33 protein-coding genes, 4 tRNA genes and 6 rRNA genes (2 of these 43 only partly in view) are annotated in these 57671 nt (G+C 37.4%); 13 read left to right on the forward strand and 30 right to left on the reverse strand.

Annotated features, from left to right (window positions below; all coding sequences use genetic code 11):
• The 6 genes from MTQ00_RS14070 to MTQ00_RS14095 form a co-directional block, all read left to right on the forward strand.
• A protein-coding gene (locus MTQ00_RS14070) for a phosphocholine-specific phospholipase C (protein ID WP_273649842.1) crosses the window boundary here: on the forward strand, nt 1–1489 show its 3' portion. Its footprint begins 860 nt before the window's first position; only the last 1489 of its 2349 coding nucleotides appear in the window; the start codon falls outside the window, past its left edge; it ends in the stop codon at nt 1487–1489.
• 280 nt (nt 1490–1769) lie between these two features.
• Nucleotides 1770–2348: a hypothetical protein gene (locus MTQ00_RS14075; RefSeq protein ID WP_273649843.1), complete on the forward strand. Its 579-nt coding sequence runs from the start codon at nt 1770–1772 to the stop codon at nt 2346–2348.
• Between the two features lie 96 nt (nt 2349–2444).
• Entirely contained in the window at nt 2445–3245 is an 801-nt protein-coding gene (locus MTQ00_RS14080) for a WxL protein host-binding domain-containing protein (protein ID WP_273649844.1), read from the forward strand.
• On the forward strand, nt 3238–5994 hold the full coding sequence (locus tag MTQ00_RS14085; RefSeq protein WP_273649846.1) for a COG1470 family protein: 2757 nt from the start codon (nt 3238–3240) through the stop codon (nt 5992–5994). The genes MTQ00_RS14080 and MTQ00_RS14085 overlap by 8 nt, the downstream gene beginning before the upstream one ends.
• Nucleotides 5991–6521: a hypothetical protein gene (locus MTQ00_RS14090; RefSeq protein WP_273649848.1), complete on the forward strand. Its 531-nt coding sequence runs from the start codon at nt 5991–5993 to the stop codon at nt 6519–6521. Before MTQ00_RS14085 ends, MTQ00_RS14090 begins: the two co-directional genes overlap by 4 nt.
• A 21-nt stretch (nt 6522–6542) precedes the next feature.
• Nucleotides 6543–7058, forward strand: coding sequence for a hypothetical protein (locus tag MTQ00_RS14095; protein ID WP_228457001.1), 516 nt, complete (start codon nt 6543–6545; stop codon nt 7056–7058).
• A 55-nt stretch (nt 7059–7113) separates the two neighbouring features.
• Here MTQ00_RS14095 and MTQ00_RS14100 read toward each other — a convergent pair whose 3' ends face one another.
• The 3 genes from MTQ00_RS14100 to MTQ00_RS14110 all read right to left on the reverse strand — a co-directional run bounded on the left by MTQ00_RS14100 (nt 7114) and on the right by MTQ00_RS14110 (nt 12743).
• Nucleotides 7114–9015 carry a SusD/RagB family nutrient-binding outer membrane lipoprotein gene (locus tag MTQ00_RS14100; protein ID WP_273649850.1) on the reverse strand — a complete coding sequence of 634 codons (1902 nt, stop codon included), beginning with the start codon at nt 9013–9015 and terminating at the stop codon, nt 7114–7116.
• Between the two features lie 10 nt (nt 9016–9025).
• Nucleotides 9026–11926 (reverse strand): SusC/RagA family TonB-linked outer membrane protein, encoded by a 2901-nt coding sequence (locus MTQ00_RS14105; RefSeq protein WP_273649852.1) that lies wholly within the window; start codon nt 11924–11926, stop codon nt 9026–9028.
• 223 nt (nt 11927–12149) lie between these two features.
• Nucleotides 12150–12743, reverse strand: a complete 594-nt coding sequence (locus MTQ00_RS14110) for a PadR family transcriptional regulator (protein WP_172280977.1) — start codon at nt 12741–12743, stop codon at nt 12150–12152.
• A gap of 251 nt (nt 12744–12994) precedes the next feature.
• On the opposite strand from MTQ00_RS14110, the gene MTQ00_RS14115 reads away from it, so the two are divergent.
• The 5 genes from MTQ00_RS14115 to MTQ00_RS14135 all read left to right on the forward strand — a co-directional run bounded on the left by MTQ00_RS14115 (nt 12995) and on the right by MTQ00_RS14135 (nt 17589).
• On the forward strand, nt 12995–14077 hold the full coding sequence (locus tag MTQ00_RS14115) for a cupin domain-containing protein (protein ID WP_273649854.1): 1083 nt from the start codon (nt 12995–12997) through the stop codon (nt 14075–14077).
• A gap of 36 nt (nt 14078–14113) precedes the next feature.
• A complete protein-coding gene (locus MTQ00_RS14120) occupies nt 14114–15001 on the forward strand; it encodes a fumarylacetoacetate hydrolase family protein (RefSeq protein WP_273649857.1) in 888 nt (295 codons plus the stop codon).
• A gap of 88 nt (nt 15002–15089) precedes the next feature.
• Nucleotides 15090–15527: a DinB family protein gene (locus MTQ00_RS14125; RefSeq protein WP_273649859.1), complete on the forward strand. Its 438-nt coding sequence runs from the start codon at nt 15090–15092 to the stop codon at nt 15525–15527.
• A gap of 35 nt (nt 15528–15562) precedes the next feature.
• On the forward strand, nt 15563–16849 hold the full coding sequence (locus tag MTQ00_RS14130; RefSeq protein ID WP_273649861.1) for a spinster family MFS transporter: 1287 nt from the start codon (nt 15563–15565) through the stop codon (nt 16847–16849).
• Nucleotides 16850–16917: 68 nt separating this feature from the next.
• Complete coding sequence (locus MTQ00_RS14135; RefSeq protein WP_273649863.1) at nt 16918–17589, forward strand: hypothetical protein; 672 nt, start codon at nt 16918–16920, stop codon at nt 17587–17589.
• Nucleotides 17590–17784: 195 nt separating this feature from the next.
• Here the strand turns inward: MTQ00_RS14135 and rrf (MTQ00_RS14140) are convergent.
• The 27 genes from rrf (MTQ00_RS14140) to MTQ00_RS14270 form a co-directional block, all read right to left on the reverse strand.
• A 5S ribosomal RNA gene (gene rrf / locus MTQ00_RS14140) occupies nt 17785–17893 on the reverse strand.
• A gap of 161 nt (nt 17894–18054) precedes the next feature.
• Nucleotides 18055–20809: ribosomal RNA gene (locus MTQ00_RS14145) — 23S ribosomal RNA — on the reverse strand.
• A 172-nt stretch (nt 20810–20981) separates the two neighbouring features.
• Nucleotides 20982–21055 (reverse strand) — tRNA-Ala (locus tag MTQ00_RS14150).
• An 86-nt stretch (nt 21056–21141) separates the two neighbouring features.
• Nucleotides 21142–21215: transfer RNA gene (locus tag MTQ00_RS14155), tRNA-Ile, on the reverse strand.
• 215 nt (nt 21216–21430) lie between these two features.
• Nucleotides 21431–22947: ribosomal RNA gene (locus tag MTQ00_RS14160) — 16S ribosomal RNA — on the reverse strand.
• A gap of 1655 nt (nt 22948–24602) precedes the next feature.
• Nucleotides 24603–24711: ribosomal RNA gene (gene rrf / locus MTQ00_RS14165) — 5S ribosomal RNA — on the reverse strand.
• A gap of 161 nt (nt 24712–24872) precedes the next feature.
• Nucleotides 24873–27627, reverse strand: a 23S ribosomal RNA gene (locus MTQ00_RS14170).
• A 172-nt stretch (nt 27628–27799) separates the two neighbouring features.
• A tRNA-Ala gene (locus MTQ00_RS14175) sits at nt 27800–27873 on the reverse strand.
• 86 nt (nt 27874–27959) lie between these two features.
• Nucleotides 27960–28033: transfer RNA gene (locus MTQ00_RS14180), tRNA-Ile, on the reverse strand.
• A gap of 214 nt (nt 28034–28247) precedes the next feature.
• A 16S ribosomal RNA gene (locus MTQ00_RS14185) occupies nt 28248–29764 on the reverse strand.
• The 16S, 23S and 5S rRNA genes sit together here with 4 tRNA genes alongside, the layout of an rRNA operon.
• 718 nt (nt 29765–30482) lie before the next feature.
• Nucleotides 30483–31166 (reverse strand): hypothetical protein, encoded by a 684-nt coding sequence (locus MTQ00_RS14190; RefSeq protein WP_273649865.1) that lies wholly within the window; start codon nt 31164–31166, stop codon nt 30483–30485.
• Nucleotides 31167–31173: 7 nt separating this feature from the next.
• A complete protein-coding gene (gene rfbD, locus MTQ00_RS14195; protein ID WP_172281069.1) occupies nt 31174–32037 on the reverse strand; it encodes a dTDP-4-dehydrorhamnose reductase in 864 nt (287 codons plus the stop codon).
• Nucleotides 32037–32522 (reverse strand): acyl-CoA thioesterase, encoded by a 486-nt coding sequence (locus MTQ00_RS14200; RefSeq protein WP_172281071.1) that lies wholly within the window; start codon nt 32520–32522, stop codon nt 32037–32039. Before MTQ00_RS14200 ends, rfbD begins: the two co-directional genes overlap by 1 nt.
• Before the next feature lie 69 nt (nt 32523–32591).
• Nucleotides 32592–33095 (reverse strand): OmpH family outer membrane protein, encoded by a 504-nt coding sequence (locus MTQ00_RS14205; protein WP_172281073.1) that lies wholly within the window; start codon nt 33093–33095, stop codon nt 32592–32594.
• A 65-nt stretch (nt 33096–33160) separates the two neighbouring features.
• A complete protein-coding gene (locus tag MTQ00_RS14210; protein WP_172281075.1) occupies nt 33161–33715 on the reverse strand; it encodes an OmpH family outer membrane protein in 555 nt (184 codons plus the stop codon).
• Between the two features lie 7 nt (nt 33716–33722).
• Nucleotides 33723–36278 (reverse strand): outer membrane protein assembly factor BamA, encoded by a 2556-nt coding sequence (bamA, locus tag MTQ00_RS14215; protein ID WP_273649870.1) that lies wholly within the window; start codon nt 36276–36278, stop codon nt 33723–33725.
• Between the two features lie 29 nt (nt 36279–36307).
• Nucleotides 36308–37057: a polyprenyl diphosphate synthase gene (gene uppS / locus MTQ00_RS14220; protein WP_172281079.1), complete on the reverse strand. Its 750-nt coding sequence runs from the start codon at nt 37055–37057 to the stop codon at nt 36308–36310.
• 5 nt (nt 37058–37062) lie between these two features.
• On the reverse strand, nt 37063–37956 hold the full coding sequence (gene porG / locus MTQ00_RS14225) for a type IX secretion system protein PorG (protein ID WP_172282395.1): 894 nt from the start codon (nt 37954–37956) through the stop codon (nt 37063–37065).
• Between the two features lie 212 nt (nt 37957–38168).
• Nucleotides 38169–40652, reverse strand: a complete 2484-nt coding sequence (locus MTQ00_RS14230; RefSeq protein WP_273649872.1) for an exopolysaccharide transport family protein — start codon at nt 40650–40652, stop codon at nt 38169–38171.
• A 4-nt stretch (nt 40653–40656) separates the two neighbouring features.
• Nucleotides 40657–41535, reverse strand: a complete 879-nt coding sequence (locus tag MTQ00_RS14235; protein ID WP_172281083.1) for a polysaccharide biosynthesis/export family protein — start codon at nt 41533–41535, stop codon at nt 40657–40659.
• A gap of 36 nt (nt 41536–41571) precedes the next feature.
• Nucleotides 41572–42690: a glycosyltransferase family 4 protein gene (locus MTQ00_RS14240; protein ID WP_273649875.1), complete on the reverse strand. Its 1119-nt coding sequence runs from the start codon at nt 42688–42690 to the stop codon at nt 41572–41574.
• A gap of 111 nt (nt 42691–42801) precedes the next feature.
• A complete protein-coding gene (locus MTQ00_RS14245; RefSeq protein WP_172282397.1) occupies nt 42802–43803 on the reverse strand; it encodes a glycosyltransferase family 2 protein in 1002 nt (333 codons plus the stop codon).
• Between the two features lie 6 nt (nt 43804–43809).
• The gene (locus MTQ00_RS14250; protein ID WP_273649878.1) at nt 43810–44880 is read right to left on the reverse strand and encodes a formimidoylglutamase; all 1071 of its coding nucleotides are present in this window, start codon (nt 44878–44880) and stop codon (nt 43810–43812) included.
• 109 nt (nt 44881–44989) lie between these two features.
• A complete protein-coding gene (gene topA, locus MTQ00_RS14255) occupies nt 44990–47521 on the reverse strand; it encodes a type I DNA topoisomerase (RefSeq protein WP_273649880.1) in 2532 nt (843 codons plus the stop codon).
• Nucleotides 47522–47772: 251 nt separating this feature from the next.
• Complete coding sequence (locus MTQ00_RS14260; protein ID WP_273649882.1) at nt 47773–51255, reverse strand: T9SS type A sorting domain-containing protein; 3483 nt, start codon at nt 51253–51255, stop codon at nt 47773–47775.
• Between the two features lie 349 nt (nt 51256–51604).
• Complete coding sequence (locus tag MTQ00_RS14265) at nt 51605–52744, reverse strand: EpsG family protein (RefSeq protein WP_273649884.1); 1140 nt, start codon at nt 52742–52744, stop codon at nt 51605–51607.
• Complete coding sequence (locus MTQ00_RS14270; RefSeq protein ID WP_273649886.1) at nt 52741–53748, reverse strand: hypothetical protein; 1008 nt, start codon at nt 53746–53748, stop codon at nt 52741–52743. The genes MTQ00_RS14265 and MTQ00_RS14270 overlap by 4 nt, the downstream gene beginning before the upstream one ends.
• A 185-nt stretch (nt 53749–53933) precedes the next feature.
• On the opposite strand from MTQ00_RS14270, the gene MTQ00_RS14275 reads away from it, so the two are divergent.
• Together MTQ00_RS14275 and MTQ00_RS14280 are read left to right on the forward strand one after the other, a co-directional pair.
• Entirely contained in the window at nt 53934–57584 is a 3651-nt protein-coding gene (locus MTQ00_RS14275) for an MMPL family transporter (protein ID WP_273649888.1), read from the forward strand.
• Nucleotides 57585–57629: 45 nt separating this feature from the next.
• Nucleotides 57630–57671, forward strand: partial view of a dialkylrecorsinol condensing enzyme DarA gene (locus tag MTQ00_RS14280; protein WP_172281097.1) — the 5' end (the start) only. The gene runs 873 nt beyond the window's last position; the window shows 42 of its 915 coding nt (coding positions 1–42); it begins with the start codon at nt 57630–57632; its stop codon lies beyond the right edge, outside the window.

The raw sequence follows: 57671 nt of genomic DNA on the forward strand, positions 1-57671 counted from the left end.
CTACCTGCAGAAGGAAATCGAGAAGAATCCTAATCAGAAAGAAAGATTGGAGAGACTTATAGCTGAACTGAAGGAAGATCAGGTAAAGTACCATCCTGATAACTATGCAAAACTATCCCAAAGGGAAAAAAACCTTCATGAAAAAGCATTTACCAATAATTCAGGAGACCCTGATTTCTGGAATCTGGAAACAGGAAATGATGAACATGGAGAAAAACTAGTAGTTCCTAAAGGAGATGTATTATTTCAGTTCCGTAAGGACGTTGAAGAGAAAAAGCTTCCTTTGGTTTCATGGCTGGTTGCTCCGGAACACTTTTCGGACCATCCGGGATCACCTTGGTATGGGGCATGGTATATTTCTGAAGTTCTAAATATCTTGACGAAGGATCCTGAAACCTGGAAAAAAACCATTTTTATAATCAATTATGATGAAAATGACGGATATTTTGATCATGTTTTACCCTTTTCTCCGCCACTAAATCCAAGTCAGCCGGTAGACATGAATGGAAAAGAAGGAGTAGAATATGTTAATAAAGATCAGGAATATATGTTATCATCTCAATTGAGAGATTATGAACGTATTGAAGGAACAGTTGGACTTGGTTACAGGGTTCCGATGATCATTGCTTCCCCATGGACAAAAGGAGGTTTTGTAAATTCTGAGGTTTCCGATCATACTTCTGTATTACAGTTTCTTGAGAAATTCATCAGGAAAAAATTCAGTAAAGATGTCACCATAGACAATATCAGTGACTGGAGACGAGCCATTTGTGGAGATTTGACTTCTGCTTTTAATGATTCAAATGTGACGGTCCCAAAAATGGATTATCTGAATCAAAAAGAATATACCAAAACCATTAATGCAGCCAAGAATAAGCCTGTTCCTGATCTGAAATGGCATTCTGAACATGAGCTATCTCATGCATTACTGGAAATTCAGGAGAGAGGGATAAAGCCATCCAATGCACTCCCTTACAATTACCATGTTAATCTCACAGATAACAGTATTAAAATGGAGAACCTAAAGGAGACAGGAGTTCCATTATTAATCTACGACAGAACAAAGCTAGATGATCATGGTAATTATTATTTTTCCTATGCTTTATACTCAAAACAAACATTGTCACACACTGTTTATCTGGATAATTATGATTATGAAGTTTTTGGACCCAATGGTTTCTTCAGGAAATTTAAAGGGATGCAGAAACCGGAAGTAGAGATACAAATGCTTAATGATACGAAAAATAATGAAGCTCAATTGATATTTAAAAAGAAGAAAAATGGAAATATCATGATGGATATAGAAGATCTGTATGAAAAGACCCGTAAAAAAATTGCGCTTAGTAAAGATGAAGAAAAAATAACCCTTAACCTGAAAAAGAACAAAGGCTGGTATGACGTAAAAATAAGTTCATCCGGTCACATCTGGCACTTTTCAGGAAGAGTAGAGACAGGAAAAGTTTCTATTTCTGATCCACATTGGGCATAATTTCAATTGAAATTTCAAAAAAATATATAAAAGTCTTACAGCATTGTGAGACTTTTTTCTTTTTCATTTTCTCAAATATTGAATTATTTTTTAATCGGATATAAAAAAATTAGGCATTATTATTAATAACAACAATCAAATAGTTCTCTATTTTGTGATAAAAATTCATTATGTTTCGCATTAGAAATGAGGAGGTAAGGAGTCATAAAAAAGATAAAATCTTTTATACTTTCTCTTTATTTTATTAACTTCACTTGAAAATTAATAATAACTAACTACCATGAAAAAATTCACACTTCCATTATCATTATCTTTAGTTGCGTTGGCCATTTCAGCCCATGTAAACGCACAAGATACCAACACCGACAATCACACCATTACGATTTCCGTTCCGGAAGTTGCGCTTGTTGATATTGAACCTGCGGCTACCAAAAATATTACTTTAGGATTTACAGCTCCTACAGAAGCTGGACAACCTATTGTTGCAAGCCCTGCCAATACAACACTTTGGCTTAACTACTCTTCAATAAAATCAGTTGCAGATCCATCCCGTAATGTTACCGTTCGATTAAATGCTTTAGTTCCCGGGATAGACATTCAAGTTACCGCAGCAGCGGCAACAGGTGCTGGTGCGGGAACATTAGGAACGCCATCAGCTCTGATTACATTAAGTGCAGCAGACCAGACAATTATCTCTGGGATCGGAAGTGCTTATACCGGAAATGGAGCTAATAACGGCCATAATCTTACGTATGCCCTTGCAGCAGGCAGTGGACCTGGCGGAGTTGCAGCTTACGCTGATCTACAAGCTACAGCGACAACTGTTGCTACTGTAACTTATACTATTTCGGACAATTAATATCTGAAAATACATATTTGAATAAGAAGAAATCGCTTTGTCAGTTTCTTCTTGTTCATCTATTGCATGATCTTCAACTTAAAATTTTTAATAAGAATGACAAAGCGAATCTTTCTTCTTACTTTCCTGATCTTACCTTACCTATTTTTGCATGCCGGTATCGTTGTGCTTAATGGGCTTTCGCATAATTACAAGGTAGAAAACGGACAGATTTACAAAGGAAAAATAGCCTTGCAAAACACCGGTGACAAACCTCAAAATGTGAAAATATTTTTACAGGACTTCAGTTACCAGTCAAATGGTTCTATCTACTATACAACTCCGCATACGAATGAAAGGACCAATACGGATTGGATAAGGCTTAATACAACCTTTCTTACTTTAAAGGCTAAGGAAAAAACAGAGGTCTTTTATGAAATTACCGTTCCTAATCAATTAAATTCTCCCGGTAGTTACTGGAGTGTTGTCATCGTTGAACCTGTAGATGAAATAAAACCGAGTGATAGTAAGCAGGGAATTAATATTACTTCTGTTGTAAGGTATGCCATCCAGATCATAACTGATTTTGATTCCGAAAAGGTAAAACCAGATCTAAAGTTTGAAAATATTAAAGTTGAAAAAGAAGAGGGCAGACAAATATTAAAAATTGCCATCGCCAACCAGGGAGCAATCTATTGCAGATCAACGGCTTCCGTTGAGATATACAACCGAAAGAATGGTGAGAAAATAGGAACATTTTCATCACAGGCAATGGGACTATTACCGCAAACCTCCAAATCCTTTCCTATTGATATCAGTAAAATGCCTCCCGATAAATATACTGCAGTCATCATTGCAACAGATGAAGATGAAAACGCATTTGCTATCAATGTGGAACTAGAAGTAAAAAATGACTAGAAATTGGGCCTTATATCTTTTCATACTATTCCCAGTACTTATTTTTTCACAAAAACAATCCAGAGAAATTGTCAATAAAAAAGATAGTATACTACCGGGAACGGCTTCTTCTATTTCTTTTTCCCTGGAAAATACGACTTCTCAGAATAAGGTTTATGATATTGTCATTGAAACTTCAAATCAATACATTATTCCCATTTTAAAGAAGAATCAAGTTTCAATTGCAGGCGACGAAACTTACCTATATCTGGTTCCATTGCGTATAGCCACAGAAACACCGCAGGGAAAATATACCATAACATTACGAGGTTTGGGAAGTGATAAAACCGATCAATTTATTAAAACGGCAGAAATAAATGTTCTCCCGGTCAGAAAGCTTTCAGTAACGGCAATCAATTCTCCGGAATTCGTAAAAGCAGGTGAAACCATCACCTCCTCTTTTCTACTTAAAAACAGTGGAAATGTTACTGAAAAACTGATCCTGGAAAGTAAAAATGCCGTGGTAAATCACGATGCAACTCTCCTTTTACCTCCAGGCGAAGCAAAAGTAATCAACATCAGTAAGGTCACAAATCCGGATCTGGGTAAAAATGAATATCAAAATCTTAATCTGTCCGTGTATTCAGTGGATCATCCGGCAGAAACCCAAACGGCTTACAGCAGTACGAAAATTATTTCTGTTAAACCTGATGAAGATGATATATACCATCGTTTACCGGTTTCCGCCTCGATGGCTTTTATTGGAATGAAAAACAGAGGAGAATACCACGATGGCTTCCAGGGTGAATTGTATGGTAAAGGAACGCTGGATAAAGAAAATAAAGGGACATTGGAATTTCACGCTGTAACTTCCAACCCGGTTGAATTCAATTCCTTCACCCAATATGAGGAATATTTTATTAACTACAGACGGGATGAATTTTTCGTTCATCTGGGAGACAAGACCTATTCTTCCTCTTATCTTACCGAGTATGCACGATATGGCCGGGGAGCTGAAATTCGTTATAATTTCAAAAAGGTCAGTATCGGAGGTTTTTACAATCACCCTAGATTTTTCCGGGATATCAAAGATGAATTCAATGTATATTCTACATTCAGGCTTAATAAAGAATCTGAAATTACAGCAGGTTATTTGTACAAGATTCCAAGACCCGGTGAAACAAGTTTAAGTTTCAGTGGTCTCAGATTGGATTCTGATGCTCATCTTCCCTACGCTACCGGAAAATTCAAACTGAATAAAAATCTTGATGTTTCCGGTGAAGTATCCTATAGCAAAACAGATCGAATGGAAGGAAATGCCTACATGGTTCAGCTTCTTGCCAGCTACACGAAAATCAACGGAAATCTGATGTATATGAAATCAAGTCCTGACTTTGCAGGATATTTCAGCAATACAAGCACATTTAACGGTAACATCCAGTATAATATCTCCTCCAGGCTCAATGCATTCGCCAATTATGTTCAGGATGCCCGAAATTTTCAAAGAGATACGTTGTTTCTGGCAGCTCCTTACAGAAATTATTTTCAATACGGAATAAGCTACAGGTATCTCAAAAATGGTTCTATCATGCTATACAACGGATATCAGAAATATAAAGATCGTCTTGAACCGAGACAGTTTGACTATTATGAAAGATTCGTAAGGGTAAGTATTGATCAGCAGATTGGTATTTTTCAGGTTAATCTTCAGGGGCAATTTGGAAAGACAGATAATTACCTGAGTGGATTTACTGGAAATTCCAGCTTTTATACCGTAAATCTGGCTTTTGAAAAGCTGAAAACCTCCTTCAATGTATTTGGAAGTTACGCAATAACTTCCCGGTATCAGTTACAAGACCAGGAACAGATATACTATGGTGCCCGTGTTATAAGTAGATTCTCACCGAAAACAAATCTTAGTATTTTCTATCAGAATAACTATATCCCTGAAGAGTATTTTAATGACCGCAACCTTTTTGAGGTCTTATTTCATCAGCAGATTTTTCCGGGCCATGAATTTGATGTATCAGGTAGATATGCTTTGCAGAGAGGACAATTAGGAAACAAAGATTTTATTTTTTCATTACGATACACCTGGCGTCTGAATATGCCGGTACAAAAAACTGCAGAGTACACAACGCTATCTGGAAATATCGGAAATCTGGGAGTTAAAAAAGTGGAGGGCATAAGACTTACTATGGGAAATCATTTATCCATTACAGATAAAAACGGAAATTTCATTTTTAAAAATATAAATCCGGGAGACTATATTTTAGAAATCGACCGTTCAACCACTGACATTAATGATATTCCGGATATCAGCCTTCCTGCTACCGTATTGTTAACAAATAAAGAGAATATATTTAATTTTGGTTTAACCACTGCTGCCGCTATTCAGGGAGTTATTCAATTTAAGGAAACTACGGATCCCAATCAGCTCAGTTTTGCTCAGTTCCAGCTTAAGAAAGAGAAAAAAAGAAAAGAAAGCATCATTATTGAAGCTTCCAATGGAGACCAGACCTATCGTAAAATAGCTTATATAGGAGAAAATTTCGATTTCACCTATTTACGCCCTGGAGATTGGGACATTAAGTTGTATAGAAATGGCCTTGACAAACGATACAAAATATCAATGGATGCCTTTCATTTTACCTTACATCCTTCTGAAACAAAATCCCTTGTTATTGATGTCGTAAAGCAGCAAACCGAAATTAAGTATCAAAAAGAAAGCATAAAAGTAGGATATAATACCATAAAAAAACAAAAATGAGATCACTATCAGCCTTATTTTATGTGATATTTATTTCAATAATTTCAATATCTGGCAAAGCTTTTTCCCAGATCTCAGTTGCTGCGACATTACCTATTGTAACATTATTGGATATCGAACCTGCAGGAAATATCACATTAAGTTTTGTAGCCCCTACTGAAGCAGGCCTGCCTTTGGTAAATCCAGCAGTAAATACAACAAAATGGATCAACTATACTTCGGCCATCGCTGCTGGTGGCCTCACAAGGAGAGTCACAGCATCTGTTAACCAGGTAATTCCCGGAATCAATATAAGATTACAAGCTGCTGCTGCATCCGGCTCGGGTGGAGGCACATTGGGTACTCCAGCTGCACAGGTAACCTTAACCACAACAGCAGTTAATATCATTACAGGCATAGGAGGTGCATTTACCGGAAACGGAGCTAACAATGGACACAGACTAAGCATTAGCTTAGTTCCCAGTACTTATGGAAACATAACGAGTACCAATACTCCGGTAGTCATTACCTATACCATCACCGAATAAAAAAAAGAAATGGAATACAATATGAATTTTTTAAAGAAAGGAAAACACGCTATAAGTAGTCTGTGTGTTTTTTTATTAATCATATTGACGGGCTCTGCTCATGCACAATCTTTAACGGTAGGTGGCAGCAACTGGACCGTAAGCATCCCTCCTATCACTGAAGCAGGAACAAATTATGCCGGAACGTATGAAAGTGCAACCAATCAAATTCTTCTGGCTGCAAGTGTCCCTTTATTACTTGGTACGGCTAAGGTAACGGTACGCTATATACCGGATCCCACATGGAATAATTCTCTGGTTTTAAATATAAGGAGAACAGGTAACGGAACCACAGTTTGCGTATTATGCTCCATCACCGGAGGTACAACTTACCAGGCTATTACCCAAGCTGATCTTGAATTATTCAGAATTACTGCTGTATTAGCTCTTGCCTCATATAGCAATATTCCTCTTCAATTGGAATTAACAGGAGTATCTGTAACAATTCCGGCTGCAACTTATAACGCAAGGATAGTTTTTACAATAGGACCGATATAATTCAAATAAAAATCCCTGCTCAAGGTCTGAACAGGGATAAAAAGAATTATTTTTATTAGTGTTTTGCCCACCATAGCGGAGTGAGTATAGCATCTTCTGCTCCTAAAAGCTGTACAGCTTTCTGATAGCCATCGGGATCCGAATTACGGAAGCTGCTTGGATACCTTAGTCTCTGAGGAAAATTCTTAATTGAATTGGTCATATAATTACCTGTTGTAATAGCTGGTAAGTTAACTAAGGGAGTTTCCACAGCCGGATTTTCAAAAAACGGCAATCCCAGCCTTCGGTGGTCATTCCATGATTCAAGCGGAAGCCACGGCATGTTAGCCAAATACTTTTGCGTAATGATTTTAGTTAATTTATCATTTTTAAATGCTCCATTTTTGTATATCGTATTAACAGGATAGTTAACAGAGACTGAGACCAAATTATTGGTCGCCGGATCTTTGTACTTCATTGTGTGTGTTGCTCCAGGTTCCGAAATATGACTGTATGCAACAGAAGTTCCGTCACGGTTATAATCGGTAGAAGCAATATACTGTCCGTAAAATTGAGAAACCCCATTATAAGTAAAGCTATCCTGGATCCCTTTGTTATAGGCGGCTTCATCGCTCATTGGAGTTGACCATCCTTTCAAAGCAGCTTCTGCAATCAGGAAATAAGATTCCCAGCTCGCAAAAAATATCCTGGAATTAGCGCTTTCCCTGTATTGCTTACCCAACGCCGGTGCACGGCCAATTAATCCTCGTAATCCATTCCTTTGTCCTTTTTCGGCCCAGTTTCCAATAGTAAATGCATTCCAGGTATTAACAGCATTTACAGTAATGGTCGTATTATCTGAAAATTTCAGTTCTCCATAATTGGTTTTCGCATCGTTGGTATAAGTAGGATAAAGAGAATAAATAGGATTGTTGAAATCACCGGGAATGTAAAATGTTTTGTATGCCCTAGGATCCATTTTGTTCGGAATTCCATCCAGCCAATATCCTGCGGATGGATCATTAGTAAGTTTTGTAAACTGCTCATCATATCTTATTCCAATATAATCTTCGTCCCGTATTGCACTATGCTTATCAGCACTAAGTTGATCTGCAGAATTTATACCTCCTAATCCAACATATAGATTGTTAAGAGTAGCAGATAATAACTGTGAATTCCATTCACGCGACATCACACCGGTAAGAGCATCCCATCCCGGTTTTTCTGCGACACTAAAATTTTCGCTACTTACGCTTATAAAATTATTAGTTGCCACAGCCGCCTCAAATTCTGATTTTGCCTTAGCCGGATCTACTTCAGAAATTCTCATTGCTATTCTCATGCGAAGCGAATTGGCATATTTAACCCATAAATTCCATTTTAATTTATAGGCAAGATCATATTTTGAGATATTGTCCGCAGGCACCGGCTGATTAAGATCGATTTTGCCCACAGCATCTTTTAATTCCTCCAGGATATAGTAATATACTTCTTTTTCAGAATTAAAATCAGGATTAACTGCCTGAAATGCCTGGATCGGCTGAGGTCCGAAATTATCCGAAAACTCACTCATTAGATAGGCTCTCCATATACGGGCAACCTGAATCAAATTGTCATAATGAGGCAGCCCCTGACCCTTAGCTTTCTTTTCATTGGCAATTTGAATCGTAGCATTGGCATTATTCAGCCATTGTGAGATATACTTCCAATATTCCACACTCCACGCATCATTATCCGTACCGCCGGCTATACCCGTACTGAGATGCTGCCTTGCTGCTGTTTTCCAGTATAACACAAAAACTCTTTCTGCAATATTGGGATCTTGCTGTGCTCCTAAGATTGAACTGTTTAAAAAATATTCAGGCTGCACCTGATCAATATTGGCAGATAACGGATCTGTATTAATTTCTTCAAAATCTTTACATCCTGAAAATGCTACAAAAATTAATACGAGAAGTGTAATTATATATTTTTTCATGGGTATTGTATTAAAATCCTAAGGTTATGGTAAATAAATATGATCTCATGGTCGGAAAGGCAAGGTTTTCAAAACCTACCGCATTTGAACTTATAGCGAACACTGATTCGGGGTCAATTCCCTTTGCCTTACTATAGATCATCCAAACATTATTTGCTGTGAATGCCACTTTAGCGCTTTTTATCACAAACTTTTCAAACATTGTCTTTGGAAAGTTATAAGAAACCTGAATATTTCTTAGTCGTATGTTCGTTGCATCATAAATATTCTGTTCTGTAATACCTAAATTCCCTGTGGTAACCGCTTCCCAGTAATTCTGCTGTGTAATCTCTTTAGTGTTGGCTGTAAAGCCTCCATTATTTCCGGCAACGACTCCGTCCACTACAAAATTATCGCGTTTTCCGCCAGGTGCAGTATCTTTCGCTAAACCTGATTTTTGCAATGCTAATTGGGTTCCTGAGAAAAATTCTCCACCGATACGCCCGTCAATCTGAAAGGAAAGACCAAAATTTTTGTAAACAAAACTATTGGTAAAACCAAATAATGCTTTAGGAGACTGATTTCCCAAATAGAAAAGACCGGTTTCCTTTTGAGGCGCACCATTTCCATCTACGATCAGTTTACCAAAATAAGGACTGCTTGTATCTTCAACCCTCTTAAATTTGGAGCCGTATATAGCACCATATCTTCTTCCAACCTCTGCGAATATACTTACATCATCAAATCCGCCAAGCGAATATTTAGTAACCTCTCCATCGATCTTATCAATTCTGCTTGTCATTTGGGAAAAGTTGATATTCGTATTCCATGTAAAATCCTGTTTTTTAACAATATCCGTATTGAATACTACTTCAATCCCCTGATTCTGCAGGCCTCCTGCATTGATCTTTTTTTTCTCATACCCTGAAAGAGGATTCATTGGCAGGTTGATCAGCTGATCAGTTGCTTTGGTATTGTAATAACTGACATCCAGTGAAATCCGGTTAAATAATCGCAGATCCAGACCAACTTCAAATGTTTTAAGTTTTTCATTCCTTAAGTTCGGATCATATAAAATCTTTTTCCGATCTGCTGTTACGTTGCCGTTAGGATCTTTTTTAACTTCAAAAGTATTGTAGAGTTCATAAGCTTCCAACGAGTTTCCAGTTACAGCATAAGAAGCTCTTACTTTAGCAAAAGATAAAAATTTGAGCTTGGTCCCGTTTATTTTTGCAAGCATATCGGTAATAACCAATGAAGTACTTATTGAAGGATAAAAATAAGACCGGTTTTCTACCGTAAGCGTTGATGACCAATCATTCCTTGCTGTAGCATTAATAAACCAATATCCATCATAATTTATTTCTGCTGCTGCAAAAGCTGAGTTGATTTTTTTATTTAAAATAACTTCCCGTATGTCAGGATTACCTACAGAATTATTGATATTAAAAAAGTTGGGAGAAGTCAGATTGGGAGCTGAAAGATAGATCGCATTTGTCCTTGTTTCCATCATTTGTCCATATATCGATAAGGAACCACCCCATTTTCCAATAATATTGTCCTTTTTGGCATTCAAACTCGTTATATAATTATTCTCATAAAACTTTTCCTGGCTTGTATTATAAGAATTATTCAGCCTGGATCCCGTCCATGTTTTCGCATTGGCATCCAAAGAATAAAAGTCCGTTCCTAAGCGAACATCCGCACTCAGCCAGTCATTGAATTGATATTTAAGATAGCCACTTAGCAAGAAGCGGTCTTTTTTATCTTCATTCAACCTATTGTAAGAAGCCCAATAAGGATTAACTCCGTTATTTGTTATCCATCTCTGCGTAACGTTATTCTCGGTCATTCCTTCTTTGTAATCTCTTATATCAATATTTCTCGGCATTAATAAGACACTACCATAAGTATTATTATCCAAACCTCCGTTAGGACGATTATTTGCCTTGGTACTTATATACTGGATTTTCACATCAGTTGTCCATTTCTTTTGCGCCCCGAAATTAGAATTCATTTTAGCCATAAAATTCCATCTTTCATACTTCGAGTTGGGAACCTGACTATTGTCGTATAAATAATTTCCGGAAGTATATAAGTTTGTTCCCTCGCCCAGGTTTTCCTGAAAACTTATTGTATGTTGGACACTCGTACCTGTCCTGAAAAAACCTTTAAGGTTATCATAGACTTTCATATCTGTTCCATCGATCTGGGGTCCCCAACTGTTTGTATTATCAAGATTACTTGGCAGATTTGGAAGTCCGTTGCTTCCCTGAGCAAAGTTACTTTGCAAGTCGGGTTTCATAAATATCTTTTCAAAACCTAAACTTGTGGAGTACGTGATGCCAACTCCTCCTTTCTTTTTGCCGGATTTCGTTGTGATGAGAATAACCCCGTTTCCAGCTCTTGCACCATATAATGCCGACGCAGCTCCTCCTTTAAGAACAGAAATAGTTTCGATATCGTCAGGGTTAATATCACTTAAACCATTTCCCATATCAGTATCTGGGTTCCATAAATCATTATTCTTTGCCCCGTCCTGGCTCCTGCCTTTTACTCCGGCTGAATTATTAATGGGAATACCATCCACGACAATTAAAGGCTGGCTATCTCCTTCAAAGGAATTGAATCCCCTGATATTGATTCTGGAAGATGAAGCTGGTCCAAATCCGCCCTTTACAACCTGAAGTCCCGCCACCTTACCTGTTAGTGCATTGGTGACATTGTTTTCCTTAGCGTCTACTAAAGCCTGTCCTTTAACATCCTGGAAAGAATATCCCAGAGATTTCTTCTCTTTTTTCACACCATATGCAGTAACAACTACTTCATCAATTTTTGAAGTTTTAATTGAATCTGTAGATTGTGCATAAAGCCCATTGAAACAAAAGAATGCAGATTGTAGTAGACCAATCCTAAATAGTGTTTTATTCATATTATATTAATGTGATGTGACACAAACATAATATTTTAATACTATTTAACAAAGTAGCAAAATCTAAAAAGAGGAATTAATGTATAAATTTGAATCTAACACATTTATATTCAAATCAAAAAATGACGACAAAGTGAAATATTCCACTATATTTTAACCGGAATATCGTGTTTCTGTTGCATTATAACAATTAGGAAAATCAGAATATTTACCTAACAGGCTTTTACAAATCATTTTCTGAAAAAAAAGAATAGGCAAATTGTCGGATTCGTTTTGCCTGTTCAACCTCAAACCTTGCCTTGGCAGCAATTTCACCATAAGCAAAAGCACGCGCCATCTGAATTTTTTTAAACTTCTCTTTTGGAGTAGATTCCGATCTCATTTTCATCAGCTTGTACTCATTGGTTTGTATTTTATAGGTAGCTTCTTCAAGCTGGCGTGCTCTTTTTTCAAATTTTTCAATATGTTTATCTATCACAGAAAGTGCCTGTTCTAAAGTACACTTTTCCATGTAAGAAGACCAAAGTAAAAAAGGCTCCCGAATGGGGATATATTGAATATCATCCTGAATCCAATCATCAAGCTCTTTTCGACCGGTGTCGGTAAGGGTATACTGCTCCACATTCATTTTTTCTCCCCTGATACTATTTTCAGTTTCTACCAGGTTGCTCTCTTTCATACTTTTAAGAGCATTATAAATCTGGCTAGCTGTAGCACTCCAAAACGGAACTACTGAAGTACTCAAATTTTGAGCAATTTCGTAACCTGTCATAGGGGCTATTTCCAACATAGACATAATGATGTGTTTGGTCGACATACAGATGTTTTATACAAATATACTCATTACAATTCTATTTTTTCATCAACCTCAAAATATTACTTTAAATACTATTTAAAAATAATAATACAAAAAGAATGCATTATCAAAATATTTAAATTTATTCAAATTTAATTTGGAATATTCATTTATTTATATCTAAATTTAACATCACCATATTATTTACATCATAAAAGCAATAATCCATATTTTGCAAAAACAAAGTAAAATAATATCATAAATACTATATTATGAAAGAAAAAGCAGCGTTATACTCCAAACTAAAAGAACAAAATCTAGTTCCTCTTTGGCTTGTCGAGCAAGATGTATTACCGCTACGGCCTAATCCGGCTGCAATTCCCTGGCTTTGGAAATGGGATCAACTTTATGAACTGGCAGCAACTTCCGGAAAGCTCGTAAATCTTGAAGAAGGTGGGGACCGACGTGCTTTAGGATTAAGCAATCCAGGGCTTAATGGAAAACCTTATGCCACTGAAACTTTATGGATGGCATTACAATGGTTAAATGGTAAAGAGATCGCTCCTCCACACCGCCATATTTCACAGGCCTCAAGATTCATTATCCGAAGCGAGGGTTCTTATAGTACAGTTGAAGGAAATAGAATCTTTTTGGAAAGAGGAGATTATGTACTTAATCCCCCCATGCTGTGGCACGACCATGGCTCTACCAATGATAAACATGCGATCTGGTTAGACGCTTTAGACATTCCGCTTACCAACTATCTCAATGCCAATTTTTTTGAATCCTACCATTTGGATCAACAGGAAATAACCAAAAAAATGAATGCGTCTGTACTGAAGCATGGCAATGGTAATTACCGTCCTTTATGGGAACCTTCTAATAATGAATATCCTCCGGTATCAGTTTTTAAATGGAAAGACACCCTAAAAGCACTTAATGATCTTAAAGAAGCAGATGAAGCGAGTCTTTATGATGATGTCGCCCTGGAATACGTCAATTCATTCAATGGAAAGGCAGTCATGAAAACCTTTGGTGCATCAATACAAATGATCCGTCCTAAAGTACATACCAAAGCCCATCGTCATGTTTCCAGCAATGTATACTATGTTTTTGAAGGGAATGGCTATTCAGTGATAGATGGGGTACAATTTAACTGGTCGGAAGGGGATTTCTTTGTGATTCCTACCTGGGCCTATCATGAACATTGTAACATTTCAGAGGATTCTGATGCAATCCTATTCTCCGTAAATGATACCCCGCTGATGCAGACACTCGATAAATACAGAGAAGAACCTTATCTCGAAAACGATGGTTATCAAACCGTTCGCGAAGTCTTTAAAAGTCCTCTCTAATTCTTCTGATCAATTTAAAATTTTAAAATACATCCAATGAAATTATTAATGTTTACCGTGGGCTCTTCACAGCCCAAATTCGGGGCTTTTGTTCAGGAAAAAATCATTGATCTTAATGAAATTGCCCGCCTGGCAAAGCTTTCCCTGCCTCCCAGTATACAAGAATCTCTAAAAAGCAGTTCCGGATTATCAGATGCTGAAAAAGTTATCGCATATACTGTGGCAAACTGGAATCAACTTCCGGAAAATGCGATTTGGAAAGAAGATCAGATTGAATGGCTTCCTATAGTAGGATCTCCCGAAAAAATTGTATGTGTGGGACTGAATTATAAGCACCATATTATGGAAATGAAAAGAGAAATGCCTTCCACACCCGTATTATTTGCTAAAATGGCAACGACATTAAACGGACATAGACAAGATGTTCCGTATATAGACCTCTCTAACTCTTTAGATTATGAAGCAGAAATGGCTGTTATTATCGGTAAAAAAGGGAAAAATATAAAAAAAGAGAATGCCTTGGAGTATATAGCTGGGTATTCATGCTTTAATGATGTAACAGTACGTGAATATCAATTTAGAACTATTCAGTGGATGCAGGGAAAAAACTTCGATGGACATGGACCTATAGGCCCTATGCTGGTAACCCCCGACGAAATAGAAGATCTTGCTGCTTCCAGAATTACCCTTCGACTCAATGGAGAAGTAATGCAGGAGTCTTTTATTGGTGATCTTATTTTTGATGTTCCCACCCTTATTGAAGCTATATCAGAAATCATGACCCTGAATCCCGGAGACATCATCGCCACTGGCACTCCCTCTGGTGTCGGATTTGGGAGGACTCCAAAAGTATTCATGCAAAGAGGAGATGTAGTGGAAGTAGAAATTACCAATATCGGCATGCTACAAAATACTATTAAATAAATACGATTCTTAAAACATAAATTATGAGCAATACAACATTAACTCTTGAGGAGATCAAGGAATCTCTTCAACATTCCCAAAAAAATTCTTGGATTTACTAGACAAAGTTGTTCCCACACAAAAGCTATATATAAGGCCTTCGAGCGAAGAATGGTCTTCTGGTATTGTATTCTGGCATATTGGTGAAGCCCGGATTTTCTTTGTAAACGAAATCCAAAAAGTATTGGATGATCCTTCTATTTCTATTGGTAGAAAAATGGATAATCCAATTCGTTTAGCCAATATAGAAGAAGCGGATAAAATTCAACCATCACCAGCAGAAATCCGGGACAGATTGGAAAAAAGCTATACCGAAATTACCCGTTTATTTGAAAAGCTGACCCCTTCCGACCTAGAAAAGGAAATTCAGCATATGAATCATAAATTCGGATTAATGAAACTTAGGGATTTTATTGATCATTTTATCGTTGAGCATGATGCTATCCACGTTGCTCAAATTAACAGGGTCGTGAGTCAGATCAACTAGGGATATAATATATTCACATAAAAAATAAAACTTATATGAACTCTCAAATTTCTGAGCATAAAAGGCTGGGGCAAACCCAGCCTAATTATGCACTACTATTACTGACTCTGGTATTTGCGCTAGGGTTATTGGACCGGGTTATTTTCAATGTACTTTTGGACCCTATCAGAGAGGAATTCCACCTATCAGACACTGTGATGGGTTTATTATCAGGCTTCGCTTTCGTTGCATTTTATTCTGCCATGACCTTTCCCGTTGCAAGACTTGCCGACCGATATAACAGAAGGAATATTGTGGTTACAGGACTTACTATATGGAGTGCCATGACTGCTTTTAGCGGACTTGTGGCTAATACTCTTCAGCTTACTATTGCCAGGATCATGGTTGGCTTTGGAGAGTCAATGGGGTCTGCTCCTGGTCATTCTCTTCTTTCCGATTTTTTCCCGAAAGAAAAGCGTCCTAAAGCTTTCAGCATTTATTCCGGAGGTCTTCACATTGGAATACTGTTAGGCTATATCATTGCTGGTCTTGTAGGCCAAATGTTGGGATGGCGTTATGCCTTCTTTTTTGCCGGAGCACCCGGACTTATACTTGCTCTCATTATCCGTTTAACAATGAAAGAACCATTACGAGGCAGCTCAGAAGAACATTACAAACTAAAAGAGCTTGGAATTCCTTTAAAAGAAGCCCTTAAAGACATTTTTAGCCGGCAAAGTTATCTTCTTGTACTCATCGCAACCACTATGGGAGCTTTCGTGATTTATGCATTAAGTACGTGGGAAGCAACTTTCCTCAGAAGAATTTATCACTTTAATGGAAAACAAATAGGATTGATTGTAGGAGTGGTGAAAGGGGGAACGGGTCTTGCAGGTGCCTTTCTTGGAGGATGGCTTTCCAATACCTTTGGAAAGAAAGATTATAAATATATCTTACAAATCCCAGCTATAGCAACATTTTTATGTGCCGCCTTTTCTCTTGTATTCCTATTTTCCACAAATGCTGCTATGGCCATTATAGGACTCGGTATGACAACATTTTTTCTCGCATTTCATATTGGAGTATCGTGGGGTGTAGCTCAGACAGTCACACGTGTTGAAGTACGTACACTGGCTGCCGCAATATTAACCATTTCCTGCAACTTTATCGGTCATGGATTTGGCAGTTCTGTCCCAGGCTTTTTCAATGATCTTTTGTCTGAAACATATAGTGTTAATGCCATACGCTATTCATTGTTATCTGCAACAGGTGTAGCATTGCTAGCAAGTATCATTTATTGGAAAGCTTCAGGGCTTCTAAGAAAAGACATTAATACAATAGAATAAAGATAGATTTATTCTTACTGTTTTTGATACAACCTATTTTAATTGTTTATTTTAAGACTTATATCTCTATGCTTTATTCGTATAAAAAAAATTTCAGCTATTGCCTTTTACTTTTATCATACTTATTTCACGCACAAATCACCAATGATAGTATCCCATCTCCACCGATAATTCAAACAGAGATTGATGCAGGTTATAGAAAAATACTGCTGTCCACAATTGTTACAAAAAAAATTGATAGACAAAAGAAATTTAATCTTCTTAACATAACAGCTGTACACAGCTTCTATACTAAAGATGACCGTCGTTTTGATGAAGTATTTAGTAATATGGCTGTAACCTATAATTACGCAGGTCCTTTTGCGGCGGGTGCCGGAATGAAATTCGTTAATACTACCGGAATTACTCCTTTTCTAACAGTACAATATTCCAAACGTACTCCAAGATTATCCGCTATAATACTTCTTTCTTACATGGTAATCAATATTCCTTTGCGGGAAGCTATTGTAATGATCAATTATCGGTATCCAATCAATCGAGATTATCAGCTCTTTACCCAGCTACTGGCCACTACCAGCTGGTTAGATTTTAAACTACACCGTAGAAGTCAGCAACAATTTCGGATAGGATTGGACAACAAAGCCTTTCAATATGGACTTGCTATAGATTTTGATCAGTATGGATTAAACCCTGTAACCAAAACCAATGTTGGATTGTTTCTTCGAAAAGAGTTTAGATAGATAGCATTAATAATAAATGATGATTGATATTTGATGAATGATCTTTTATCATTTATAATTCATCAATGATCAATGATCATTGCCCTTATCTTTATCATTTATTCTATGGTATGGTGTAGTAGGTATAGATATGTATAGGTATAGTTATAAAACAAAAAAGTCTCATACAAATTCATGTATGAGACTTTTAATAAAAACTGGCGGCGACCTACTCTCCCGCTTGTCGCAGTACCATCGGCGCTGGTGGGCTTAACTTCTGTGTTCGGAATGGGAACAGGTGAGCCCCACCGCTAAAACCACCCTAAAGAAGGTATATAAGATATCAGAGGCTAGATTTCAGATTTCAGACTCATTATAAAGTCTGTCATCTGATGTCTTGTATCTGACATCTGTTTTATCGGTAAATTTCATCACAAAGGCAAAACCAGTATTGCACTTATAAGACTTGAACTAGTGTAACCTATAGGCTATAAATCTACGGGTAATTAGTACTACTCGGCTATGCTGTTACCAACTTTACACCTGTAGCCTATCAACGTGGTCATCTCCCACGACCCTTAAAAGATGTCTCATCTTGAGGCGAGTTTCGCACTTATATGCTTTCAGTGCTTATCTCTTCCAAACATAGCTACTCAGCGGTGCACCTGGCGGTACAACTGATACACCAGAGGTTTGTTCAATTCGGTCCTCTCGTACTAGAATCAAGCCCTCTCAAACATCTAACGCCCGCAATAGATAGAGACCGAACTGTCTCACGACGTTCTGAACCCAGCTCGCGTGCCACTTTAATGGGCGAACAGCCCAACCCTTGGGACCTTCTCCAGCCCCAGGATGTGACGAGCCGACATCGAGGTGCCGAACCTCCCCGTCGATGTGAGCTCTTGGGGGAGACTAGCCTGTTATCCCCGGAGTACCTTTTATCCTATGAGCGATGGCCCTTCCATACGGAACCACCGGATCACTATGTCCTGCTTTCGCACCTGATCGACTTGTAGGTCTCACAGTCAAGCACCCTTATGCCATTACACTCTACGCACGGTTACCAAGCGTGCTGAGGGTACCTTTGAAAGCCTCCGTTACTCTTTTGGAGGCGACCACCCCAGTCAAACTACCCACCACGCAATGTCCTTCCTAAAGGAAGTTAGGCTCCAAGTAAGTAAAGGGTGGTATTTCAACGTTGACTCCACAAACACTAGCGTGCCTGCTTCATAGTCTCCCACCTATCCTACACATTACTTACTCAAAGTCAATACGAAGTTATAGTAAAGGTTCACAGGGTCTTTTCGTCCCATTGCGGGTAATCGGCATCTTCACCGATACTACAATTTCACCGAGCTCGTGGCTGAGACAGTGCCCAGATCGTTACACCATTCGTGCAGGTCGGAACTTACCCGACAAGGAATTTCGCTACCTTAGGACCGTTATAGTTACGGCCGCCGTTTACTGGGGCTTCAGTCAAACGCTTCGCTTACGCTAACGCCCTTCCTTAACCTTCCAGCACCGGGCAGGTGTCAGACCCTATACAGCATCTTTCGATTTAGCAGAGTCCTGTGTTTTTGATAAACAGTCGCCTGGGCCTCTTCACTGCGGCCACCATTGCTGATGGCGTCTCTTCTTCCGAAGTTACGAGACTATTTTGCCTAGTTCCTTAGCCACGACTCACTCGAGCACCTTAGGATTCTCTCCTCGACTACCTGTGTCGGTTTTGGTACGGGTTGCTTCACTTCGGCTTTTCTTGGAAGCACTTTCCCTGCAGCAGCTTCGCCCGAAGGCTAGGCCTTGACTATTCCGTCAGTCTCCAGCAGGTACGGCACTCCGTCCCCTTTTTAGTGTGAGCAAGTATGGGAATATTAACCCATTGTCCATCCACTACCCCTTTCGGGTTCGCGTTAGGTCCCGACTAACCCTCAGCTGATTAGCATGGCTGAGGAAACCTTAGTCTTTCGGTGAGGGGGTTTCTCGCCCCCTTTATCGTTACTTATGCCTACATTTTCTTTTCTGTCCGCTCCACAATACCTCACGATACTGCTTCGGCGCAAACAGAATGCTCCCCTACCAGATGTACAATGTACAAATCCATAGCTTCGGTAATATGTTTATGCCCGATTATTATCCATGCCGGACCGCTCGACTAGTGAGCTGTTACGCACTCTTTAAATGAATGGCTGCTTCCAAGCCAACATCCTAGCTGTCAATGCAGTCCAACCGCGTTGCTTCAACTTAACATATATTTGGGGACCTTAGCTGTTGGTCTGGGTTCTTTCCCTCTCGGACATGGACCTTAGCACCCATGCCCTCACTGCTGATCAACATTTATTAGCATTCGGAGTTTGTCAGGAATTGGTAGGCGGTGAAACCCCCGCATCCAATCAGTAGCTCTACCTCTAATAAACTTATAATCAACGCTGCACCTAAATGCATTTCGGGGAGTACGAGCTATCTCCCAGTTTGATTGGCCTTTCACCCCTACCCACAGGTCATCCGAAGACTTTTCAACGTCAACCGGTTCGGTCCTCCACTCTGTGTTACCAGAGCTTCAACCTGCCCATGGGTAGATCACAAGGTTTCGCGTCTAATCCTACTAACTATCCGCCCTATTCAGACTCGCTTTCGCTCCGGCTCCGGACCTGAAGTCCTTAACCTCGCTAGTAAAATTAACTCGTAGGCTCATTATGCAAAAGGCACGCCGTCACCCAACTTGTGGGCTCCGACCGCTTGTAGGCGTACGGTTTCAGGTTCTATTTCACCCTTCTATTCGAAGTGCTTTTCACCTTTCCTTCACAGTACTTGTTCACTATCGGTCTTTCAGGAGTATTTAGCCTTGGAGGATGGTCCCCCCATATTCAGACAGGATTTCACGTGTCCCGCCCTACTCATTTATCATCTATATATACCTTTCGAATACCGGGCTATCACCGTCTATGGCCGCACTTTCCAGTACGTTCTTCTAAATATATAAAGACTTTTGGGCTAATCCGCTTTCGCTCGCCACTACTTACGGAATCTCTTCGATTTCTTTTCCTCCGGGTACTTAGATGTTTCAGTTCTCCGGGTTTGCTCCTCTTACGAGGTAATACATCTTCAATGTATTGGGTTGCCCCATTCGGACATCTGCGGATCAATTCGTGTGTGCCAATCCCCGCAGCTTTTCGCAGCTTACCACGTCCTTCGTCGCCTCTGAAAGCCTAGGCATCCGCCATACGCCCTTAACGATTTCTTTCCTATTTTTAGGTTACTCAAGCACTTATAAGTGCTCGGTTTTCTCTTTGTGATGTCTTTACCGTTAATGTCAATGATCTTTATTTCTTCTGTATTAATGTAAAACGTATTCATGTATCAATGACGGCTCTCGTCATGAGGTTTACATGCTTCTTTTTTACATATACAAACTGTGGAGAATAAGGGAGTCGAACCCTTGACCTCCTGCGTGCAAGGCAGGCGCTCTAGCCAGCTGAGCTAATTCCCCCTCTAGTAGACTTCAGATATCAGATCCTAGATCTCAGACTTAATGTCTCATGTCTTATATCTGATCTCTTCCCGTCTTATAATTAGTAGTCTCGGGCAGGCTCGAACTGCCGACCTCTACATTATCAGTGTAGCGCTCTAACCAGCTGAGCTACGAGACTGTCTTGTTAGACTTGCAGATTCAAGATCCCAGATATCAGACTTACATGGTCTTTCTTCTTCTATCTTTCCTCTTGTCTCTCTTCCCTTTTACTAATTTCTAGTGGGTGTTGTATTTTTTTATATATCAACCAAATAAAAAACTAAAGCTTCTCTTTAAGTAAGTACATGGTACACTTAAGTACCTTTATTTTGTTTAACGTTCTTCAACGCTCTAAAATGAGATGTTCCAGCCGCACCTTCCGGTACGGCTACCTTGTTACGACTTAGCCCTAGTTACCTGTTTTACCCTAGGCAGCTCCTGTTACGGTCACCGACTTCAGGTACCCCAGACTTCCATGGCTTGACGGGCGGTGTGTACAAGGCCCGGGAACGTATTCACCGCGCCATGGCTGATGCGCGATTACTAGCGATTCCAGCTTCATAGAGTCGAGTTGCAGACTCCAATCCGAACTGAGACCAGCTTTCGAGATTAGCATCCAGTCGCCTGGTAGCAGCCCTCTGTACTGGCCATTGTATTACGTGTGTGGCCCAAGGCGTAAGGGCCGTGATGATTTGACGTCATCCCCACCTTCCTCTCTACTTGCGTAGGCAGTCTCACTAGAGTCCCCAACTGAATGATGGCAACTAGTGACAGGGGTTGCGCTCGTTGCAGGACTTAACCTAACACCTCACGGCACGAGCTGACGACAACCATGCAGCACCTTGAAAAATGTCCGAAGAAAAGCCTATTTCTAAGCCTGTCATTTCCCATTTAAGCCTTGGTAAGGTTCCTCGCGTATCATCGAATTAAACCACATAATCCACCGCTTGTGCGGGCCCCCGTCAATTCCTTTGAGTTTCAAACTTGCGTTCGTACTCCCCAGGTGGCTAACTTATCACTTTCGCTTAGTCTCTGAATCCGAAAACCCAAAAACGAGTTAGCATCGTTTACGGCGTGGACTACCAGGGTATCTAATCCTGTTCGCTCCCCACGCTTTCGTCCATCAGCGTCAGTTAAGACATGGTAACCTGCCTTCGCAATTGGTGTTCTAAGTAATATCTATGCATTTCACCGCTACACTACTTATTCCAGCTACCTCTACCTTACTCAAGACCCGCAGTATCAATGGCAGTTTCATAGTTAAGCTATGAGATTTCACCACTGACTTACGAGTCCGCCTACGGACCCTTTAAACCCAATAAATCCGGATAACGCTTGCACCCTCCGTATTACCGCGGCTGCTGGCACGGAGTTAGCCGGTGCTTATTCGTATAGTACCTTCAGCTACCCTCACGAGGGTAGGTTTATCCCTATACAAAAGAAGTTTACAACCCATAGGGCCGTCATCCTTCACGCGGGATGGCTGGATCAGGCTCTCACCCATTGTCCAATATTCCTCACTGCTGCCTCCCGTAGGAGTCTGGTCCGTGTCTCAGTACCAGTGTGGGGGATCACCCTCTCAGGCCCCCTAAAGATCATTGACTTGGTGAGCCGTTACCTCACCAACTATCTAATCTTGCGCGTGCCCATCTCTATCCACCGGAGTTTTCAATATCTAATGATGCCATCAAATATATTATGGGGTATTAATCTTCCTTTCGAAAGGCTATCCCCCTGATAAAGGTAGGTTGCACACGTGTTCCGCACCCGTGCGCCGCTCTCTAGATCCCGAAAGATCTATACCGCTCGGCTTGCATGTGTTAGGCCTCCCGCTAGCGTTCATCCTGAGCCAGGATCAAACTCTCCATTGTATGTTTGTCTGACTCACTCAAAGTTTTGACGCTTTAGTTTTTCCTTACTTGGTTGTTATATTGTATTTCAATGATCTCTTTTCTTCCGCTTTTCTCTAAAGCTTTTTCTCTGTCGTTATTGCTTTAGATTTGCGAGTGCAAAAGTAATTAATGTTTCTGAACTGACCAAATGTTTTTGAAGAAAATTTTAAAGTTTTTTTCTGTAACCTTAATCCCTCTTTAACACTTATCTCAATTTTACTCCGCGCTCCCTTAATTGGGACTGCAAAGATACAAACTTTTCTCAATTTTCAAAATAAATTATTATTTATTTTTTTTAAATCTTTCGTTTATAATTACCCTCTTCTGCGCTACCTACTATCTCTCGTTTTCAGTGGGGCAAAAGTACACCTTATTCATCAAACAATCCAAATCATTTTATATTTAAATTCATATTTAGTTCATATTTGATCTTAACTCACTGATAAGCAACTTAAAAAATTTCAATGCTTTTTCCTGGGTTTAGAATGATAAAGGCGAAAACATAAGAGAAAACTGCCATAACAAGGGAAAAGGAAAAAAATAAAAGCTATAAAATGAAGGGTTTTCTATGGAAAAATGGAGGGTTGAGACAGGAAAAACAAGAAGTAGAAAGGGAAAAGTAAGGAGAAAAATGGAAAATGAAGTGCTGAAGAGTAAAGAAAAAAATATCTGACTAAAAAAAAGACTGCAATAAATTCGGTTTGAACACAACAAAAAATATGATGTAGCATTTTATAAGATCAATAAGTATCTCTTTATTCTTTATTCTTTATTCTTTATTCTTTATTCTTTATTCTTTATTCTTTATTTAAATTTCCTCCTTTTTCACCACATTGTGGTAGCTTGAATAATAAATCAACATACTTATTACTGGTAAAGGTGCAAGATAGGGTCTTTATATGATCTCCGATTATATTGATATTCGTAATCCATATCATTATGCCCGTTATTAAAGTATAGATCATATTATATCTTGTATTGCTTCGGATGACAGGATAAAATCTTTGAGCTCAAATTTCCTAGGATTTAGATCCTGTTCCTAAAGTAAAGCTTTTCATCAATTGCAATATACTATTGGGATATCTTTATTCCGGATAAGGTCATTCTTCCAGGCATATAATTCATTAAGCTGTGCATGCAATAACAATATGGAATAATTTATAATTGATTAAGATATTATTGGTGATTGGCGATTAAAACCTAAAAGTTGAAAATTAAAAATGGAAAGTTTTTAAGTTGGCTAAAGCCACTAGGATTTTGGAGGCTATTACTGAAGGGCTAAAGACCACCTCTATTGATGAAAGCTTGTAAAAGAATAAAGAGCCTAAAGTAGTAGTAGTAGTAGTTGTTGTTGTTGTTGTTGTTGTTGTTGTTGTTGGAAGAGGAATAAAATACAAAGTCCTACTAACTATGAATGATAAATGATAAAATGATGATTGATAATGAGCCCTATTAATTGATATTTGTCTGTTAATCAATAATGATTGATAATTGATGATTGATCTTTTATCATTTATAATTCATCAATGATCATTTATCTTTTATTCCTATGGTATGGTAGGTATAGATATGTATAGGTATAGTTATAAAACAAAAAAGTCTCATACAAATTCATGTATGAGACTTTTAATAAAAACTGGCGGCGACCTACTCTCCCGCTTGTCGCAGTACCATCGGCGCTGGTGGGCTTAACTTCTGTGTTCGGAATGGGAACAGGTGAGCCCCACCGCTAAAACCACCCTAAAGAAGGTATATAAGATATCAGAGGCTAGATTTCAGATTTCAGACTCATTATAAAGTCTGTCATCTGATGTCTTGTATCTGACATCTGTTTTATCGGTAAATTTCATCACAAAGGCAAAACCAGTATTGCACTTATAAGACTTGAACTAGTGTAACCTATAGGCTATAAATCTACGGGTAATTAGTACTACTCGGCTATGCTGTTACCAACTTTACACCTGTAGCCTATCAACGTGGTCATCTCCCACGACCCTTAAAAGATGTCTCATCTTGAGGCGAGTTTCGCACTTATATGCTTTCAGTGCTTATCTCTTCCAAACATAGCTACTCAGCGGTGCACCTGGCGGTACAACTGATACACCAGAGGTTTGTTCAATTCGGTCCTCTCGTACTAGAATCAAGCCCTCTCAAACATCTAACGCCCGCAATAGATAGAGACCGAACTGTCTCACGACGTTCTGAACCCAGCTCGCGTGCCACTTTAATGGGCGAACAGCCCAACCCTTGGGACCTTCTCCAGCCCCAGGATGTGACGAGCCGACATCGAGGTGCCGAACCTCCCCGTCGATGTGAGCTCTTGGGGGAGACTAGCCTGTTATCCCCGGAGTACCTTTTATCCTATGAGCGATGGCCCTTCCATACGGAACCACCGGATCACTATGTCCTGCTTTCGCACCTGATCGACTTGTAGGTCTCACAGTCAAGCACCCTTATGCCATTACACTCTACGCACGGTTACCAAGCGTGCTGAGGGTACCTTTGAAAGCCTCCGTTACTCTTTTGGAGGCGACCACCCCAGTCAAACTACCCACCACGCAATGTCCTTCCTAAAGGAAGTTAGGCTCCAAGTAAGTAAAGGGTGGTATTTCAACGTTGACTCCACAAACACTAGCGTGCCTGCTTCATAGTCTCCCACCTATCCTACACATTACTTACTCAAAGTCAATACGAAGTTATAGTAAAGGTTCACAGGGTCTTTTCGTCCCATTGCGGGTAATCGGCATCTTCACCGATACTACAATTTCACCGAGCTCGTGGCTGAGACAGTGCCCAGATCGTTACACCATTCGTGCAGGTCGGAACTTACCCGACAAGGAATTTCGCTACCTTAGGACCGTTATAGTTACGGCCGCCGTTTACTGGGGCTTCAGTCAAACGCTTCGCTTACGCTAACGCCCTTCCTTAACCTTCCAGCACCGGGCAGGTGTCAGACCCTATACAGCATCTTTCGATTTAGCAGAGTCCTGTGTTTTTGATAAACAGTCGCCTGGGCCTCTTCACTGCGGCCACCATTGCTGATGGCGTCTCTTCTTCCGAAGTTACGAGACTATTTTGCCTAGTTCCTTAGCCACGACTCACTCGAGCACCTTAGGATTCTCTCCTCGACTACCTGTGTCGGTTTTGGTACGGGTTGCTTCACTTCGGCTTTTCTTGGAAGCACTTTCCCTGCAGCAGCTTCGCCCGAAGGCTAGGCCTTGACTATTCCGTCAGTCTCCAGCAGGTACGGCACTCCGTCCCCTTTTTAGTGTGAGCAAGTATGGGAATATTAACCCATTGTCCATCCACTACCCCTTTCGGGTTCGCGTTAGGTCCCGACTAACCCTCAGCTGATTAGCATGGCTGAGGAAACCTTAGTCTTTCGGTGAGGGGGTTTCTCGCCCCCTTTATCGTTACTTATGCCTACATTTTCTTTTCTGTCCGCTCCACAATACCTCACGATACTGCTTCGGCGCAAACAGAATGCTCCCCTACCAGATGTACAATGTACAAATCCATAGCTTCGGTAATATGTTTATGCCCGATTATTATCCATGCCGGACCGCTCGACTAGTGAGCTGTTACGCACTCTTTAAATGAATGGCTGCTTCCAAGCCAACATCCTAGCTGTCAATGCAGTCCAACCGCGTTGCTTCAACTTAACATATATTTGGGGACCTTAGCTGTTGGTCTGGGTTCTTTCCCTCTCGGACATGGACCTTAGCACCCATGCCCTCACTGCTGATCAACATTTATTAGCATTCGGAGTTTGTCAGGAATTGGTAGGCGGTGAAACCCCCGCATCCAATCAGTAGCTCTACCTCTAATAAACTTATAATCAACGCTGCACCTAAATGCATTTCGGGGAGTACGAGCTATCTCCCAGTTTGATTGGCCTTTCACCCCTACCCACAGGTCATCCGAAGACTTTTCAACGTCAACCGGTTCGGTCCTCCACTCTGTGTTACCAGAGCTTCAACCTGCCCATGGGTAGATCACAAGGTTTCGCGTCTAATCCTACTAACTATCCGCCCTATTCAGACTCGCTTTCGCTCCGGCTCCGGACCTGAAGTCCTTAACCTCGCTAGTAAAATTAACTCGTAGGCTCATTATGCAAAAGGCACGCCGTCACCCAACTTGTGGGCTCCGACCGCTTGTAGGCGTACGGTTTCAGGTTCTATTTCACCCTTCTATTCGAAGTGCTTTTCACCTTTCCTTCACAGTACTTGTTCACTATCGGTCTTTCAGGAGTATTTAGCCTTGGAGGATGGTCCCCCCATATTCAGACAGGATTTCACGTGTCCCGCCCTACTCATTTATCATCTATATATACCTTTCGAATACCGGGCTATCACCGTCTATGGCCGCACTTTCCAGTACGTTCTTCTAAATATATAAAGACTTTTGGGCTAATCCGCTTTCGCTCGCCACTACTTACGGAATCTCTTCGATTTCTTTTCCTCCGGGTACTTAGATGTTTCAGTTCTCCGGGTTTGCTCCTCTTACGAGGTAATACATCTTCAATGTATTGGGTTGCCCCATTCGGACATCTGCGGATCAATTCGTGTGTGCCAATCCCCGCAGCTTTTCGCAGCTTACCACGTCCTTCGTCGCCTCTGAAAGCCTAGGCATCCGCCATACGCCCTTAACGATTTCTTTCCTATTTTTAGGTTACTCAAGCACTTATAAGTGCTCGGTTTTCTCTTTGTGATGTCTTTACCGTTAATGTCAATGATCTTTATTTCTTCTGTATTAATGTAAAACGTATTCATGTATCAATGACGGCTCTCGTCATGAGGTTTACATGCTTCTTTTTTACATATACAAACTGTGGAGAATAAGGGAGTCGAACCCTTGACCTCCTGCGTGCAAGGCAGGCGCTCTAGCCAGCTGAGCTAATTCCCCCTCTAGTAGACTTCAGATATCAGATCCTAGATCTCAGACTTAATGTCTCATGTCTTATATCTGATCTCTTCCCGTCTTATAATTAGTAGTCTCGGGCAGGCTCGAACTGCCGACCTCTACATTATCAGTGTAGCGCTCTAACCAGCTGAGCTACGAGACTTTGTTTTAGATGTTAGATTTTAGATATCAGATGTTAGACTAATCTCTAACTTCTAATTTCTAACTTCTTTTCTAAATCTCTTCCCTTTTACTAATTTCTAGTGGGTGTTGTATTTTTTTATATATCAACCAAATAAAAAACTAAAGCTTCTCTTTAAGTAAGTACATGGTACACTTAAGTACCTTTATTTTGTTTAACGTTCTTCAACGCTCTAAAATGAGATGTTCCAGCCGCACCTTCCGGTACGGCTACCTTGTTACGACTTAGCCCTAGTTACCTGTTTTACCCTAGGCAGCTCCTGTTACGGTCACCGACTTCAGGTACCCCAGACTTCCATGGCTTGACGGGCGGTGTGTACAAGGCCCGGGAACGTATTCACCGCGCCATGGCTGATGCGCGATTACTAGCGATTCCAGCTTCATAGAGTCGAGTTGCAGACTCCAATCCGAACTGAGACCAGCTTTCGAGATTAGCATCCAGTCGCCTGGTAGCAGCCCTCTGTACTGGCCATTGTATTACGTGTGTGGCCCAAGGCGTAAGGGCCGTGATGATTTGACGTCATCCCCACCTTCCTCTCTACTTGCGTAGGCAGTCTCACTAGAGTCCCCAACTGAATGATGGCAACTAGTGACAGGGGTTGCGCTCGTTGCAGGACTTAACCTAACACCTCACGGCACGAGCTGACGACAACCATGCAGCACCTTGAAAAATGTCCGAAGAAAAGCCTATTTCTAAGCCTGTCATTTCCCATTTAAGCCTTGGTAAGGTTCCTCGCGTATCATCGAATTAAACCACATAATCCACCGCTTGTGCGGGCCCCCGTCAATTCCTTTGAGTTTCAAACTTGCGTTCGTACTCCCCAGGTGGCTAACTTATCACTTTCGCTTAGTCTCTGAATCCGAAAACCCAAAAACGAGTTAGCATCGTTTACGGCGTGGACTACCAGGGTATCTAATCCTGTTCGCTCCCCACGCTTTCGTCCATCAGCGTCAGTTAAGACATGGTAACCTGCCTTCGCAATTGGTGTTCTAAGTAATATCTATGCATTTCACCGCTACACTACTTATTCCAGCTACCTCTACCTTACTCAAGACCCGCAGTATCAATGGCAGTTTCATAGTTAAGCTATGAGATTTCACCACTGACTTACGAGTCCGCCTACGGACCCTTTAAACCCAATAAATCCGGATAACGCTTGCACCCTCCGTATTACCGCGGCTGCTGGCACGGAGTTAGCCGGTGCTTATTCGTATAGTACCTTCAGCTACCCTCACGAGGGTAGGTTTATCCCTATACAAAAGAAGTTTACAACCCATAGGGCCGTCATCCTTCACGCGGGATGGCTGGATCAGGCTCTCACCCATTGTCCAATATTCCTCACTGCTGCCTCCCGTAGGAGTCTGGTCCGTGTCTCAGTACCAGTGTGGGGGATCACCCTCTCAGGCCCCCTAAAGATCATTGACTTGGTGAGCCGTTACCTCACCAACTATCTAATCTTGCGCGTGCCCATCTCTATCCACCGGAGTTTTCAATATCTAATGATGCCATCAAATATATTATGGGGTATTAATCTTCCTTTCGAAAGGCTATCCCCCTGATAAAGGTAGGTTGCACACGTGTTCCGCACCCGTGCGCCGCTCTCTAGATCCCGAAAGATCTATACCGCTCGGCTTGCATGTGTTAGGCCTCCCGCTAGCGTTCATCCTGAGCCAGGATCAAACTCTCCATTGTATGTTTGTCTGACTCACTCAAAGTTTTGACGCTTTAGTTTTTCCTTACTTGGTTGTTATATTGTATTTCAATGATCTCTTTTCTTCCGCTTTTCTCTAAAGCTTTTTCTCTGTCGTTATTGCTTTAGATTTGCGAGTGCAAAAGTAATTAATGTTTCTGAACTGACCAAATGTTTTTGAAGAAAATTTTAAAGTTTTTTTCTGTAACCTTAATCCCTCTTTAACACTTATCTCAATTTTACTCCGCGCTCCCTTAATTGGGACTGCAAAGATACAAACTTTTCTCAATTTTCAAAATAAATTATTATTTATTTTTTTTAAATCTTTCGTTTATAATTACCCTCTTCTGCGCTACCTACTATCTCTCGTTTTCAGTGGGGCAAAAGTACACCTTATTCATCAAACAATCCAAATCATTTTATATTTAAATTCATATTTAGTTCATATTTGATCTTAACTCACTGATAAACAACTTAAAAAATTTCAATGCTTTTTCCTGGGTTTAGAATGATAAAGGCGAAAACATAAGAGAAAACAGCCATGACAAGGGAAAAGGGAAAAATTAAAATCTAAGAAAAGAAGGGTTTTTATCAAAAAGAAAAGTATAAAAGATGAAGAGACGGGTAAATACTAGATAAAGTTTACATATAGTATATATAAAAGAAAAACGACCTCTATGAATTTGAGGTCGTTATTTTATACAAACAAGAAGATTCTTCTTATTTAGAATCTAATTTGGTATATATTAAACTTAAAAATTCAGCAAAAGATTTTTCCAGTCCAATAATATCACCTGATTTAAGGTTTAATCCACCAACTCCGGTATTATCAGATTTTACTTTAAGAGCTGACACCTGGAAATACTGATTGGTTTCATTTGCCTTAGGCTGAACTTTGATCGTAGAACCTAATAATTTCCTTGTAGATATGGTATACACTTCACCCGAAACAACGTCTATCACAAAAAAAGATCTTGGAGATAATAAATAGTCTTTTTTATTAACACTAATTTTTTGCTCTTTATCTGAAGATGCAAACAAAAATATACGATCTGTTTGTGAAACAAATTTTTCTTTTGGCAAATAATATAAATTCAATTTATAATTTGAAGGATTAAAAGCCTGATGAGATCCATCTACATTGTTAAAGGGCTGTAAAGAAATTGCATTCGCTCCGATCTCTTTTGCTTTTTTAAATATCATAGAAAAAACAGCAGCATCGTCTTTCGAAAAACCACGCACTTCAACTTCTCCCAGATATTGCGCATCTTTTATTTCCTCTTTAATTTTAAATAAAAATTTATCTGAGTTATCATTTGTTTTCTCAACTTTTGTTAAATACACATTTTGTGCATTAAAAAAATGAATGCCAAAAACAAAAATTACAATTGCAAGGTTCTTCATAAGATATTTATTGTTGTGCAAGAATGCTAACACATTCTTCAAGACTATTCTCCCAATGTTTGGGTTCAATTTTATAAACTTCTTCAATTTTGTCTAAGCACATTGTACTTCTCTTTGGTCTTTTGGCCGGAGTAGGATATTGTTCAGTAGTCAGTGCATTTAATTTAACTGATGATTCTGATAATTCAGCAATTTTTTTTGCAAACTCATACCAGGTGGTTTCAGGATAATTTGAAAAATGGAAAACACCAAAGTTCTTACGTGAGGTTTTAATAATATCCATAATGGCCTCTGCAAGATCATTTGCGTTAGTCGGTTGTCCGAATTGGTCTGCTACAATTCCCAACTCATCCTTTTGCGAAAACAAGTTCAGCATGGTTTTTACAAAATTCTTATTGAATTCAGAATACAGCCAGGAGGTTCTCAGGATAATTGTTTGAGGGTTAATTTCCAATGCAAGTTCTTCTCCTCTTAATTTAGATGCTCCATATACCCCAATCGGATTTGTAAAGTCATCTTCAGAATAGCATAAATTTGTTTCTCCATCAAAAACATAATCCGTAGAAACATGTATTAAAACTGTTTTATGTTCAGAACATGCCTGGGCAAGATGTGCTACCCCATCAGCATTTACTGCAAATGCTTTTTCTTTCTCTTTTTCAGCCAGATCTACCGCTGTATACGCTGATGCATTGATACAGAAGTCCGGCTTATTATCGTAAAAGAAGGTGTCTACCTGGTCTTCATCTGTAATATCAAGGGTCTGGGAGTCCGTAAAAATAAATTCATAATCACTTTCAAAATCAGGGGCTATTTTCCTTATACAATTGCCTAACTGACCATTACTGCCTATAACAACTATTTTCTTCATTATGGATTTTTTGCGTTTTGGGATCTTAAAAACTTAACTCTTGATTGAAAATCTTTTTCTTCTAAATCTACGTAGAACTTATGGAAAATTTCTTTAATATCTTCAGGATGTATATCTGATTTTCTTGTTTTAACATTAAAATAAATTACGGTAACCCATAAAACAGCATGAATTGTACTTTCATCAAGACTCTTCATAAGAATTTCAACTTTTGCAGTTCTGTCCTGTATGTCGATTGTTTTGCTGCTGATTACAACCTGGGTATTGTATCTTACTTCTTTCAGGTATGCTATTTCATTCTGTATAGCAATCCAGGTACAGCCAGTTTTTTTGGTGTACTCTTCATAAGTAAAGCCATAAAATGTTTCAACGTGATCTTCTCTCGCATTAAACATATAATCCAAATACTTTACATTATTGAGATGCCCGATAGGATCGCAATCACTGAATCTGACTTTTACCGTTGTTGATACTTCTTTTTCCATTTGGCAAAAATAAAAAAACCACCCCTAAAAGAGGTGGTAAGTTTTATAAATGTTTGTTAATTTGTTAGATTATTGAACACCTAATTCTTTTTTTACAGCTGGAGTCGCATCCGGACCTCCTTTGTATACAAATGCGGAAGAGTTTGCATCCATAATGAAATCATATCCTGCAGCTTTAGCTACTTTAGATACAGCCTCGTTTAGTTTCTTCTCAATAGGCTCGTAAGCTGCATCTTGTTTAGCCACAAAATCTTTCTGAGCTTTATCGTTCATTTGTTGAATTTCTTCTTGCATTTTAGCTAATTCAGCTTCTCTTGCTTTGTTTTCATCGGCAGTTTTCTTAGGAGCTTCCTCAGAATATTGCTTTAATTTAGCTTGTCCAGCATCTGCTTTCTTTTTGATCTCAGCTTGCTTAGTATCTAAGAAAGTCTTTAAGTCAGCATCAGCCTTTTTCTTTTCAGGCATTGCGTTAAGAACACCTATAACATCTAAAGTAGCAATTTTTTGAGCTTTTGCCATACCTACAGATACAACCATCATTACTGCTGCAAATAATACACTTAATTTTTTCATAATTGGTAAATAAATAATTTAATTTGTTTTAGATTTTTAATTTCAGTAAAAGTTAATTCCATCGATTACTTTTTACCTCTTGTATTAGTTTTTTCTTTCTTTTCTGTTCCTTTTAAAAGAATGTCTAGTACTTTGTCTGTATAGTCATATCTTTTTTGAAGAAAAATAACATTAATGTTATTGCTTTTATCAAGAACTATGCCCAAGCCATTTTTCTCGGACATGGTTTTTACAGCATTCCAAATTTGATCCTGAAAAGGTTCAACGAGATTAGATCTCAATTTTGTAATCTCCCCGTTTGTTCCAAAGCGTAAACTTGTTGTTGTTTTAATGTTTTTGTCGAGATCCATTACTTCCTTTTCTCTCAGTTTGAGCTGGTCTCCAACTAATAATACTCTCTCATTTTCAAATGCAGATCTTTTCTTTTCATACTCAGCATTCAAACTCTGAAGTTCCGATTCCCAAGTATCAATCTGCGAATTTAATCTTGCTTCTGCCTCTTTATATTGTGGAAGCTTGTTCAAAATATATTCTGTATCAACTACTCCAATTTTCTGCGCATTGCTAAAACTGAAGAGCAAAAATAATACAAATGTGAAAATGATTTTAATTTTTTTCATGTGATCATTATAATGATTGGTTCATTAAGAAGTGTGTCTTCCATCCTGAAGGCTCTGATGAGTTTATTGGTTTATCAAATCCATAAGCAAAATCAAATCCGATCAATCCAAATGCTCCCATATATACTCTTACCCCTACACCCACTGATCTTTTTAACTGGAAAGGATTGTAGCTTCCCCATGAGTTCCAAACGTTACCTCCTTCAGCAAAGGTTAGTGCATAAATTTTTGCTGTCTGATTTAATGATATCGGATATCTTAGCTCTAATGTAAATCTATTATAAATGGTACCTCCTCCTTGTGGAGTGATATCTCCCTGAGTACCATCTCCTCCGTAAGTAGAAGCATTTTCATAACCTCTTAAAGGAATTAATTCCCTACCGTCATATCTTCCTCCGAAAAGCCCGGTTCCTCCCATATAGAATCTTTCGAAAGGTGGTGCTCCCAACTGCTTGTTATAACCATCCATGAAGCCCATTTCGGCAGAAGACCTTAGAACTAACTTACCTGCAATTTCGTTATAAACATCAGCTTTGAATTTAATTTTATAAAATTCCATCCACTTATATTTATCCGTAGGCGACATTGTAGAATAGTCTTTATTACTAAACAATGAATATGGTGGAGTTAACTTCGCAGAAAGTTCGATATTGGAACCCATTGTAGGGAATATCGGGTCGATACCTGCAGAGTTTCTGCTTAGTCCTAAGTTTAAACTTAAGTTATTGGCAGTCCCGTAATTCTCTGTAGTTCCACCAAAGTCAAATGGGTAGTTTTTGAAATCATATTTCTGGTACTGAATCCCAGTATACAATGAGAAATAATCATCCGGCCATTTCAATAGCCTGTTTAACCCAACAGATGCCGAAAAAATGTTCAATCTTGATGCGTCAGTACTTGTCGTTGTAACTGACGTACTATATCTAACAATTGAGTTATTAATACTTACAGAAAGTGCCGTTGGCTTTGTTCCGAATAACCATGGTTCAGTAAACGACACCCCATAATTCTGAAAATATTGTCCGGCCTGAGCCTGAATAGACAGGGTCTGTCCATCTCCCTGAGGTACAGGTCTGAAATCCTTAAACTTCAGGAAGTTCTTTAAAGAGAAGTTATTAAAGGTTAAACCTAATGTTCCGATAAAGCTATTTCCTCCATATCCCGCTTGTAGCTGTACTTGTGAGGATCCTTTTTCAACAAGTTTCCAGTTGATGTCTACTGTATTGTCCTGCTGATTTGGCTGGATATCCTGACCGATCTGTTGCGGATCAAAGAAAGACATACCTGCTAAATCAAAATAAGTTCTTTTGATTTCGGTTTTCTTAAATAGCTCCCCTGGTTTTGTTCTTAATGCCCTCAGAATTACGTGGTCATGAGTTGTTGTATTTCCTTGCCAAGTAACTCTGTTCCAAGTTGCCTGTTCTCCTTCGTTTACTCTGATTTCCAGATTAATAGAATCACCAGATACTGATTTTTCAACAGGGGTTACATTAGAGAAAAGGTAACCATTATTCATGTATACCGATTTGATATCGGAATCATCCTCCTTACCTCCATCTTCTCCAACTTTTTTGTTGAAACCTACTGCATCATAAATATCTCCTTTTTTATAACCGAGAAGTCTTTGCAGGTATTCTGTGGCATATACTGTATTTCCGGTAAAAGTGATATCTCCGATATAGTATTTTTTACCTTCTTTTAATTTTACGTTGATTTCGTAATTATTTCTTTTATTTCTCCAAACAGAATCGGATACGATAGCAGCATCTCTATAACCTAATGAGTTATAATAGCTGATCAGGCTTTGTTTATCTTCCTGATATTTATCTTCGATAAATTTTGAGGATTTCAAGATACCACCGATCCCAAATCTTTTTTGTTTGGTTTCTTTAAATGCTTTGTTTCTAAGTTTAGAATCGCTCACATTTTCGTTCCCTTCGAACTCAATATGATCAATCTTTACTCTTTTGCCTTTATCTACATTGATGGTCCAGTCCACTAAAGCAGGGTCATTTGCATTTACTTTATCCTGAATGGAAATCTTTGCATCTGCAAAACCTTTCTTAATATAGTCTTTAGGAACATTTGTTTTTAGGCTTGAAACTAAATTCTGTGTAATTTTAGTTCCCGGCTTAAGGTTATTATCCTTAGCTAGTTTCTCGCTTTTTGACTTTCCAATTCCTTTACCGGAAAATTTAACTTCTCCAAGTTCTTTTAAGTCCTGCAAGTAAAATTTCAAAACTACTGTTTCTCCTTCAATACTTTGAACATAAACCTCTACTTCTGAAAATGATTGGGTATCCCAAAGCTTTTTGATAGCATTGCTAACTTTTTGTCCGGGGATATCCACACTTTCTCCTTTAGATAATCCTGTAAATCTTAAGATTTGCGCAGGTGTATATTTCTTAACCCCATCTACAACAATGTCTTTAAGAACGTAGGTTCCTGTTTGGTTTTCTGCATGCACAGGGTTATTCACTTTTGTGCTATCCTGTGGAGTCACCTGTCCATAAAAATGTGCAGAAGCAACAAACATGATGATGGGTAATAGTCTAAACTTCATTTTATCGTAGTCTTTCTTTTCTTTAAATTTTACTGGATTTTTATTTGTTCGCCGGTTAGGCCATATCTCCTTTCTTTGTTTTGATAGTCTACAATACATTGGAAGAAAATATCTTTTGTGAAATCTGGCCACAGAACATTTAAAAACTGGAGTTCTGCATAGGCGATCTGCCAAAGAAGAAAATTACTAATTCTTATTTCACCACTGGTTCTTATTAATAAATCGACAGGTGGAAAATCTTTTGTATAGAGATAATTTTCGAATAATTTCTCATCAATATTCTCTACATCCACCTTGCCTTCTTTTACATCAGAACTTATATTTCTCACGGCATTCAGGATCTCGTTTTGCGAGCCATAACTGATCGCTAATACTAAATTACCTTTTGTGTTTTCTTTTGTTAATTCCACCACTCTTAGCAGCTGCTCTTTTACAAGAGGTGGCAGTTTATCCAGATTCCCAATAACATGCATTCTTAGACCTTTGCTGAAGATTTCTTCCGCTTCCAGCAATAATGTTTCAGTAAGCAAATTCATTAAAGTATTTACTTCATCACTCGGCCGGTTCCAATTCTCCGAAGAGAATGTATACAATGTTAAATATGGGATATTGATCTCATTACACGCATTAATGGCATTTCTTACAGCATTAATGGCATTTTTATGACCAAAAGTTCTTTCTTCACCACGAGATTTTGCCCATCTTCCATTGCCATCCATAATGATAGCAACATGTTTTGGTAAGTTCTCTGAATTTATTTTATCTTTAATCAACGACATACTAATTACTCACAATAACACGGAGGTCTTCCAAAGGAGAATGTAAGACCTAAGCTAAAGGTATTCATCCAATCCTTAGATTTTGTATCTCCAACATTTCTTCCATTAACAAATGCAGCTTCTCTTTCTTTTGAAACAGCATAATAATTTCCTGTTTGCAATAAAGACCCTCCTGTTGTAGGATTTACTATATCTCCATTATAGGTAGATACAACATCTTTAGTTAATATTTTACTATGATCCAACTGATCTGTTAATGTATATCTAAACGTAGCTTCCGCAAATATTGCCCAGCTATGGTTAAATTTATATTTTAATCCGACTCCAAAAGGAATATGCATTGTTACTTTCTTACCCAGAGAATATTCTGCTCGTGTAGTAAAATCCCTTTCATTAATCGGAGCTTGTGCTACTCCATCTGCATCTCTTCTAAAGTCATTCACTAAAGTCGCTTTAGGAGCATCAAACATTAAACCTCCAATACCCCCAAATATATAAGGGCTAACCATACTTATCTGCTCATTATTTACCGGGAAAAAATTATATTCAAATACCAAACTTGCTTCATATACATTATTCTTTCCAAATGAGTTTCTATTTCTTCTATAATCTTCTTTCGCTGCTTTATCACTGAACTGTACCTGATTATAACCTAAATCTAGTCTAACAGTTTGGTAGGGATTAAAATTAAATCTATATAATATACCACCATAAAATGGAACTCCCCAATCTGATGCTCTGCTTAAATCCAACGGCTTTTGTAAAATATAACTCGTACTTCCTATATCACCCACTAGGTTACTCATACCTAGACGAACTCCCAATTCGTTTCTTTGTGCTTTCACACCAGTCATTGTTCCAAGGACGGCCAGGAAGCTAAATAATAATTTTTTATTCATAAAAGAATATGGATTTATGGTTATTTTAAAATTTAATTTTTGCAAATATAAAACATTTTTATATTAATGATATTCTTAATGTTTAGTTAAAAACAAACAAAAAAACATAATTTGTTATAAAGTAAACGACAAAGTACCGAAAATATTCTTTTTTTAATAGAATCAATAAAAGCCTTATATAATAAACCCTCATTAAATGAGGGTTTAATGTTTTATTTTTTATTAAAAATTGCCTGTATTTTATTTCTTATTTTAATCAATAGCGGCTCTTTGTAATTTTTGTCCTCATCAAAATAGCCATAACCGTATCCGTATCCATAGCCATAACCATATCCCTGCTTTATAATATAATCGTTATATACAAGACCAAGGTTTTCAATCTCATTATTATGATATTTTTCCGTAATCATTTTAAGCATATACTTTTCAGTATATTCATGACGCACCACATAGATGTTAGTATCAGAATATTTCATCAATTCATATGAGTCTGCAACAAGTCCTACCGGCGGGGAATCGATAATGATAAAATCATAAATCTCCCTTAACTCTTCAATGAATTTAATATTCTTTTTACTCATTAACAGTTCTGACGGGTTCGGAGGAATTGGCCCTGATGTGGCAACATCAAGATTTGGAATTGTTGTTTTATTGATAATCTGGTCAATGGAAACTTCGCCTGTAAGATAATTCGAAATTCCATATTTATTATCAATTTTGAAATCACCGAATATTTTTGGTTTTCTTAGGTCCATTCCCAAAAGAATAGTCTTTTTATCACTTAAACCAAGAACTGAAGCAAGGTTAATTGAAACATATGTTTTACCTTCCCCTCCAATCGATGAAGTAATTAAAACAACTTTACTCTTTTCATTTTCATCAGACAAAAATCGCATATTCGCCCTTATTCCTCTAAATGCTTCAGAAACTGAAGACTTAGGCTGATCAAGCACGGTAAGCATATTCTCATTATTATTATTACCTACCACTCCAAGCAATGGAATTTTGGTAGCACTCAATAATTCTTTAATATTTCTTATTTTATTATCCAGCAATTCTCCGATTAAAATAAACAAAAACGGCAGAAGTAATAAACCTCCCATAATGACCAGCTTCGTTCCTTTTACGTTGGGCCCGATAGGAGACTGTCCTACATTTTTGGCAGGGTCAATAACAGATATATCAGATTGATTCGTCGCCATCCTCATCTTAGTTTCATTCTGCCTTCCCAGTAAACTATTATAAGTGGCTTCAATCATATTGTATCCTCTTTCTGCATCTAAATACTTTCTTTCCTTTTCAGGGTAAGCGTCAAGATCAGCATTAGCTTCAGCTACCTGTTGATTAATCTTATTGATTTCAACATTAAATCCATTATAGTAATTGCTCAAAGAGTTGGAAGAGCTTAATTTTGCATCACTGATCAGCCTGTTGATTTCTTTCATAGGTTCTGAATTTGGCGTATAAATCGTAGCCATTTCTCTCCTTTTAAGATACAATGCCTTAAGTTCCGAAACTGAAGCCGTAAACATTCCGTCTTCGAACCCTGCAGCATTTGTACTGATCATTTTATCAAAATTCTGGTTCTCCAGTGTGTTCTTAATAAGATTAAGGGAGTTAATTTTACTTGTCAGGTCTGCCTTTTTTGCTTCCAGTTCCTTAATCTTCGTCAGAGATTTTTCATCTCTATCTTTAATGTCGTAGAGCTTTTCCGAAGTTTTTAAATAGTTGAGAACAGTAGCACTTGAATCCAGTTTCTTTCTTACTCCTGTAAGATTATCCTGAAGATAGGTTTCCGTATTTTTATCAACGGTCATTTTATCAAGCATCCTTTTCTTCTGTAGCTCACTTACAGACTTGTTAAGGAAATTTACAGTTCCATTAAGATTGAAACCTGTTTTTGTAATGATCATAATAGAATTGATCTCCTTATCAAACTCTACTCCGATGGTTGATACAATCTCATTAACGGACTGATTGACAGAACTAAGATTAACAATAATATTATCCAGTTTAATATTTGGGGTTATTGGATTCTGAAGCAGTCTAAATTTAATATTAGGTGCTATGAACCATTCTCCTACTTTAATTATTTTATTCGATGGTCTTTTAAAGCTATGAATATCCTGAAACCCCTCCACTTCATAATTATACAAATGAGTTGATTCTCCTTTATCAGGTAATACCACTTCATACGTATTTCCTCCTTTTGGCATCAATGTAATAGGATAATTAATCTGTTGTAAGTGTTTCTTATCAATCTGCACAAAGACCGGTGAATCGTCTTTATCCAGATAAGTAGATTTTATAGATCCTTTTGTAGAATAGTTAACAAAAAGATCAAGCTCCTTTACAAGAAATTCATTGTGTGATCTTGACAAAAGCATTTTTTTCAAATAAATCCCGTCTTGATTTCCTCCCTGTCCCCAAATAAAGTTAATTGACTGGTTAGGAGTAAAGTAGCTGGAAGTATTATTAGATACACTTAAAGAAAGGTTTGAAGCATAAATACTCTGTGCATAATATTTACCATACATCCATGAGATACAGTAGCCAATAAACAGCATTAAAACAAACCAATACCAGTTCTTTAATATCCTTCTTAAAAAGTGCTCAACATCAAACAATTCAAAAGAACCGGTTTTATCTTTTTGAGAATTATTCTTCTCAACGTTAGTTTCTTTTCCTGGAATCATGATATTAAAGTCTTGTTAGGATTAAATAAACTGACAACGCTGTAGTAATTAATGAAATTCCTGTTGTGATAGTCTGTACAGGGTCTTTTCCCAATCCATTCAAGCTTTTCCCTCTGGTATTAAGATAGATTTCATCACCATTTTGCACATAATAATATGGTGAATTCATTACATCTTCCCGGGTTAAATCTATTTTCGCAATTTTAATTCCTTCCGGTAATTTTCTGTGGATAACAATTGTTTTTCTATCTACACTTTTATTTAATCCTCCATTAATTGCCAGTGCTTCGGTAATGGTAAGCGTATTTTTGTGAGCCACTTTTTCTCCTGTAATAGCAACAGCTTCCGTATCTCCAAGAATATAATAAGTTATCCCGTCCGTATTTAATCTCACCTGAGACTTTCCATCCTGGAAATTTTCATTTACTTTCTCCTGGATCTCTTTGGTGATATCTTCGATAGTACGTCCTTCTGCTTTGATGTAGCCGATTCCAAAAACATTAATATCTCCATTGGAATCCACTTTTAATCCATTAAAATAGAAATTGGTATTTCCTCCACCACCACTTCCTCCACTTCCGCTTCCAACACGTCCTAAAGTTCCTATAGTTGTGGGATTAACCCCGGGAGCAACTGTACTACCGGAAGTATTTAAAGTAGAATAAAACTGCGCTGCATCGCCCTTTGGAGTAGTAACAATATTGAGATTCAGTATATCGTTCTTCGTGATCCTGTATACGGGAATGTTGTAAGGAACAAGACCTTCCTCATTGATCACAAGATTTTCATTAGGCTGCATATATCTTACATCTTTTTTTGTGATACAAGAGGTAATGAAAAAAGGCAGGATTAAAAGGGATAAATATTTAAAATTTCTTATCATAATCAAATGTTGTTTACAAAAATAAAAATTTAATTGTTACTTCCTATTATTTCTTATCCGATAAATAAAATCCGGCAAATAAGCACCAGTAAAGCCCAGCACAAGTATCACCAATAACAATAAATTTACATTTATATGTCTTAAAAAATATGCCACCATTACTATAAAAAGATAATAGACGACAATATAAAAACCCGATCTTCTATGGGTAAAGTCAAGCTTCAGAAGCTTATGGTGTATATGATTCTTATCCGCATCAAAGGGAGATTTTTTATTCCAAAGTCTTACAAAGATGACATTCAAAGTATCTACAATAGGTAAAATCAATATGGCTACAGCTATCGCCGGAGCTGACTGTAAGTGATACCTTGGAATATCCGGAAGCTTCTTGTCTATAAATATATCAATAAAACAGATGCTTGTAAATGCCAATAAAAATCCTAACAACATAGATCCTGTATCTCCCATGAATATCTTATTGGTCCTGTAATTCGAGAGGTTATAGTATAAAAATGCCAAAACAGCTCCAATGATTACAACGGACAATACGACCAGAGGATAATTATATTCTCCTAATCTATAATAACTTATCCCAAACAATGCACTACATATCACTGAATACCCTCCAGCGAGTCCGTCAATCCCATCAATGAGATTAAATGCATTAATAAGAACAATAAAAGTAATAACACTAAATATAACACTGACAACATACTCAAGTTCATAAATGCCAAAGATCCCAAAGAGATTTCTGATTCTTATATCAGATCCTATAACGATAAGCGTGGATACCACAATCTGGGCAACAAGCTTTTTGTAAGCTCTCATCACTACAATATCGTCCATTACTCCTACATAAAGGAGAATGAGCAATGAAGCAAATAAAAACTTATACAGATCAAAAAGTTCATAGGCAAAAATAGAAGTACAAATACCTATAGAATAGAAAATAGCAATTCCTCCAAGATTGGGAATTTTTCTCAAGTGTGAACTTCTTACCCCCGGCTCATCCATCAGATTTTTTCTTCTGGAAATTTTAATAATGGTTGGGATAGAGAAAAACGTGATTAAAAAAGAAAACAAGAATCCAAATCCTATTTTTACATAAAAAATAGAAATATCCATCTCGCTTAAGAACAATTCAAAATTCTTCATTTTTTCCTATTTAAGTACTTTCATTATGCTTTAGCACTCATTACTTAAGATCTGCTAAATAGTATCTACGAAATTTGTAATATATCGAAATGACAGTACTTACATTTGTGTTTAAATCAACTTTCTTATCAATTTTTTTTGCCCTGCAAAAAACAATAGATAAAATATCTTTTTTTTCAGTGGCAAATATAAAATATAATTCTTACCAAAACGACTATAGAACAATATATCTTTAATTTTAATATTCCTTTCCTCTATAAAATTTTTCAGCTGATCAGCCATATCGTAAAAAACTTTATCATCTTTTACAAACGCCAGATAGGCCAAAAAACTATATACTCCCTCTAAAATCTGGAAGTTTTTCAGTTCCTCTTTTTTTGTTGAATAGGATGATGTTTTAAATTCAGATTCTACATCTTTTACTGCTTTGAGGATATCTAATCCTTTTTCAGTATGTGTTTTAGTGATAGAATCATTTCTTTCCAAATAGTGATAATGAAAGTTTTGCGTCTGTGCTACAATCTTACACTTGAGTAAAAGTTGTGGAATGAGCTGAATATCTTCAAAATGCACCCCTTTTTTGAACCTTTTATCATTAAAAAGTTCCTTCCGGAACAACTTGTTGCATGCAAAATAGCTGAGATCAGAAAACACAGAAAAGTTTTTCTCCAAATCAATTTTTTCCGGCATATTAGGAATTTGAGTAAGCTTTTGGGTAACAATTCCCGACTCGTCAACTTTTTGAATATTACAGATGACCATTTCGGCATTATGCTTTTCCGCAAGGTTAAACATTTCTTCAAACATGGTTTTTCCGACATAATCATCACTATCCACAAAACCAATATAATCTCCCGTCGCTCGGTCAATGGCAAAATTCCGGGCATCGCTTAAACCTCCATTTTCTTTCTTCCAAACTTTTAGTCTTTCCGGAAAACGCTGGCCATATTCCTGTGCAATCAATCCAGAATTATCACTGCTACCATCGTCCACAACGATAATTTCAATTTCCTGCAGACTTTGATTAATCAAAGAGTCGAGACATTTAGCCAAATAATTTTCAACATTATAAACAGGAACTATGATAGAAACTTTTGAGGGAACAGTATTCATTATAAATTAAATTTTCGTCAGCCTTGCATTCAACCAGCCTTTCTTTGCTTCGTCAAAATCTTTTCTTGAACAAGGAATACAATTCTCAATATTCTCATCATCTCCAAAATACCACAGATTACTAAACGTATCACGCTTAAATGTATGTTGGCTATCATCGATCAACACATAAAAAATTTCGTAGTGCCTTTCTTTTGGGTGTGATCTTTGGATATTGATTCCTTCTATCAGATACCAGATCATCTGTGCCAACAATTGATGATTCAACTGGCTTTCCGAATATATGTTATAATTAAAAATTCCGACAGACTTCAAATTTTCACTCAACCCAACTTCCTTCATGTAAGCGCAGATTTCCCGTCTATTTAGTCCATTCACCTGCGGATTTATTGAAAAAGGTTCTCCAAAACTTTCAATTGCATCACAATTGAGAGTCACCAAATCAGCCTTTCTGAAGAAGGGCTCTGTTTTTTCTGTAGAATTCATCATTTCTGCCAGACGGACAATATCAAACTCAACTTCTTTAATCAGCTTTACAGAATCTACTTCGTTCAGGTGCTTCTGATATCCCAAGTGGTGGTAATTCTTAATCGAAAAATTCTTAGCACCCAAAATTTTGCTTAGAAAAGTATGCTCATTGATATGCTCACCCTGTTTAAGAGAAATGACGTTACTGATCTGTGTATAATTGATATTTTTTTGATGAAAATTCAATCCTGAAAATAAAGAAAAGGCGAAATCATTAGAACCTCCGATAATGACAGGAATTGCTCTTTTATAGTGACAGGCAGAAAGAACCTCTTGTAAGATATAATGGGAATCCTGAACAGATTTACCGGAAACAAGGTCTCCAAGATCAACGATGGGAATTTCAAAATCCAACTGTGATAATTTATAAAATTCCTTTCTTACAGAGGTAAAATCCTGTACTTCAGCATCGCCACCTGATCCTCTGTAATCTGATACGAAAAGCAAAACAATACTGTCTTCTTTTATTTCTTTGGTAATCTGGTTTCCAATCTGCCAATTCTCAGTTTTGAAATTCCTAGGGGCAATTATAAAATCTTCAAAATTCATTCTCTCTAATTAAGTCTTAAAAACCAAAAATATTAAAATAAAATCATTTAATGGTCATAAAAAAAGCCATTAACACTGTTTGTTAATGGCTTTGTAATATCATTACTTTTTATTTCTTTTTTGTGGCAGTCGCTTTTTTCTTGGCTGCCGGCTTTTTTTTCTCGGCAAAAGCATTTTTATCCTGGGCAGTAATCCACTTTTTCACCTCATCCAATGAAACTTCTTTCAGTTCTTCAGCATCATATTTTGTGTCATCTTTTTTCTTTGGAATTTTGAACATGCTCTTTCCAAACTTAATAAATGGTCCCCATCTTCCATTTTCAATAGATATTTTTTCTTTCTCCCACTGCTGAATATATCTGTTTGCTTCTTTCTCCAGTTTAGCATCAATTAATTCATTAATGTCGCTTTGAGAAAGATTATCGAAATCATACTTTTTAGGAACGTTTACAAAAATACTCTGATATTTGATAAATGGACCAAACCTTCCTGTTCCTTTGGTTACCGGCTCTCCCTTGTAGGTTGCAATAGGAGCATCAGCTTTTTTCTTTTCTCCGATAATTTCTTCAGCCCTGTTCTGATCTACAGAAAGCGGATCCTCTCCTTTTGGAATACTGATATACGTTTCACCCCACTTTACATAAGGACCGAATCTCCCCACACCTACTGAAACGGATTGGCCTTCATAATCTTTCAGATCAAAAGGCAGCTTGAATAGTTCCAATGCTTCTTCAAGCGTAATGGTTGCAATATTCTGCCCACTCATTAGCGATGCAAAAGTAGGTTTTTCTTCATCTTCAGTCTCCCCTATCTGGATCATAGCTCCAAATCTTCCAATTCTGGCATGAACATTTTTACCTGTTTTTGGATCAACACCCAACAGCCTATCCCCATTTGCACGGTCCGCATTTTCTTCTACGTCTTCAATTCTTGGATGGAATTTGGAATAAAAATCAGTCATCATCTCCTTCCATTTCTGATCTCCGTTTGCAATTTCATCGAAACTTTCTTCAACTCTTGCCGTGAATCCGTAATCAAGAATTTCCTTAAAATGATCAATAAGAAAGTCATTGACTACCTCACCAATATCTGTAGGAACAAATTTATTTTTATCACCTCCGAATTTCTCGTCGAGTATTACCTTTTTAATTTTATCTTTTACCAAAGACATTTTCACCACTTCACGAATCTGTGGCTCAATCTCACGCTTATCAACATACTCACGGTTCTGGATGGTCTGAATGGTAGGCGCATACGTGGAAGGACGGCCTATTCCCAATTCTTCAAGCTTTCTTACCAATCCTGCTTCTGTATATCTTGCGCTGGGTCTGGTGAACTTTTCAGTTGCCGTAATTGATTTATAACTTAAAACTTCTCCTACTTTTACTTTCGGAAGTAATTTCTCATTATTTTCCTCGTCGTCATCTTCCGTTTTTACAATACCGTAAGCTTTAAGGAAACCATCAAAAATAATAACCTCACCCTGAGCTTCAAAATGCTGAGGCAAGCTCGTATTACCTATTTCAATGACCGTTTTTTCAATTTTAGCATTAGCCATCTGAGAGGCCAGCGTTCTTCTGTATATTAATTGATATAATCTGTTTAATTGAGCATCCCCAATACTTTTTACTGCGAAATCAGTCGGTCGTATCGCTTCGTGAGCCTCCTGTGCTGAAGCCGACTTTGTCGTATAATTTCTCGGAGCGGAATATTCTGCACCGTATTCAGATATAATCTGTCTTTTTGATCCTTCGATTGCTTCCTGAGAAAGATTCACGGAATCTGTTCTCATATAGGTAATGTATCCTTCTTCATACAGTCTTTGTGCAAGACGCATAGTGTTTGTTACATTATAACCTAATCTGGAAGAAGCTTCCTGCTGTAATGTAGAAGTAGTAAAAGGAGCAGATGCGGAACGCGTTCCAGGCTTTGTTTCAACATTCAGAACTTTAAACTCTGTTGTTTTTGCCTTTTCCAAAAATTTTTCAGCTTCTTCTTCTTTTTCGAAATCTTTTTTAAGTTTCGCAGCGATTTCCTGATCTTCTTTATTCAGGAAAATCCCGTCAAGCTTAAAGCTTGCTTTAGGATTGAAAGCGCGTATTTCTTTTTCTCTTTCAACAATTAATCTCACGGCTACAGACTGAACTCTACCCGCTGATAATCCCGGTTTTACTTTTTTCCAAAGAACAGGAGACATTTCAAAACCTACGATTCTGTCAAGAACTCTTCTTGCCTGTTGTGCATTAACCAGATTCTGATCGATATCTCTCGGGTTGTCAATTGCTTTTAGAATAGCATTTTTAGTAATTTCATGAAAAACAATACGTTTTCTGTTTTCCGGCTTAAGCTTTAATTCATCTGCCAAATGCCATGCAATGGCTTCTCCTTCACGATCCTCATCGGAAGCAAGCCAAACAATTTCAGCTTTTTTAACAGCAGATTTTAATTCTGTTACCAATTTCTTTTTGTCAGCAGAAACTTCGTAATCAGGACTGAATGTCTCAAGATCTATACCCATCCCTTTTTTAGGTAAATCCCGGATATGTCCGAAACTGGATTTCACCTCAAAATCCTTTCCTAAATATTTCTGAATAGTTTTTGCTTTTGCCGGGGACTCTACAATTACTAAATTTTTCGACATTCTAAAATTTTTGCAAAAGTAAAGCTTTTTTATTACATAGGTTTTGCAATACTTGTTTAATTTAAAAATGAAATGACTTTACAGGGCATTTATATACTGGTTTTATTCTTTTCAATCAAGTGATTGACTTAAAATTAATTTAGTAAAACACATCTTAATAGAATTTTTCACCTATTATTATAAGATCGGTAAATAAAGTAGTAAAAAATAAGCTGTCTCATGATTGAAACAGCCTATTTATATTTAAATTTTTATTCTTTTATAAGCTTAATGATCTTATTCGAGTTATTTATCCGGATCAAATATATTCCTGATGTCAATGTAGAAAGATTAGTCTTATCATTTTCAAATTTTCCGGACATGATCAGTTGTCCCGACATATTATATATCTGATAATAATATCCTCCGGTAGTATCCGGTGCCTTGATATGAAGTTCACTTTTTACCGGATTAGGAAAAACAGAGACCTGCTCTTTGCCCATAATATCCAAAAACTCATCTTTATTTAAAGGTGCTGCAGCTTTTGTCGCTGACAAAGATGTAATCTGAAGTTTTGTAATTACCCCTTCTTCATTTCCGTCTTCATCATATTTAACCTTTACACAACGGCAGCTCATTCCAAAATAAGGGTCGTTATTATCATGAAAAGCCATAATACGGTTTGAAGAGGAAGCTGCATCGAATAACATATTTACAGAACGCCCTGTATAATTCGACGCCAATGCACCGGTCCAGAATCCGGGATATTGATAATTAAGGACGTTATAAGTTCCCTGGGCAGATTGATTCCCTGTAACACTTCTGAAACCTCTGGATCCGGAATTAGGATAATTGCCGACAGGATATGCTGACTGATTGAACATATAGCCAATCGTAGTTGTCGTGCTTGGATTTCTGACTCTCACTCCCTGATAATCGTTAACGATACTATACATGGTTGCAACATTTTTATCCTTTTTATACCATGGAGTCATTCCAAAATCTTTACCGGAAACAATTGCAACACCAGACACATCAGGAATTCTCCAGCCTTCCGGACAAGGATCAAACGGTGATTTCACACCTCCTCTTCCCCATCTGTCCTGCGCCAGGTTCGGTTCAGTAGATAGCCAATCCGTTCCATTTGTATAATTAGGAGTACTGCTATTATAGGGAGCAAAAGTACTTGGAATCATATATACTAAAGGATTTCTAACAGAATAAGACAAGATTTTCGAAATTTTGTCAGACACCTTATCTGTATCCAGGAGATTTGCATTCGCAGCATAAGTATTATAAGGAACAATATAACTTCCGGACATATTATTATAAGTAGACGCAGCAAGGGTAGTATAACTAATCGTTCCGGTTGCTAAAACATTCCCAAGAAACACATTGTATGACCCTCTGTTATCAGCATACTGGAATGTTGGAATAGGATCTTTTCTTCCCCACTGATAATGAAGCCCAGTGGATGCCCTGATTCTGGATAATTCCGCAGAGGTAGGGGTAAGATTATTTACAACCATCGGAAATGCATCCGTTGCCCCCAGATTTCTGTCCATAAATTCGGTCCGGAAGGGAATATCTGCTTTATCTACATAATTGACATAATTGGTGGCATTTCCGGCCGGCAATTCTGTTGTATATTGAAGACTGTTCACGGGCGTGTCAGTAACCCAAATATGCCAGCTCCAGTAAACAGGATTAGTGATATTGCCATTATGAAGAGTAACCACCGCATTTCCACTTTGATTGGGATTAATTGCAACTACAATTTTAGACCCGCTTAAACCGCCCAGCGACGCAGGAGAGGGATTAGCTATTGATACATTACTAATTAAACTTGTATTAGTTGTCCAAAGTACATTTACCTTAAGGTTGTTATAATTGGAAGGATCAAGAATCTCCTGATTATTAAGAAGCTGACTTTGAACTGAAAATGCTTTACTCACTGGAATCTCTATGGTAGATACAGTCGTCGCCTTAACGATCTGATAAGTATTCGGATTATTTAACCCTTCAAGATATTCATTGGAAATGTTTAAAAATTCAGTAGGAAAATCATAATTATCCACCACATACAAAGGATCTTTTACGCAACGGCATCCATTAGCTTCTGAAGTATTCATTGTTGCTAACGGCACATATTGAAATCTACCTTTTATCGTAGGGAAATTTGAATCCGGAATGTCAGGCTGGGCTTTATCCGGAATCATATATAAGCCTCTTGCAACAGTAGCAGGAGTAGCATCAAACTGTCTGGCCATCGTCGCAGTCCATATGTTGGTATGGTGCTGGTCCGCATATTGTCCGGCCTGTGTTTCAATAGCTACCTGCCCCGTTCCGGGAAACAATCCCATATCGTAACCTCCGACCTGAGAAAGGTCAAATCCGATATTGGGATACAATTTAATTCCCTTCATAAATAAAGGCATATTCGTATCAGTGGGTTTTACAATATGGTAGCCATTGGATTCAAAAGCATTTTTCCCCATATTGGTTCTTACTCCAAAGGGAGAAAAATCGGTCCTGATATCATCCACATAATTTGCTGAGGCAAGATTAGCAACCAAAACCGATGGAATCCGCCATCCGTTGGGACAAGGATCATAAGATGACTTATCACGGTACGGTTGAGCTGAATCATCAGTGGTATAAGTTGCGTTTATTTTCCCCTGTGAATTGTCTGACCATAAATTAAGCTCAGATAACTGGTAGTCTTTAAAATTAGAGGATTTTCCAAACCAGTTAACCATCAGATTAGCATTGTTATTATAATATGCGGGACCAGAGTTATCATCCTTATTCACATAGATAAGACTCAAAGGATTTTTTACAGAAAGCTTGATATTATTGGTTACTTCAGCATTGGATAATAAAACAAACTTTCTGAGATCATCAATTTTAATGGCATTAGTGAAATTTTTTGCTCCCCGGTGCCTTATTCTTCCGATAGATCCTGATACTTCATAGAAATCATTACCCCTGTATACCAGAGAGGGTATCGGGTCTTTTCTACCCCATTGATAGAGTAAGCCTAAATTCCTGTTCCATTCTGTTCCTGTGATCGTTCCGCTTACAGAGCCTAAATCCCTATCCATCCACCTCCAGTCCGAATCGGGGATCTGCTCAATCACTCCATCGTTTCTCTGTCTTTTAATTGTTTCAAAACTTTTATAGGCAGATCCGTTAGTGGGATCATCAGTAACCCATACATGCCATGACCAAAAAATTTCGCCATTTATTCTAAATGCTATTACAGCATTTCCCTCTTTTGATTTATTTACAGGAACTTTAATTTTGGCATTCTGCCCCGTATCAAGTACTTCAAGAGCGTAATTACCTCCACTTATTATTAGCCCAGGAACATCCTCCCATAATACATCAGCCGTTAATTTTCCTTCGGGAATACCTTCACTGCCTATATATTTATCATCTTCCCACATGGCATAGGCTTTTCTGACCGGTATAAGCAGACCGGCATATTCCTGGTTAGGATCAAAAATATAACTATTGGGCGCCTTAGTCCAATCTAAGGCAAGTGGGTTTACTTTACTTTTTACATTAAGCTGGGATGAAAAACTTTGGGTATCAGCAGAATTGATCACTCTTTGATCATAGTTTTGTGGTATCCTGACCAAAGAATCGTTAACTTTTGTATAGTGATCACCTGGCCACTCATCATCTTTATCATATCTATACCCATTGCTACAATAGGCACTCACTGACACAAGGCAAAAAATTGCCGTCATTTTTTTTAGTATACTGTTTCTCATATCCTTAGGTTTGGTGTAGAAACACCAATACAAATTTTAAGCCCGCATCAATAAATAGTGATTTATATTATAAATATATATTTAATAAGTTAATTATTATATAAATACTATTAAATAAAACAATTATTTATAGATATTCTATTTTGATTAAAACAGCACAAAACTACAATATTATTGTATTGAATTTTAAATTTGTGGTATATTAAGTTCACAAATAATAAGGAAAAATACAGTCTGGAGCGTAAAGAAACGAGCATTGATAAGGGATAACAGAAAAAAGACGCATCTTTAAAGTGCGCCTTTTGTCAATACATTTACTTTACTGTTAAGGTAAAATATGATTTTTATAGAGGTCAATGGTGAACCTACCTGCAATAATATTTCTGAAACTGGAAAATACCACGAAGTTGAATATGGTCAATGCAATGATAAAGGAATATATTAATCTCTTTTTATTAGCCGAAACAACATACATTGCATTAGGAATCAATACAAATGAGAAACCAATAAACGCTCCCGCAAGCCTGGATGAGAACACCGGATTGTTTCTGAATATGAAATAAAAACAGATTCCAATGACGGCATAGTTCCTGTGATATTCATAATATGGATATTTTTCCTTCATGGGAGTATCAAATGCAAATAAAAAGAATGTGAGAATTGCCATTAACGCTTCGGGAATACCAAATCCCCCATTTAATCGCTGCGCCGTCTCATCCACATATCCGTTAAAACCTTCCACAAGCATACTATCGGAGGCAATATTACTCAAAAAGTTACCAAAAACCTTATACACTTCGAATGGAGACAAAAAGATCGAAACAATAATAGACACCAGCATCATTGTTTTATTTAAAGGTATGCGTGCAACCCAATACATGGGTAGAAATATATAACATACATTATGAATCCCTGAAGCTATGAATACAAAGAATAAATAGTGCCATAATTTTCTTTCTTTGATATACCTGATTGCGAAGTATATAATAAAGGTTCCAAGATTCTGCCTGATCTGTCCACTTTCTCCAATGAAGAAATTGGGAATAAACATAAACAGCGTAAAAGTAAATGGATAAAAAGTATTGTCTTCGGTATATTTTATCTTAAAAAATATAGCAAAAATAGCAATAACGAGTGTCAGCATGTAAAACGGAGCATTGAACACATTAAGCATGATCTTATTGATCAATGCATACAACCATTCTATATCAACATTCTCTGAACCTTCTATGTGAAGGGCCTTTAAAAAGATACTCCAATACTCTTTTGTATCTGAATAGATATAAATCCCTTTATAACTCCCATAATCCGGCCCAACACTATCTCTGAGCCCGGCAATAATAATCAGGTAAACCCCTAAAAACCAAAACCACTTTTTATCAACTTTATTTCCAAAGACCTCCTGCACGCTAAAAATAAGCATGTAGATCATCGCAATGATGTAATATGGATGCAATAAACTCATGAGAGGATCAGGGAATTTTTAAATTGATGATAAGCCACTACAATTCCTGTAAGAATAAGTGGAAGGAAAAGCCTCACCTCCCAGTAAAGTCCCACCATGGTAATCATAGCAAGATAAGGCAATGAGAAAAATAAATACTTTTTAAATATCGTTTTATTGTCAGCAGATACGCCCAACAGGTATACAAAATACAAGACTATGGATCCAAATAACAGCCCCGCCAGATTGAACGGGCTTTCGAAGTTCCTGTTGATATAAAAGCCTTCTACAAAAGTAGTTTCCTGAACAACAATCATTCTCAATCCTAAATAGGCTGTTAAAAAAGAGATCACCAGAGGAATTGTTTTTGCGACCATTGTATAATTTCCTTTTCTGAGATCATCTATATCCAGGAAGAGTGCAGCAAAAAAAGCAATATTCAGACAAGCCGTCTCCCTAACGAACGTCGAAAGAAATATTAAAACAATTAGAATATAAAAATATGCAGTCTTATTTGTATGAAAATACTTTAATGTTAAAAATACTCCTGTCAGATAACAAAAAAGTGCCATCATATCACAATTTGTAGGTGCATATTGCGTGATTACAATAAAAAACACGGCCAGCAGATGAATAACTCTTTTTAGATTGATGTTTACAAGAAGTGAAACCGGCTTCAGGGAAAGTAGTTTATTAAAAACAACGGAAGAAAGAATAAAGAAGAAACTGTTCATCAGAAAAAGACCATGATAAAATGCAGTTCCGTTTTTATGTAGAAATTTCCGAAAAAAGCCCAAATAATTTTCAATAATATATCCCACAATGTCCGTAAGATACAAACTGAGATAGTTGGGAAGTACCCGATAAGCATACACCGATGAAAACAAATAATCGGGCGGCCTTTCTGCTGTTTTCAATCTTGTGTAGGAAGACTCAAATCCATAATAGGACATTGAGAACAGCAAAAGCGGAAGTATTATCGTAAATAAAAATCCGTTTATTTTTTCATCAAATATTTTCAACATATCAAAACAGCTTTTTATTCAGAATAATTTTGTTTTAAAATATATTATTATGAGGGACATTTGCAAAAGTATAAGTTTTTTTTATTTTACCTAAACATTTTATTGATTTTAAAATAAACTTACGGGGTAAAAGTTTTGAACTAATACTTAAAAAATTAAATTTGCAAACTTGATTTTTTAATGCGATGCATCGTTTTTTTATATTTTTATACTATTTAATCTCCAAAAACAGAGTTCTATCTGCATTATTTGCAGTGGGAATTGCTTTGGTTTGCCTGTTTTTTGCATCAAAAATAAATTTCGAGGAAGACATCAATCAGATCATTCCTAAAAGTGAAAAATCTGATCTTACTGCAAAAATTCTTAAACAACTTAATTTTTCAGATAAGATCATCGTCATCATTGAGAATAAATCTTCGGAGGATAATTTTCAGCTTTCTGAAACCGCCAATACTTTTCTGGAAAAAATTTCTCCTTTAGAAAAGTATATCGGAGCGATTCAGGGAAAGGTAAATGACAGTGAAATTTCCGAGACTTTTGATTTTGTAAATCAAAACCTCCCTTTGTTTTTAGATGAAAATGACTATAAAGAAATCAACAGGAAGATTCAGAAAGACAGCATTGCAAAACAGGTAGAAAACAATTACATTTCTCTTGCTTCCCCAACAAGCCTGGTTACAAAAGAATTTATAAAAAAAGATCCCCTCGGAATTACTTTTTTAGGCATTAAAAAATTGAATGCACTTAACGTCAGCAAAGATTTTAAGCTGGAGGATAATTTTATTGTAACGAAAGACGGAAAAAATTTATTACTTTTTATTGATCCTAAAAACAAAAGTAACGATACTAAAAACAATGAATTTTTTGTAGACCAGCTCAACAAAATAAAGGATGATCTTAATAAAGAATTTAAAGGAAAAACAGAAATCAGCTACTTTGGTTCACCCGTAATTGCGGTTGCAAATGCTGAACAGATAAAAAAGGACATTCAGAATACAGTAATGATTTCCATGACTGTACTGCTGATCCTGCTTATTTATTATTTCAGGAATTTCTTCACTCCGATTATTGTTTTTCTTCCTACGGTATTTTCTGTTCTGCTGGCACTGCTTATCTTATATTTTATTAAGGATAAGATCTCAGCAATTTCATTAAGTGTCGGAGCAATCCTGATCGGAATTACAATAGATTATGCCTTGCACATCCTTACACACTATAAACACAATAATAATATTGAAGAGCTCTATAAAGAAATTACCCAACCTATTATTTTAAGCAGTGCTACCACTGCGGTTTCATTCTTATGTCTTGTCTTCGTAAGATCGGAAGCCTTAAAGGATCTGGGACTATTTGCTTCACTAACCGTAATGCTTTCTTCCATTTCAGCCCTGATTATCGTTCCCCAACTATACCACCCTAAAGAAAAAGGGGAAAAAGCAAGCACAAATTTCATTGACAGGATCGGCTTTTATCCCTATGAAAAGAACAAACCCCTAATTATAGGATGCTCCCTGGTCATTATTGCCTGCTTATTTGGATTCAGGCACGTGGGTTTTAATGAAGACATTGGAGATCTAAACTACATTCCAAAGGATCTGAAAATAAGCGAAGCAAAATTACAGAAGCTTTCAGATATTACTTCAAAATCAATCTACACCATTTCCTATGGTAATTCTGAAGAAGAAGCATTAACCCGAAACACCCAACTGAACCAATTTCTGGAAAAAGAAAAAAAGGAAGGAAAAATCCTGAGCTATAATTCTCTGGGCAATGTAGTCCTGTCTGAAAAGGATCAGCAAAAAAAGATTGAAAACTGGAAAAAATTCTGGAACGACCAAAAGAAAAATCAAACGGTTTCAGAATTGGTAAGCAATGGAAACAAATTTGGATTTAATAGTTCAGCTTTTAAGCAATTTACAGAACTTTTAAACAAAAACTACTCCACCCGCAGCATTGAGGATTATGAAAAAATAAAAGCACTACAGGTATCTGAATTTTTAAGCAATGAAAAAGGATTTTATACTATTTCCAATATTATAAAAGTGGATGAAACTAAAAGAGATGCCTTTATCAGAGATGTAGAAAAAAAGCAGGATGTTCTTGCTATTGACCGCCAGCAAATGAATGAGAACTTTCTGGGATTATTGAAAAGAGATTTCAACACCCTGATCAATTATTCACTACTCGCCATCATCCTTACTATTATTGTCTTTTTCAGAAATTTTGAACTCACTGTCCTTACCATGTTCCCTATTGTATTAACAGGAGTGGTTACAGCCGGCATTCTTTATTTCTTAGGGCTAGAACTCAATATTTTCAGTACTGTAGTCTGTACCCTTATCTTTGGAGTCGGAGACGATTTCAGCATCTTTCTGACAAAGGCTATGCAAAAGGAACATACTACAGGTAAAAATGAACTTCCTACTTACAGGATCTCAATCATATTAGCTGTTTTCACCACTATTTTATCGATCGGCTCATTGATTTTTGCCAAGCACCCGGCATTACACTCTTTGGCACTGGTGGCTTTAATAGGAATGTTTTCGGTTATTATCATTACTTCTACTTTGTATCCGTTCTGGTTCAGACTTTTAATTATTAACAGAGCAAAAAAGGGACTTTCTCCTATTACTTTTAGATTATTCCTTCACTCCGTGGTATCGTTTGCCTATTATGGGCTGGGAGGATTTCTTTTTTCCTTATTTGGAGCTTTTTTTGTTAAAAATGCCAAGGGAAATACACTCAGGTATATCAAAATATTCATTGCCCGGTTTTTAACTTCTGTTTTATATAGTAATCCATTTGTAAAAAAGACGGTGATAAAAAATCCTGAAGAAGATTTCAGTAAACCTGCTATTATTATTGCCAATCATACTTCATTCCTGGATACACTAGCACTGGCAATGACCAATTACAAGATTGTATATCTTGTAAATGATTGGGTGTATAACTCACCTATTTTTGGAAAACTTGTAAAGGCATTAGGTTTTTATCCGGTTTCCCAAGGTATTGAAAACGGAATTGACAAACTAAAAGAAAAGGTACAACAAGGATATTCGCTGGTGGTCTTTCCGGAAGCAGAACGTTCTTATACAAATGATATCAAAAGATTTCATAAAGGAGCTTTCTACCTTTCTGAACAATTGAATCTGGATATTTTGCCTGTATATATTCATGGCAACTCGGAAGTATTGCCAAAAGGAGACTTTATCATTTATGATGGGAGCATTACGGTAAAAGTAGGAGATCGTATCCATCAAAATGATGAGAGTTTTGGGTCCACGTATTCTGAACGAACAAAAAAAATAAACGCTTATTTCAGAGAAGAGTTTTCAAAGCTAAGAGAAGAGCTGGAGGATGAGGATTACTTTAAAAAGAAGCTGTTTCTGAGCTTTTTGTATAAGGAAAATGAGATTGTAAAACAGGTTAAAGAAGATTTCAGGATCAATAAGTCTGCTTACTTTGAATTGAACATGCATATTCCTAAAGACGCAACGCTTCTTCATATTGCAGATGACTACGGCCAGATTGATATCCTACTTTCTCTTCAACAGGCAAGCCGCAAGATATTCAGTTTGATTCCGGATATTGAAAAAAGAGAAATCGCTGATCATAATTATCTCGTTAAAAAAAGAAAAATAAACTATATATCCACAATTTCAGAGATTAATAAAAAGGTTGGTATACTTTTAGTTTCCAGTGATAACTATGCTTTAAACAGTATTGATCAGCTTCCTGATGTTATTATCTTCTTCAATATTAAAAACTTATTGTTTCAAAACGACGAATATAATTTATATTTTAGTTCAGAATCAATTAAAATCTATAAGAGATAACAGATAAATTATAAAATTATATTTTTGTAAACAATAAAAATTTCCATGCAGAAGAACATACTTGTCTTATACTATACACAAACGGGC

Source organism: Chryseobacterium sp. B21-037, from assembly GCF_028570785.1.
GTDB classification, from domain to species: Bacteria; Bacteroidota; Bacteroidia; order Flavobacteriales; family Weeksellaceae; genus Chryseobacterium; species Chryseobacterium proteolyticum.

Bases quoted from the DNA above. Each gene is read 5' to 3' on its own strand.
- MTQ00_RS14075 (WP_273649843.1), top strand. From the start codon at position 1,770: ATGAAAAAATTCACACTTCCATTATCATTATCTTTAGTTGCGTTGGCC.
- MTQ00_RS14080 (WP_273649844.1), top strand. From the start codon at position 2,445: ATGACAAAGCGAATCTTTCTTCTTACTTTCCTGATCTTACCTTACCTA.
- MTQ00_RS14085 (WP_273649846.1), top strand. From the start codon at position 3,238: ATGACTAGAAATTGGGCCTTATATCTTTTCATACTATTCCCAGTACTT.
- MTQ00_RS14090 (WP_273649848.1), top strand. From the start codon at position 5,991: ATGAGATCACTATCAGCCTTATTTTATGTGATATTTATTTCAATAATT.
- MTQ00_RS14095 (WP_228457001.1), top strand. From the start codon at position 6,543: ATGAATTTTTTAAAGAAAGGAAAACACGCTATAAGTAGTCTGTGTGTT.
- MTQ00_RS14100 (WP_273649850.1), bottom strand. From the start codon at position 9,015: ATGAAAAAATATATAATTACACTTCTCGTATTAATTTTTGTAGCATTT.
- MTQ00_RS14105 (WP_273649852.1), bottom strand. From the start codon at position 11,926: ATGAATAAAACACTATTTAGGATTGGTCTACTACAATCTGCATTCTTT.
- MTQ00_RS14110 (WP_172280977.1), bottom strand. From the start codon at position 12,743: ATGTCGACCAAACACATCATTATGTCTATGTTGGAAATAGCCCCTATG.
- MTQ00_RS14115 (WP_273649854.1), top strand. From the start codon at position 12,995: ATGAAAGAAAAAGCAGCGTTATACTCCAAACTAAAAGAACAAAATCTA.
- MTQ00_RS14120 (WP_273649857.1), top strand. From the start codon at position 14,114: ATGAAATTATTAATGTTTACCGTGGGCTCTTCACAGCCCAAATTCGGG.
- MTQ00_RS14130 (WP_273649861.1), top strand. From the start codon at position 15,563: ATGAACTCTCAAATTTCTGAGCATAAAAGGCTGGGGCAAACCCAGCCT.
- MTQ00_RS14135 (WP_273649863.1), top strand. From the start codon at position 16,918: ATGCTTTATTCGTATAAAAAAAATTTCAGCTATTGCCTTTTACTTTTA.
- MTQ00_RS14190 (WP_273649865.1), bottom strand. From the start codon at position 31,166: ATGAAGAACCTTGCAATTGTAATTTTTGTTTTTGGCATTCATTTTTTT.
- rfbD (WP_172281069.1), bottom strand. From the start codon at position 32,037: ATGAAGAAAATAGTTGTTATAGGCAGTAATGGTCAGTTAGGCAATTGT.
- MTQ00_RS14200 (WP_172281071.1), bottom strand. From the start codon at position 32,522: ATGGAAAAAGAAGTATCAACAACGGTAAAAGTCAGATTCAGTGATTGC.
- MTQ00_RS14205 (WP_172281073.1), bottom strand. From the start codon at position 33,095: ATGAAAAAATTAAGTGTATTATTTGCAGCAGTAATGATGGTTGTATCT.
- MTQ00_RS14210 (WP_172281075.1), bottom strand. From the start codon at position 33,715: ATGAAAAAAATTAAAATCATTTTCACATTTGTATTATTTTTGCTCTTC.
- bamA (WP_273649870.1), bottom strand. From the start codon at position 36,278: ATGAAGTTTAGACTATTACCCATCATCATGTTTGTTGCTTCTGCACAT.
- uppS (WP_172281079.1), bottom strand. From the start codon at position 37,057: ATGTCGTTGATTAAAGATAAAATAAATTCAGAGAACTTACCAAAACAT.
- porG (WP_172282395.1), bottom strand. From the start codon at position 37,956: ATGAATAAAAAATTATTATTTAGCTTCCTGGCCGTCCTTGGAACAATG.
- MTQ00_RS14230 (WP_273649872.1), bottom strand. From the start codon at position 40,652: ATGATTCCAGGAAAAGAAACTAACGTTGAGAAGAATAATTCTCAAAAA.
- MTQ00_RS14235 (WP_172281083.1), bottom strand. From the start codon at position 41,535: ATGATAAGAAATTTTAAATATTTATCCCTTTTAATCCTGCCTTTTTTC.
- MTQ00_RS14240 (WP_273649875.1), bottom strand. From the start codon at position 42,690: ATGAAGAATTTTGAATTGTTCTTAAGCGAGATGGATATTTCTATTTTT.
- MTQ00_RS14245 (WP_172282397.1), bottom strand. From the start codon at position 43,803: ATGAATACTGTTCCCTCAAAAGTTTCTATCATAGTTCCTGTTTATAAT.
- MTQ00_RS14250 (WP_273649878.1), bottom strand. From the start codon at position 44,880: ATGAATTTTGAAGATTTTATAATTGCCCCTAGGAATTTCAAAACTGAG.
- topA (WP_273649880.1), bottom strand. From the start codon at position 47,521: ATGTCGAAAAATTTAGTAATTGTAGAGTCCCCGGCAAAAGCAAAAACT.
- MTQ00_RS14260 (WP_273649882.1), bottom strand. From the start codon at position 51,255: ATGACGGCAATTTTTTGCCTTGTGTCAGTGAGTGCCTATTGTAGCAAT.
- MTQ00_RS14265 (WP_273649884.1), bottom strand. From the start codon at position 52,744: ATGAGTTTATTGCATCCATATTACATCATTGCGATGATCTACATGCTT.
- MTQ00_RS14270 (WP_273649886.1), bottom strand. From the start codon at position 53,748: ATGTTGAAAATATTTGATGAAAAAATAAACGGATTTTTATTTACGATA.
- MTQ00_RS14275 (WP_273649888.1), top strand. From the start codon at position 53,934: ATGCATCGTTTTTTTATATTTTTATACTATTTAATCTCCAAAAACAGA.